We start from the raw sequence: 48,362 nt of genomic DNA, 5'->3' as shown, positions 1-48,362 counted from the left end.
GCGCCGACGACAAGATCGAGGCGATGAAATCCGCCGGCATCACCGTCGCCGACAGCCCCGCAGGCCTCGGCGAGGCCGTGCTCAAGGCAATCGGCAGGTAAATCCGACCCAACTCCGGCATGCGGAGGCGTTGACTAGAATGTGCCTGTGGTATACCAAGAACCATAGCCATAGAGGAGACGCCTTCAATGTTTCTCGCCGAATACCAATCCAAGGAACTGCTTGCGCAGTACGGGTTGCACGTCCCCGACGGTCGCCCCGCGCGAAGCCCGGACGAGGCGCAGCGCCTTTGCAAGGAAATTGAAGCGCGCAAATACGTGGTCAAGGCGCAGATCGGCGCAGGTGGGCGTGGCCTCGCCGGCGGCATCCGCTTTGCCGCGACACCCTCTGCCGTGGCCGACGAGGCACGCCGCCTGCTCGGCTCCACCCTTGTGACCGATCAGACCGGACCGGCAGGTGAAACCGTGACCCTGGTGCAGGTCGAGGCCGCGATAGACATTGCCCAAAGCTGCTTTGTCGCCATCGCCCTCGATCCTGAAACCGGACAACCCATGCTCCTTGCCTCGGGCGCAGGGGGCGTGGAATTTGAACAGCGTGCCCGAATGGACGAAGACACCGCACAGAACTGCCCCCTGCCCCCGGAAACCCCCGAGGCCCGCGCCGACATCGGCAAATTCCTGACCGGCATCGGCATCACAGAGATGCAGGATGCAGCGATTACCGCGATCTTTGCCGCGCGCACAGCCTTTACCGAAAACGACATGACCCTGATCGAGATCAACCCCTTCGCCCGCAGCACCGATGGCCGTTGGATGGCGGTTGACGCCAAGATCGCGATTGATCCCAACGCAGGGTTTCGCCGTCCCGAGTTTGCCTCGATGTTGGCGGATCGCCCGGCCCCCGCCGACGAACTGGCGGCACAGAAGCATAATATCAACCTCGTGCGTCTCGAGGGCAATATCGGGGTCGTCGCCAATGGCGCAGGGCTTGGCCTCGCAACCAATGACATGATCACGGACGCGGGCGGCAAGGCGGCGAATTTCATGGACATCCGCACCACCGCGAGCAGCATGGATGTGGCCCGTGGCGTCGAGATCCTGTTGGGCGACGACCGTGTGTCCGCGATCCTGCTCACGATCCACGGTGGCGGCATGACCTCTGCCGACACGGTGGCCGAAGGCGTCAACTTCGCTTATGCCAAAGCCACGCGCAAGCTGCCGGTGATTGCCTATATCTCCGGCAAACATGCCGATTGGGGCCACCGCATCCTGCGCGAACGCAAAGTGCCGGTCGAAAGCTGCGACACCCTGTCGACAGCCGTCGGGCGGGTGGTAGAGCTGGCAGGCCAGAGGAGGGCACGCTGATGGCGATCTTTGTCAATTCCGAAACACGGCTGATCGTGCAGGGTATGACCGGGCGCTCCGGCACCTTCTACACCGATGAGGCGATGCGCTATGGCACCACCTGCGTGGGTGGCGTGCGCCCCGGCAAGGGTGGTGCGCGGCACCTTGGCCTTCCGCTCTTCAACACAGTGCGCGACGCGGTTGAGGCCACCGAGGCAAATGCCAGCCTCGTGATTGTGCCAGCGCCTCAGGCCGGCGCCGCGATGATCGAGGCCATCGAGGCCGGTATCGGCGTGGTCGTCTGCGTGACCGAACGTGTGCCGCAACATGACATGAGCCGTGTCAAACAGGCGCTTGCGGGCACCGACACTGTGCTCATTGGCCCGAACTCCCAAGGGATCCTGACTCCAGGTCAGTGCAAGATCGGAGTCATGCCAACAGTTAATGCCATGCCGGGTCATATCGGCATCGCCTCGCGCTCTGCTTCGCTGACATCGGAAATTCTGGCGCAATGCAGCAAGGCGGGGCTTGGGCAATCCACAACCGTCGGCATCGGTGGGGATACACTGCATGGTGTGGGGTTTGTTGATTGCCTCAAGGCGTTCCGCGACGATCCCGAGACCGAGGCGGTCGTTCTGATCGGCGAGATCGGCGGGCGCGGCGAAGAAGAGGCCGCCGCCTATCTTGAAACCGTGGACTATGGCAAGCCTGTGGTGGCCCTTGTGGTCGGTCGTCACGCGCCGCGCGGGCGCCGGATGGGTCATGCGGGCACGCTTTCGGTTCTGGGTGGCGGCACAGCGGCGGACAAGATCGCTCGCCTGCGCGCCGCCGGGGTCGAAATCGCGTCTCATGCCGATGACGTGGTGGCGGCGGTCAGCCGCGCCAAGGCTCAGGCCGCCGCAACCGGAACTGAGCAATGACGGCACTGCCCGACAGCATGGTTGTGGTCGAGATGACCGCGCCCGGCGGCCCCGAGGTGCTCGTGCCCGGCCACCGCCCCCTGCCCGCCTGCGCGGCGGGCGAGGTTCTGATCCGCGTCACCGCAGCGGGCGTGAACGGCCCCGATCTCGTGCAGCGGCGCGGGCATTATCCGGCACCCAAGGGTGCCTCGGATCTTCTGGGTCTCGAAGTCTCGGGCGAGGTCGTGGCCTGCGGCGAGGACGTGCGCGACTGGCAATCGGGCGACCGGGTCTGCGCGCTGACCAATGGCGGCGGCTATGCCGAATTCGTGGCGGTGGACGCAACCCATTGCCTCCCCGTCCCGCAGGGCGTGGACGAGGTCGATGCCGCCGGTCTGCCCGAGACCTTCTTTACCGTCTGGAGCAACGTATTCCTCGATCACAGCCTGCCGGAGGGTGGCATATTCCTGGTGCATGGCGGCGCCGGCGGGATCGGCACGACGGCGGTGCAACTCGGTCGGGCCATGGGCCTGCAGGTGCTGAGCACGGTGGGCTCGGAAGAGGCGGCGGCCTTCGTCACCTCGCTCGGCGCCGACCGCGCGATTGACTTCCGCAGCGAGGATTTCGTGGCGATCACCCGCGAGGCGGGTGGCGCGGATATCATCCTGGACATCATCGGCGGCGATTACGTGGTGCGCAACATCAAGGCGGCGCGCCACGACGCGCGGATCATTCAACTGGCGTTCAATCACGGCTCCAAGGTCGAGATCGACCTCATGCCGGTGATGCTCAAGCGGATCAGCTATACCGGGTCGACCCTGCGCTCCCGGCCCGAGGCGTTCAAGACGCGGGTCGCGCAGGCGCTGCGCCGCGAGGTCTGGCCGCTGTTCGGGGACGGCACATTGCGACCCGTGACCTACCGGGTTCTGCCGATGGTCGAAGCCGCCGAGGCGCATCGGTTGATGGAGGCCGGCAGCCATCACGGCAAGATCGTGCTGCGGCCCTGACGGCAGCGGGGTCGCTGGCGGGCGAGGCATGAATTTTGGCCTGTTGCAGACAGTGGAGTAAGCCACGCATCCACGGGCGGCGGTACGGCGATCCAACGTCAGTTTGGCAGCGCTTTATCCCAGCCAAGCCCGAAAAACCTCTGAGCGCAGAGCAGGTTGCAGCCAAACCGCCGTGCCAGGGGGCGGCGCTAGAGGCGATCGGCCGCTCCAGGCCAACCGCCCGCCCCACACCCTCAACCCAGTGCAACCGCCTTCAGATCGGCATCGACATGCGCGAGATACTGTTCGAAGTTCTCGGCGAACATCGCGACCAGCCGCGCCGCCTGCACATCATAGGCCTCGGGATCGTCCCAAGTGCGGCGCGGGTCGAGCAGGACATCGGCGACACCCGGCACCGCCACCGGCACGTCAAAGCCGAAATTGGGGTCCTTACGGAATTCCACATCATCGAGCGAGCCATCGAGCGCCGCCGTCAGGAGCGCCCGCGTCGCCATGATCGGCATGCGCGAACCGGTACCGTAGGCGCCCGCCGTCCAGCCAGAATTCACCAGCCAGCACGATGCGCCATGGCTCTCGATCTTGTCGCGCAGGAGTTTGCCGTAGACCTCGGGGCGACGCGGCATGAACGGCGCGCCGAAACAGGTCGAAAAGACCGGTTGCGGTTCGGTCAGGCCACGCTCGGTTCCGGCCATCTTGGCGGTGAAGCCCGACAGGAAATGATACATCGCCTGCGCCGGTGTCAACCGCGCGATCGGCGGCAGCACGCCGAAGGCATCGCAGGTCAGCATCACCACATTGCGCGGATGCCCCGCCTGCCCCGTGGCCGAGGCGTTGGGGATATAGTCCAGCGGATAGGCGCAGCGCATGTTCTCGGTCAGGCTGGCATCCTCGTAGTCGAGTTCGCGCGTGTCCGCATCATAGACCATGTTCTCGATCACCGTGCCGAACATCGAGCAGGTGGCGAAGATCTCCGGTTCCGCTTCGGGGCTCAGGTGGATGGTCTTGGCATAGCAGCCGCCCTCGAAGTTGAAGATGCCGCGATCCGACCAGCCATGCTCGTCATCGCCCAGCAAGGTTCGGTTCGGATCGGCCGAAAGCGTCGTCTTGCCGGTGCCCGAGAGGCCAAAGAACACCGCCGCATCCTCGGGGTCGTCCTTGGCATGGTTGGCGGAGCCGTGCATCGGCATCACGCCCTTTTCGGGCAGGAGGTAATTCATCAGGCCAAAGATGGATTTCTTGTTCTCGCCCGCATATTCGGTGTTGGCGATGAGAATGAGCCGCGCGTCGATATTGACCGCGATCACCGTTTCCGAGCGGCAGCCATGGCGCGCGGGATCGGCCTTGAAACCGGGACAGTTGATCACCGTGTAATCAGCGACGAAATGGTCGAGCGCCGCGCGCTCGGGACGGCGCAGCATGTGGCGGATGAAGAGGTTGTGCCAGGCCAGTTCGTTCACCAGACGCACGTTGATGCTGTGCTCGGAATCAGCCCCGGCCATCAGATCCTGCACGAACACCTCGCGCCCGACGAGATAGTCCAGCATGTCCCTGTGTAGCCGCTCGAACGGTTCGGGGTCCATGGCGGCGTTGTTCTCCCACCAGATCGTGTCCTCGGTGGTGGGGGTGCGCACAGTGAACTTGTCTTTCGGCGACCGGCCGGTGAACTCGCCGGTGCTGACCAGTATCGTACCACCCTGCCCCAGCTCTCCCTCGCCGCGCCGCACGGCGGCATCGACCAGTGTCGGCTCGGTCAGGTTGTAATGCACGCGGCCCAGCCCCGAAATCCCCTGATCCTCGAGCCGAAAGCCCGGATTGACCCGTCCTGAAATCATCTCTCTCTCCCATTCTGGCCTGTTGGCCCGGTCTTGCTGTCCCCCGAGGCTCCCCCGCCTCTGGTGTCTGGTATTCCAGATTAGCACGCGATGCACGCATCATCGAGTGGTCGAAGGCATTTTTTCGCATGTTGCGAGATATCGAAGGCAAGGTCCACGGTACTGTGCGCCGCGCGCTCACTCCAGCCGCCGCCGCAGCCAACGCGCGAGATAAACCACAGGCCAGCGCAGCACGCTCATCCCCGCGACCAGCACCAGCAAGCCGATCCACGGGCCGTTCTGCCAGGTCACGTACCCGAGCAGCGGCACGCCAAGGGCAATCAGCACATAGGCCCGCCGCCAGTGATTGTCGCGCGAGGGCAGCATGGCCAGCACATTTGCTGCCACAGCCCAGAGACAGGCCAGCGCCAGCGACAGCGTCATGAGTGCGCCCCCGCGAGGCTCGCCACCAGCGCGGCGAGGGCCGCCAGAAGGCCAAAGACAGGCACCGCCATGGGCACCCGGAAGGCGGCCTCCGGGGCGGTGCGCTTCATCGCGATCAGGGCTGCGTTGACCAGCACGAAGACGCTCAGAAGCAGGGTCGAGGTGAGCCCCGCCAGATCGGCCACCGGCAACAGGAGCGCCCCCGCAATCACCGCAACGCCAATCAAAAGCGTCGCGCGCAAGGGGGTGCCGAAGCGCGGATGGGCGTGGTAAAAGCCCGAGAGCGTCGCGCTGCGCCGCCCGAGGCCGAAGAGCACCCGGCTCGCCATCACCATCTGCGCCAGCACGCCATTAAGCGCCGCCGCCACCGCGATGAGCGAGAGAAACGCCGCGCTGCCGCCACGCCCCGCCTGCCAGACCAGTGCCAGTGGCTGTTCGCTGCCCGCCAGCGTGGCGAGCGGCACCGCGCGCACCGCCGCCACGCTGACCAGCGCATAAAGCGCGCTCGTGATCACCAGTGACAAGAGGATCGCACGCGGCAGGATGCGTTCGGGGTCGCGCACCTCCTCGGCCATGTTGACGATATCCTCGAAGCCGATGAAGGCGAAGAAGGCAAGCACCGCACCCGCCATGACGCCGGACCAGACCAGATCGCCACCCGCCTGCCAGTCGGGGGCGGGCACGGCGGTAAAGCCTGCGAAAACCACCATCGCCAGCCCCGCCACCTCGACCACCGTGAAGAGCGCCGCAAGGGCGAGACTTTCGAGCACGCCCACGATCGCCACCGCCATCAGCCCCAACCCGAGGACCATAACGGACGGGGCAAATGGCAGCCCTGTCACCGCGCCAAGGTAGCCCACCCCGCCACGCAGGACGGCCGCCGCCGAGATCGCCCCCGCCGCGACGATCGCCAGCCCGACCGCCGTGCCGAGCCAGGGCAGGTTCAGACCCTTGGCCACGAAGAGCGCCTCGCCCGCCGCCTCGGGCAGGCGCGTGGAGAACTCCGCGTAGCTGAGCGCCGTAGGGGCCGCGATCACGCCCGCCAGCACGAAGGACAGCGGTGCCCAGATGCCCGCCTCGGCCGCCACTGCGCCGACCAGCACGTAGATCCCCGCGCCCACCATGACCCCCACACCATAGGCGGTCAGGAGGCCCAGACCGATCCGGCGCTTGAGGGTCTCTGCCATCCGCGCTATCCCCGCAAGCGTCCGGGCAGGGCATTGGCCCAAGCGCTGATCGTGCCTGCGCCAAGACAGACGACCATGTCACCGGGCTGTGCCGTCTCGCGGACTAGCCGTTCCAGATCATCCTCGCTGTCCAGCGCGACCGCCTGCCGGTGCCCGTGCCGGATGAGCCCGGCCACCAGATCGTCGCGCGAGGCCCCGAGGATCGGGTCTTCGCCCGCAGCATAGACCTCGGCGATGCCGACCACATCGGCTTCGTTGAAGCAGCCGCAGAACTCCTCGAAGAGCGAGGACAGGCGCGAATAGCGGTGCGGCTGATGCACCGCGATCACGCGGCCCGTGGTCGCCTGCCGTGCCGCGCGCAGCACGGCGGCGATCTCGACCGGGTGGTGGCCGTAATCGTCGATCACGGTCACGCCATTCACCTCGCCCACGCGGGTAAAGCGGCGGTTGACGCCGCCGAAACTTGCCAGTGCCGCGCGGATCTCGTCGCGCTTCATGCCCAGATGGCGCGCCACCGCGACCGCACTCAGCGCGTTCGAGACGTTGTGATCGCCGGGCATGGGCAGGGTGCAGCCTTCGATCATCCGCCCTTCGGCCTGCAGCGCCACGTCGAAATGCGCGATGCCCTTATCGTAGCGCAGGTTCACCGCGCGCACATCGGCCTGCGCGTTGAAGCCGTAGGTCAAGACGCGGCGGTCAGTGATTCGGCCGACCAGCGCCTGCACCTCGGGGTGATCCGTGCAGCACACCGCGAGGCCATAGAACGGGATATTGCTTAAGAAATCGTGAAAGCCCTGTCGCAGCGCATTGAAATCGCCCCAATGCTCCATATGCTCGGGGTCGATATTGGTGACGATGGCGATGGTCGCGGGCAGTCGGTTGAAGGTGCCGTCGCTCTCGTCGGCCTCGACCACCATCCATTCGCCCTGCCCCATCCGCGCATTGCTGCCATAGGCATGAATGACGCCGCCATTGATCACCGTGGGGTCGATCCCGCCCTTGACCAGCAGTTCGGCCACCAGCGTCGTCGTGGTCGTCTTGCCATGCGTGCCCGCCACCGCGATGTTGGATTTGAGGCGCATGAGTTCGGCCAGCATCTCGGCCCGGCGCACCACCGGCAGGCCCTGTCGACGCGCCTCGTCCAACTCGGCATTGCCGGGTTTGATGGCGGAGGAGATCACCACCACCTCGGCCCGCTCGAGGTTTTCGGGCCTCTGGCCGATGAAAATCTGCGCGCCCATGTCCTTGAGCCGCTCGGTGATCGGCGTCGCTTTCAGGTCGCTGCCCTGCACCTCATAGCCGTGGTTGATCAGCACCTCGGCGATGCCCGACATGCCGATCCCCCCGATGCCGACGAAATGGATCGGGCCGACATCGGTCGGAAGCTTGGTGGCTGCGTTCATGCGTCTTGCCCTTTACGTGCCAGTTCCTCAACCATGTCGGCCAATCGTTGCGGCGCATCCGGCAAGCCCTGCGAGAGTGCGGCATGCGCCATCATCACCGCGCCCCGCGCATCGCCAAGAACGGCGGCGATCTGCGCGGTCAGGCTGGGCGCGTCCAGCTTGCGTTCGGGGATGCGGATAGCCCCACCCGCCTCGACCAGCCCGCGCGCATTGGCGCTCTGATGATCGGCGGCGGCAGCCGCATAGGGGATGAGGATCGCAGGCCGTCCGATGACCGAGATATCGGCAATGCTAGACGCGCCCGCCCGGCTGATCACCAGTTGCGCCTCGGACATCCGGCGCGGCACGTCGCGAAAGAACGGCTGCACATCGGCGTCGATCCCGGCATCGGCGTAGAATTTGGCCACCCGGTCCATATCCTCCTCGCGGGCCTGATGGCTGACGCGAAGATTGCGCAGGATGTCCCCGGGCAGCGCGGCCACGGCGCCCGGCACCACGTCGCTGAGGACGCGCGCTCCCTGGCTGCCGCCGATCACCAGCAGCGACATCGGGTAATCGCCCGGCGGGATGTAGGGCGCGCCCGCGCGTTCCAGCACAGCGGCGCGTACCGGGTTGCCGACATGCACGCCCTCGACCCCTTCGGGCAGATCGGTGGGCCAGGTGCCGCAGGCGATCACGTCGACGCGTCTGGAAAAGATTCGGTTCACCCGGCCAAGCACGCCGTTCTGTTCATGCACCATGCGCGGGCGGCGCAGCAGATACGCCGCCGCAAGGGCAGGAATGGTCGGATAACCGCCGAAGCCCACGACCGCCGTCGGCCGGTCGCGCCGCATCCGCAGCGTGGCCCCCAGAACGCCGCCCGCGATATGCAGCGGGGCCAACAGCTTGTTCAGCACTCCGCCGCGCGCGAAAGTGGCGCTTGCGACCTGCTCGATCTCGACCGAATGGGGAAAACCCCCGACGTAGCGCGCGCCGCGCGCATCCGTGCTCAGCCGCACCCGCCAACCGCGTCGCAGCATCACCTCGGCCAGCGCCTGCGCGGGGAACATGTGCCCGCCGGTGCCGCCTGCCGCGATGATCAATAGGGGGGCTCTGTCGCACATGGTCTGTCTCTCGCGCTTACCGGCGTCCGCGCAGCAGATCGCCGATCTGCCCCTGCGGACGGCTGCGGGTGAAGGCCAGCAGCATGCCCACGGCAATCCCCCCCGCCACCACCGAGGAGCCGCCGTAGCTGACGAATGGCAGGGTCATGCCCTTGGCCGGCAGAAGCCGCACGGCGACACCCATGTTGATCATTGCCTGCGCACCCAGCACCGCAATGAGCCCCGTGCCCGCCAGCCGGATGAACGGATCGCGTTCCCGCATCAGCCGCACAAGCGAGCGCACGACGATGCCGGTGTAGAGCGCGATGATGCACAGCACCAGCACCAGTCCGTATTCCTCGGCGGCGACCGCGATGATGAAATCGGTATGGGCGTCCGGCAGGCTCCATTTCACCTGCCCCTCGCCCACGCCGACGCCAAAGAAGCCGCCCTCGCGGATCGCGTTGGTGGCAAAGCCAAGCTGCGTCGTGGGGTCCAACTCAGGGCTGAGAAAGCCGTCGATCCGGCGCGCGAAATGCTCGGAATTGGAATAGGCGAAACTGCCCGCCAGTACCACGCCCCCGGCCATCGCCAGAAGCAGAGTGATCGGCGCACCGGCCACGAAATACATCACCCCCCAGCCAAAGAGCACCAGCGCCGCCTGCCCGAAATCGGGCTGCATGGCGAGAAAGCCGAGGATCACCATGGCGAGCAGGAACGACCAGCTGAGCCCCGGCGGGCCATTGATCTGCTGGCTTGCCGCCATCATCCACGCGGCCACGACGACGAAGAGCGGCTTGAGAAATTCCGAGGGTTGCACGCTGGCAAAGCCGAGGCTGTACCAGCGCATCGCGCCCTTGCCGAAATCGGTGCCGAAGACCGGCAGCAGGATCAGCGCCACAAGGGCCGCAAGAAAGCTGATGACCGCGAGCCGCCGCACGAGATCTGGCCGCATCATCGAGGTCAGCACCATCGCGATCAGGGCCAGCACCCCGAAGAACGCCTGCCGCTGCACGTAATGAAAGGGGGCCAGCCCGTTCTTCTCGGCCAGCGGCGGTGAGGCTGCCAGCCCAAGCAATATCCCGATGCCAAAGAGGATCAGCACGCAGGAAAACGACCACTTGTCGATCGTACGCCACCATTTGGGAAGAATGGGCTCTGCGTCCCTTTGGGGCACTGCCCCATAGACCATTTCCGTCATCTGCCTGCCGCCTCATGCATTTGTGCCCCTTTTCGGGGTCTGAGGCCTAGTCTAGCGATTTTTCAGCCCCGACGCCAGAACTATCCCCCTTGCCTTTCGGCGGGTTTTCGCGTCTCAAGCGCCCCCATGACAGAGGCCTTCGATACCCTCATTCTCGGCGCGGGGGCCGCCGGGCTGATGTGCGCGGCACAGGCCGGGCCTCGCACGCTGGTCATCGACCATGCCCGCGCGCCGGCTGAGAAGATCCGCATCTCGGGTGGCGGGCGCTGCAACTTCACCAATCTGCACGCGGGGCCCGGGAATTTCCTGTCGGCCAATCCGCATTTCTGCAAATCGGCGCTGTCGCGCTATACCCAATGGGATTTCATCGACCTCGTGTCGCGTCACGGCATCGCCTGGCATGAAAAGACGCTTGGCCAGCTGTTTTGCGACGACAAGGCCACGCAGATCATCGCCATGCTGGTGGAGGAGGTGCGCGCGGCAGATGCCGATTTGTGGCTGTCGACACGGCTGGTGGATCTCAGCCATGACGGCAGCCGCTTTCACGCGGTCCTGGAGCGTGAGGGCGCGCGCGTGACCCTCAGCCCGCGCAACCTTGTGCTGGCCACGGGGGGCAAGTCGATCCCAAAGATGGGGGCGACGGGGCTGGCCTATGAGATCGCGCAGCGTTTTGGCCACGCGCTGACCGCGACGCGCCCGGCGCTGGTGCCCTTCACCTTTTCCGAGGCACCTTTCGCGGCGCTGTCCGGCACCGCCCTGCCGGTGCGCGCTGCCTGCAACGGCACGGCCTTCGAGGAGGCCGCGCTGTTCACCCATCGGGGTCTCTCGGGCCCGGCAATCCTGCAAATCTCGTCCTTCTGGCGCGAGGGCGAGGCGATCACCCTCGATCTCGACCCCGAGGCGCGGCTCTATGAGGCGCTGCGCGCGCAACGCCAGAGCCAGGGTCGCCGCAACCTGACCACGGAACTCGGCCACCACCTGCCCGCCAGGCTGGTCGGCCATCTTGCCCCGGCACTCGGCCTTTCGGGCAAACTCGCGGATCAATCCGATGCAGGGCTGGCCGAGATCACCGATACCCTGCGCAGCTGGACGCTGAAGCCCACCGGCACCGAGGGCTACCGGACCGCCGAGGTCACGCTTGGCGGCATCGACACCGGCGGGCTGTCCTCGAAAACCATGGAATCACGGCACCTGCCTGGCCTCTATGCCATCGGCGAAGCGGTGGATGTGACCGGCTGGCTCGGCGGCTACAATTTCCAATGGGCCTGGTCGTCGGGCTGGGCCGCGGGACAGGCGATCGCGGCGCGAGGGTGAGCCGCCGGAATTGAGTATTTGGACCATAAAGAAACCCTTGATTCCCGCTTCTTTTTGGCAAAAATACTCATGTTCCATGCTCACAACCGGGCGCGCACCTCGGAGATGAAATCCTCGCCGCGTCGCTCGAAATTATCGTATTGATCGAAGCTGGCGGCGGCCGGGGCGAGCAGCACCACGTCACCCGGCGCGGCCTCGGTCAGGGCGGCCTCGACGGCGCGGGCCATGGTGGTGCAGATCTCCACCTCCACCCCCTCCAGCCCGAGGGCGAATTGCGCCGCCTCGCGCCCGATGACATAGGCCTTGCGCACATGGCCAAGGCCGGGTTTCAGCCCGGTCAGCCCGCCTTCCTTTTCCAGCCCGCCGCAAATCCAGCGGATGTTGTCGAAGGCCAGAAGCGCCTGCAGGGCGGCATCGACATTGGTGGCCTTGCTGTCATTGACGACGCGCACGCCGTTCTTTTCGGCGACGGTCTGGCTGCGATGCGGCAGGCCCGCGAAGCTGTGGAACCCGGCCTCGATCACGCGCGGGGCGAGGCCGAAGGTGCGGCAGGCGGCATAGGCGGCGCAGGCGTTCTGGTGGTTGTGGCGGCCCGGCAGGCCGGTCACCGCGCGCAGGTCGATGGACCCCACCTGCTTGCCCTTGCGGTATTCGCTGAGAAAGCCCTTGCGTGCGAAGACCATCCAGCCGGGGCCCGTGAGCTTGCGCGTGACCGAGACGCGGATCACCCGGTCGTCGCCCGGTGCCTCGCTCAACTGCCCCGCGAGATAGCGCCCCTCATCCTCGTCCACGCCGATCACCGCACGGTCCGGCCCGCCCTCGGCGAAGAGCCGCCGCTTGGCCGCGAAATAGCCGCCCAGACCGGCGTGCCGGTCGAGGTGATCGGGGGAGAGGTTGGTGAACACCGCCACATCCGGCGTGAGCGCGCGGGCGAGATCGGTCTGGTAGCTGGAAAGCTCCAGCACCACCACGCCGCCATCGCCCGGCGGGTCGATGTCGAGCACGCCGCGGCCGATATTGCCGGCCAGTTGCGCGGCCTTGCCTGCCTCGGTCAGGACATGGTGGATGAGGGCGGATGTCGTTGATTTTCCATTGCTTCCGGTCACGGCGATCACCTTGGGCGGCTGGTCGAACCCATCCCAATCCGGCGTGGCGAGGGAGCGGAAGAAGAGCCCGATATCGTTGTCCACTGGCACGCCTGCCTCTTGCGCGGCCACGATCGCCTTGTTGGGCGACGGGTAGAGATGCGGGATGCCGGGGCTGACGATCAGGCGCGCCACGTCGTCGAAGGCGCCCGCGCGGCTGAGGTCGGTAACGGTGAGGCCCGCGGCAAGGGCCGCCCCGCGGGCGGGCGGATTGTCGTCCCAGGCCAGCACCTCGGCCCCGCCTGCACTGAGCGCACGCGCCGCCGATAGGCCCGAGCGCCCCAGTCCCAGCACCGCCACGCGCTGCCCGGCCATTCCCTGCACCTCGATCATCGCGCCGTTTCCTTCCCGCCGTGTTCGCCGCGCGAGAGTGCCCCGGCGCGGCGGCACGCGCAAGCGGGTTAACGAGAGGTTATGGGGAGCGCGCGGCGGGAGGGGCGAGAGGGGCCGAATCGCCAGGTTAACAAGGGGGATGGGGCGGTTTCGGGCTGTCTGTATCGCGTCGGTATGGCGACGGTATCGCGACGGTGGGGATGTGGAGGTTGGGCGGGGTTAACGGGGCGCGCGGGGGTCGCTGGAATATGGGCGTCATCGCCCGGCTTGACCGGGCGATCTGCTGGCTGGGAGATCCTCGGGTCAGGCCCGAGGATGACGGGGATGCGGGGAAATGGGGACGGAGACCGGATTGTGCGGGTGGTTTTGTCGCGGCGCACAGGTTGGCCTTGAGCGGACATAGCACCCCGCCAGAAGGTGCCGCGCGGTCGCAGGGCCGGGGTCTGGCGATGCAACGATCGTGGCGAGCACTTTATCCGAGCCAAGTCATTGTAACCTCGACACGCTACGCACCCTATCAAATCGCCAGGCCGCGGGACGGCCAGGCGATCGCGCGGCACCTTCGGTGCGTTTCGCGTGGCTGGCTCTTATGTCCACTCAAGGCCAGAACCACGCCCCTAGCGCAGTTTCAGCGTCGCGAGGCCGATCATCGCCAGGATCAGGGCGATGATCCAGAAGCGGATGACGATCTGCGGCTCGGCCCAGCCCTTTTTTTCGTAGTGGTGATGGATTGGCGCCATCAGGAAGACGCGTTTCCCGGTGCGTTTGAAATAGATCACCTGCACGATCACCGAGAGCGCCTCGGCCACGAAGAGGCCGCCGACGATGCCCAGTACCAGTTCGTGCTTGGTGGCGACCGCGATGGCCCCCAATGCGCCGCCGAGAGCCAGCGAGCCGGTATCGCCCATGAAGACCGCCGCCGGGGGCGCGTTGTACCACAGAAAGCCGAGGCCGCCGCCCACGAGGCCTGCCACGAAGATCAGGATCTCGCCGGTGCCGGGCACGTAATGCAGGCCGAGATATTCGGTGAAATCGGTCCGCCCCACCGTGTAGGCGATGACCCCGAGCGCGCCCGAGGCGATCATCACCGGCATGATCGCGAGACCATCCAGCCCGTCGGTGAGATTGACCGCATTGGCCGCGCCGACGATGACGAACATGGCGAAGGGAATGAACAGGAAGCCGAGATTGACCAGCACGTCCTTGAAGACCGGCAGCGCCAGTTGCAGTTGCAACTCTGCCGGGTGGTGCCAGCTGGCCCAGCCCGCCGCCAGAAGCGCGATGAGAAAGCCCAAAGCGAGCCGCACGCGGCCCGGCACGCCCTTGTGATTGCCCTTGGAGACCTTGGCGTAATCGTCGGCAAAGCCGATCAGGCCGAAGGCGAGCGTGACGAAAAGCACCAGCCAGACGTAAGGATTGTCGAGCCGCGCCCAAAGCAGCGTCGAGGTCAGCAGCGCGCCCACGATCAGAAGCCCGCCCATGGTGGGGGTGCCGGCCTTGGCGAGATGCGATGCAGGGCCGTCGCTGCGAATGGGCTGGCCCTTGCCTTGACGTCTGCGCAGCGACAGGATCAGCGGCGGCCCGAACAGGAAGCCGAAGATGAGCGCGGTCATGAAGGCCCCGCCCGCGCGGAAGGTGATGTAGCGAAAGAGGTTGAAGAAATCCCCCCCGTCCGACCAGATCGTCAGCCAATAGAGCATTACGCGACATCCTCTTCCATCTTGCGCCCGGCGCGCCGCAGCGCCGTGACGATCAGGCTCACCTGGCTGCCCTTGGAGCCCTTGACCAGAACCACATCCCCGGCATCGACCAGCCGATGCGCCTCGCGCGCCAGATCCTCGGCGCGGTCGACGCGGCGGCCACGCTTGTCGCGTGGCAGCGCCGCGTGGAGGGCGCGCATGCGCGGGCCCACGCAATGCACCTCGTGCACCGCCTGCATCGCGGGCAGGGCGGCGAGGGCCGCGTGCAGCGCGTTCTCGGTCGTTCCCAGTTCCAGCATGTCGCCGAGCACGGCGATCCGGCGGCCTCGGGCGACGCGGCCGACATCGTCGCGCGGGTGGCTCGCCGCGAGCACGTCGAGCGCGGCCTCCATCGAGGCGGGATTGGCGTTGAAGGCGTCGTCGATGAGGTCGATGCTCATCCCGTCAGCGCCGGTGTCGAGCACCAGCCGCTCGCGGGTGCCGCGCCCGGCGGGGGGTGACCAGTTTGCGAGATCGGCCATCGCCACCGCCCGGTCGAGCCGCAGCACCCGCACCACCGCCAGAACCGCAAGGGCGGCGAGGGCGAAATGCTTGCCCGGCACCGCGATCTTGTAGAGCAGCGGGGTGCGCCAGGCGCGGGCGCGGGCCACGGTCGCATCGTCATGCAGATCGACCGAGAGCAGGCGGTGATGGGCGGCGCGGTTCCAGCCGAAGGAGAGGATGCGCGCCGCATGTCGCCGCGCCACCTCGCGCAGGATCGGGGTGGTCGCGACATCGGCGTTGAGGAGGGCCACACCGCCCGGTTCCAGCCCCTCGAAGATGCTGGCCTTCTCGTAGGCGATGCCCTCGATATTCTCGAACGCCTCGAGATGGGCGGGGGCGACGGTGGTAATGAGCGCCACATGCGGGCGCGCCATGCAGCTGAGCGGCGCGATCTCTCCGGGGTGGTTCATGCCGATCTCGATCACGGCAAAGTCGGTGTCGGCGGGCATCCGGGCCAGCGTCAGCGGCACGCCCCAGTGGTTGTTGTAGCTGGCCTCGGCGGCATGGACGCGGCCCTGCGCGCCCAGAACGTCGCGCAGCATTTCCTTGGTCGAGGTCTTGCCGACCGAACCGGTGACGGCGATCACGCGGGCATCTGTGCGGGCGCGTCCGGCGCGGCCAAGCGCCTCGAGCGCGGCCTGCACGTCCGTCACGATGAGGAGCGGGGAATCCTTGGCCACGCCCTCGGGGATATGGCTGACGAGGGCGGCGGCGGCCCCCTGTTCCAGCGCCTGTGCCACGAAGTCATGGCCGTCGCGCGCGGCCTTGAGTGCCACGAAAAGATCGCCCGGCTGCAAGGTGCGGGTGTCGATGGAGACGCCTTTCGCGGTCCAATCGCCGGTCGCGCGCCCGCCGGTGGCCTGTGCCGCCTCCGAGGCCGTCCAGAGCGTCATACCCGCCCCCTGTCGAGCACGGAGACCGCGAGGCTCGCCTGTTCGGCATCGTCAAAGGGCAGCACGTCGTCGCCGACGATCTGTCCGGTCTCGTGGCCCTTGCCGCAGATCAGCAGCGCGTCGCCGGGGCCGAGTGCGTCGACCGCGCGCAGGATCGCCTCGGCGCGGTCGCCGACCTCTTGCGCGCCGGGGCAGCCCTGCAACACCGCCCGTCTTATGCTGGCCGGGTCCTCGGAGCGGGGGTTGTCATCGGTCACGATGACGCGGTCGGCGAACTCGGTCGCCGCCTGCCCCATCAGGGGCCGCTTGCCCCGGTCGCGGTCGCCGCCGGCACCCAGGATAGCATAGAGCCTGCCCATGACATGCGGGCGCATCGCCTTCAAGGCGGTGGCCACGGCGTCGGGGGTGTGGGCGTAATCGACGAAGACCGCCGCACCGTTGTGCCGGGTGGCGGCAAGCTGCATGCGGCCGCGCACGGTGCGCATTTCGGGCAGGGTGGCAAAGACGCGCTCGGGATCCTCGCCCGTGCCGATCACGAGGCCCGCCGCAAGCAGGACGTTTTCCGCCTGAAACCCGCCGATGAGGTCGAGCCGCACCTGATGGGTGCTGTCCTCCCAGTCGAACCGGAGCACCTGCCCGGTCGCATCGAAGCGCTGTGCGACAAGATGCAGATCGGCGCCGGGCCTGCGCCCGACGGTGATCAGGTCCTGTCCGCGCTCGGTGGCGATCTCCGCCATGCCGGTGCCGCGCGGGTCGTCGATATTGATCACCGCGACGCCATCCTCGGAAAGGACGCGGGCGAAGAGCCCGGCCTTGGCGTTGAAGTAATCATCGAAATCAGGGTGATAGTCGAGATGGTCCTGGGTGATGTTGGTAAAGCCCGCCGCCGCGAGACGCACCCCGTCGAGCCGTTTCTGCGCCAGTCCGTGCGAGGAGGCCTCCATCGCGGCGTGATCGACACCGGCCTCGGCGCAGTCGGCGAGCAGCCGGTGCAGGGTGATCGGCTCGGGCGTGGTGTGGGTCATCGGCAGGCTGAGCGCGCCCTCGACGCCCGTGGTGCCGAGATTGACCGCGTCGAGCCCCATGAGTTCCCAGATCTGGCGGGTGAATGTGGCAACGGAGGTCTTGCCGTTGGTGCCGGTGACGGCGACCATCACCTCGGGCTGCGCGCCGAACCAGAGGGCGGCTGCGAAGGCGAGGGTCTGGCGCGGGTCTTCGGCGATGACAAGGGCCGCGTCGCTGACGGCCAGCGCCTCATGGGCGAGGCGCGCGCCCTCGGCATCGGTCAGGATGGCGGCCGCGCCCTGTGCGAGGGCGGTCTCGATATAGGCCGCGCCGTGCACCTTGACGCCCGGCAGCGCGGCAAAAAGCATGCCCTTGCGCACCGCGCGGCTGTCCACGGCGAGGCCGGTGACCTGCGCGTTGCGCCCCGCCATTGCGGTCAGGCCAAGCTCTGCCAATGATCTGATCTGCCCCGCCACGTGATCTGCCCCGCCTTGCCGCGATTAGTTGGATGCCTGCCTTATAGCAGCAAGGTCTGCGGGTTCAATCTCGGGTCGCAGCCCCATCAGCGGCGCGACACGACGGATGATTTCGGCGGCGACCGGCACGGCGGTCCAGCCTGCGGTGCGGCGCGGCTCTTCGCCCGAGGTCTCGACCGGCTCATCGAGGGTGACGACGAGCACATATTTGGGATCATGCGCCGGGAAGATGCTGGCGAAGGTGGCGATCACCTTGTCGTCGTAATAGCCGCCGCCGCGCGCCTTGGGCTTGTCTGCGGTGCCGGTCTTGCCGCCGACCGCGTAGCCTTCGACCTCGCCGAAGCTGGCGGTGCCCTCGCTGACCACCTTGCGCAGCATGTGGCGCATGGCGTCCGCCGTGGTCTCGGAGATGACGCGCTCGCCGGGGGGGCGGGCCGCGTCATGCAGAAGGGTCGGTGTCACGAGCCGCCCGCCATTGGCGATGGTCGCATAGGCGGCGGCGAGGTGCATCGGGCTGGTCGAGAGGCCATGGCCGTAGGAGATCGTCATGGTCGACAGTTCCGACCAGTTGGCGGGCAAGAGCGGCTTGCTGCCCGACGCCTCGGTGATTTCCAGCGGCGAGGCCTGCATGAAGCCGAGGCTGTCAAGGAAGGCGCGCTGCCGGTCCGCGCCGATATCCATCGCGATGCGGGCGGTGCCGACGTTGGAGGATTTGACGATCACCTTGGTGACGCTCAGTTCCGGGCCGTAGTTGCGGAAGTCGCGGATGCGGAACTTGCCCCATTGCATCGGGCTTTTGGTGTTGATCATCGTTTCGGGGTTCACAAGCCCCAGATCCAGCGCCTGCGCGACGGCAAAGACCTTGAAGACCGAGCCCAGCTCGTAGACCCCTTGCACCGCGCGGTTGAAGAGCGGGCTGTCATCGGGGTTGCCGGAGGTGGGCAGCGAGGGGCGGTCATTGGGATCGAAATCGGGCAAGGAGGCGACGGCGACGACCTCGCCGGTATCGACCTCCATCAGGATGCCCGCCGCCCCCTTGGCGTTCATGATCTTCATCCCGCCAAAGAGCACCCGCTCCATCGCCGCCTGCACGCTGAGATCGAGCGACAGGGTGAGCGGCTCATGCGCGCGGGCGGGGTCGCGCAGGCGCTCGTCGAAATATTTCTCGATGCCTGCGACGCCCACCACCTCGGCGGCATGCACGCCCTCGCGCCCGAAGCTGGCCCCACCCAGCACATGCGCGGCAAGCGAGCCGTTGGGGTAAAGCCGCATCTCGCGCGGGCCGAAGAGCAGCCCCGGCTCGCCGATATCATGCACGGCCTGCTGTTGCTCGGGGCTGATTTTCTTTTTGATCCACAGGAACTTGCGCGTGCCGGTGAAATCGCGGATCAGGCGGGCGCGGTCGAGATCGGGGAAGATTTCCACCAGCTTGTCGGCGGCATGTTCGGGGTCGATCATGTCCTCGGGCTGGGCATAGAGGCTATGGGTGTCGAAATTCGTCGCCAGTATGCGGCCCTTGCGATCCACGATATCGGCGCGCTGCGCGAGGATCGAGGCCCCGGCCACGCTGGTGCGCGGCTCGCCCGGCTCGGATTGTGCCAGCACCGCCATGCGCCCGCCCACGACGCTGAAGGCGCAGAAGAAGAACACCGCCAGCACCAGAAGCCGCCCTTCGGCGCGGCGGCGGGCGCGGTCGCGCATTTCCTCATGGCGCAGGCGGATGTTCTCGCGCTCGATGGCGTCGGGGTTCTCGCCACGGTTGCGGGCCTCGAGGATACGGGCGAGCGGACGCAGGGGCGTGCGGATCATGGCTGTTGCTCCGGGTTCGAGACGTCGACGGGATTGGTGATCGGCAATGCGGGCGGCGCGGGGAAGGCGACCTGATCAATCCGCCCGAACTGATAGGGCTGGAGTGGCAGGAGGCCGAGCTTGTCGTAGTTGAGCTCGACCAGATCCATCAGCCGGTCGGGGCGGTTGAGATAGGCCCATTCGGCGTTGAGCACGCGCAGCCGGGCGCGCGCGTCGCCGATGGCCTGCTGGAGTTGCTGCGCCTTGGCCTGTGCCTCTTGCGTGCGGTAATTCTCGCGGTAGGCCCAGAAGGCGAGGCCGATCACGGCCAAGGCGGTCAGAACGTAAAGCAGGCTGCGCATCATTTGCCCCCCTTGAGCATCGGCATGCCGATGGCGCTGCGGTCGATATGGCCCGCCGGGGCCTCGGTCCGGGTTGCGACGCGCAGCTTGGCGCTGCGCGCGCGCGGGTTTTCATCCAGTTCCTGCGCGTCCGCCACGATGGCCTTGCGCGACTTGAGGGTGAATTGCGGCTCGGGCTGTTCGATCTTGGGGGCGTGGCGGCTGCCGCCGCCGGTGGCGCCTGCACGGATCTGCAAGAAGCGTTTGACCATCCGGTCCTCGATCGAATGGAAGGTCACGACCGCCAGTTGCCCGCCGGGTTTCAAGGCGCGCTCTGCGGCCTCCAGCCCCTCGATCAGTGCGCCGTATTCGTCGTTGACCGCGATGCGGATCGCCTGAAAGGTGCGGGTCGCGGGGTGGGTCTGGCCGGGTTTGGGGCGCGGCAGGCAGCGCTCGACGATCCCGGCCAGTTGCAGCGTGGTCTCGATGGGGGCGTCGTCGCGGACCCGCACGATGGATTTGGCGATGCGGCGGCTGGCGCGCTCCTCGCCGTAGAGAAAGATGATGTTGGCCAGCTCTGCCTCTGGCGTCTCGTTGACCAGATCGGCGGCGGTCGGGCCGGACTGGCTCATCCGCATGTCGAGCGGGCCGTCGTTTCGGAAGGAAAAGCCGCGTGCGGCCTCGTCAAGCTGCATCGAGGAGACGCCAAGATCAAGCACGACGCCGTCGAGATCGGTGGCGTAGTCGTCCATCTGCGCGAAATTGCCCTGCACGAGACGCAGCCGGTCGCCGTATTCCGCCCCCCAGTCGCGTGCCAGATCGAGCGCCAGCGGGTCGCGGTCGACGCCGATGACCTGGGCCGCCCCGGCGTCGAGCAGCCCGCGCGCATAGCCGCCCGCACCGAGCGTGCCGTCAAGCCAGGTGCCGGTGACCGGGGCCACCGCCGCCAGAAGCGGGCGCAACAGGACCGGGATATGCGGGGCGTCGGGGGATGTGGCGGCGGCAGCGGCCATGGTTTACGCCCCGTCCGGGTTGTCGAGCAGGATGAGCGGGTCGAAATCCTCGGGGTAGCCGTCAAGCCATTCCTCGGTCTTGGACAGTTCCTCGGCCTCGTAGGTCTCGGGTTTCCAGATCTGGAAGGTGTCGCCGGCGGCGATGAAGAACGCCTCGCCTTCGAGGTCGATCTTGCGGCGCAGCTTGGCGGGCAGCACCAGCCGCCCGGTTTCGTCCACCGATGTGGGAAAGCTCTGGCCATGAAAGAGACGTTGGAGATGCTTGCGCGCCTGCGAGCCGCGCGGCAGGGCGGCGATCTTGTCATCCACCTCCTGCATCGCCTCGATGGTGTAGCATTCGAGGAAATTGCGGCGGTGATCGCCATAGACGATGATCAGTTCGGGGTTGAGGCCGTCGGTCCAGTTCGGGTCTGAGGCCTCGATCACACGGCGAAAGAGAGCCGGGATCGACACCCTGCCCTTTCCATCCACCTTGTGGAGGCTCTCGCCCCTGAATATCCGGCCCACTGTCCCGTTGGTCCCTTGTTACGCCCCCCCGGTTGAAAACCTGCCCCCTCAGACACGAAACGGCGGGTTGATCTGCTGCCACTGATCAACCCGCCGCCCTCGTCCCGCTTGAGCGGGGTGTCCGACTGCGCGCGCCACCTGGGGGGATGTCTGCTCGCCCGCGCGCCGGATCTCTTTGTTCGATGAAAGCGGGTGCCTGTATGAAACCTGACTTGGGAGTTTTTCGGGGTCTTGCTGCCCCTCTTTGTTCCCGTCCTCATCGTGGTTTATTGATACTATGGGAAGTTGTCCCATGGCAATGTTTTTTTGCCTTCAGCGGCACAGGATGTTGCTTCCGAGACCGCTTGAAAACAACATAATGTGCCAAATTCAAGCTTGATGATGGCTTATATAGTTAGACATGTCAGGCACGGCACCATATATACGCGTATTACCTGCTTCCTATTATTTCCCATGATTTCCAAATTTTTATGGGAATTTGCGCTCTAATCTCGGGATTACAGGCTCGGACGACGCAAATCAACGGGCTTTTGGCGCGCAGGAAGACGGTGATTCACGCCAGATTGATTCGATTTTAGCGTCGCGTCATCACCGTGGGGCAGTTCCGGCCCATGATTTCCCGTACATCCCGCAATCTCCCGTCCGATCCCGGCGAAACGACAAAACCCCGCCCTTTTCGGGACGGGGTTTCGCAATGCTCAAATTGAAGGCCCCCGCAGCGGGGGCGGTGATCAGCTCACCAGACGGCGCAGCGCGGGCAGGCGTTGCAGCACCAGCACATCGAGCGCCAGCACGGTGATCAGCGTCAGCCCGGCCAGGGGAAAGGCCAGCGAGACCGCCAGCCCGACCAGCACCGCGCCCTGCCACATCGGCATGTCACGCGGCAAGGGCGGCGCGGCGAGACGCCCGCCTGCCCCGACCGGGCGGCGCTTCCACCACATCACCACCGAGGACACGCAGAGGAACAGTACCGAGAGGCAAAAGACGGTATTGGCCAGCACGCTCCATAGCCCGAGCGTGCCCATGTGCAGCGCGATGCCCACCGCCATCGCCTTGCCCGCCAGCGAGTAATTCGCGTAGCGCACATCGGCGAGGATGTTGCCGGTATACTGGTCGACATGCACGGTGCGGTCGCTGGTGGGGTCGGTATCGTCGGTGTTCATCGAGTCGCGGTTGATGGTCCAGACACCGGCCTCGCCGTTCGGCAGGTTGAGCTGGTAGCGGGCCTCGAACCCGATCTCGCGCGCGAGCGCGTCGAGCGTGTCGATAGTCACCGCGCCGCTCACGCCCTCGTGCCCTGCATGGCTGCCCGAGGCGGGCATCGGCGTGAGTTCGAGCGCCCAGGGCACCTCCTTGCGGTCGTGGTTCATGCTGGCGTGGATATCGTCCGAGAGCGGCACGTTGTCCCATTTCTCAGCCGGGAACTGGCTCCAGGCCTGGACCATCTTCTCGCCCCAGATGCCCGCCCAGGCGAGGCCGGAGACGAGGAAGAACGCCAGTACGATGGAAATCCAGAAGCCCAGCACGCCATGCAGCGAGCGCCAGAGCGCGCGGCCGCGGCCAAAACTGGGGATCAATGCGGCCCGCCATCCCGCGTCGCGCGGCCACCACATGTAAAGGCCGGTGGCGATCAGCACCATGCCGAGCGAGGCCGCGACTTCCAGCATGCGGTCGCCGGTCACGCCCAGCATCAGGTTGCTGTGGATGCCATCGGCGAAATCGTACCAGCCGGAGCGGCGCGGGAAGATCTCCAGCACCTGCGCCGCATAGGGATCGACGACGACCATGTTGGCCTCGCCGTCCAGATCGATGCGGAAGATCGCCGCGAGATCATCACGGCGCGGGGCCACGTATTGCTTGAGCGTGCCGCCGGGGATGGCGGCGGTGGCCGCCTGGGCCTGCTCGGAGACGGCGAGTGCCGCCTCTTGCGGGATCACCGGCGTGCGCTCGCCATCACGCCCATCGACCCAGGAAATCCACAGCATCAGCATGCCGGTGACGGCGAGGATGCAGAAGAACGGGATCACGAAGAGGCCGGCGTAGAAATGCCAGCGCCAGGCGGCGAAATAGAACGGGTTTGCCCCGCTGCGCGCCTGCGCGGGGGAGTGGGTCGGGTCGATCGACGTCATGGAAAGGCTCCATCAGAGACCCCGGATGCCGGGGGAAAGCGGTAAAAGAGACGAATTTTCTGGAAATCAGGCGCGCGGCGGGGCGCGCGGATCGGGCCGGGCATGGGCAAAAGCCCGTGCCAGATGCCATTCCGGGGCGTGCGTGATCCGCGCCTCGCGCGGCGCGCTCCATGGCTCGGGCAGAGCCGCCTGCCCCGGCAGCAGCACAGAGGCCACAAGGCGGCAGGCCTCGCATCCGGTGGCGGCGCTGTCGTGATCGGCACTGCCGTCATGGGCGTCATGCGCGCAGAGGTCATCGGCGCTGCCGCCCGCCGCGAGATAGGCGAGGTAGTCGGGATTGACGCTGCGGCCTGTCTCCCCGGTCAGATCGCGATGGGCAAACCCCACCGCCGCCATCGCCACGCTCAGGGCGATAACCAAAATCAATCTTGAAAAAAGGCCACATGAAACGCGCGTCATGCGCGGCACTCTGCCACAGGTCCGGGCCTCGCGCCAGTTCTCAATGCGGAGGCCGGCTCAGTCCCCGAGCCATTTGTACATGATGCGCGCATCGACAAGGCCCGCGACAGGATGCCGAAAGGCGCGCGGCAGGCGGCCCACGGTCTCGAAGCCCAGATCCTCCCAAAGGGCGATGGCACCTGTATTGGTCTCGACCACGAAATTGAACTGCATCGCGAGATAGCCCATGGCGCGGGCCTCGTCCTGCGCGTGCCGGCACATCGCCCGCGCCATGCCCTGCCCGCGCGCCGCCTCGGCTACCATGAAGCCCGCGTTGCAGACATGCGCGCCGCCGCCGGGCTGATTGGTCTTGAGGTAATAGGTGCCCAGGACCTCGCCCGCGATCTCGGCCACGTAGGTGGCGCGCGGGGTCTGCATCCACATCTCGCGCACCGCCTCGCGGGTCAGGCCCGGCTCTATCGTGTAGGTCTCGCCTGCCTTGATGACGCTGCGCAGGATCGGCCAGAGGGCGGTGAAATCGCCCTCGCGCGCGTATCTTATGGTGATGCCCTGATCGCTGTCCATATCGCCGCCCCCCGCTCAAGCCATGGCTAGCGGGGGGCGCGGGGTTTGACAAGGCTCAGGTGTTGACGTCGACGACGACGCGGCCCTTGACCTGACCTTTGAGGATATCGCGGCCAAGCTCGGGCAGATCGCCGAGGCAGGCGGGCTGTACCATCGCCTCGAGCTTGTCCATCGGCAGGTCGCGCGCGATGCGGGCCCAGGCGCGGGTGCGGTTCTCATAGGGCTGCATGACGCTGTCGATGCCCAGAAGGTTGACGCCGCGCAGGATGAAGGGGGTGATCAGCGCGCCCTCGATGGCCGGTCCCCCTGCCAGCCCGATCGCGGCGACCGAGGTGCCGTATTTCATCTGCTTGAGCACGCGGCCCAGCATCGCGCCCGCCACCGCATCGACGCATCCCGCCCATTGCTCGGCCTCCAGCGGCTTCTTCGTCACCTCGGTCAGCTCGTCGCGGGCGACGATCTGGCTAGCGCCCAAGCCGCGCAGATAGTCCTCCTGATCGGGGCGGCCGGTGACGGCGGCCACCTCATGGCCCAGATGCGCGAGGATCGCGGTCGCGACCGACCCGACACCGCCTGCCGCCCCGGTGACCAGCACCGGGCCGTGCCCCGGTTTGAGCCCGTGATCCTCGAGCGCCATCACCGCCAGCATCGCGGTAAAGCCTGCCGTGCCCACCGCCATCGCCTGACGCGTGTCCAGCCCCTCGGGCAGCGGCACCAGCCAATTGGCCAGAACCCGCGCCTTTTGCGCGTAGCCGCCCCAATGCGCCTCGCCGACGCGCCAGCCGGTCAGAACCACCTTGTCACCGGGCTTGTAGCGGTCGTCGCTGCTTTCCTCGACGGTCCCGGCAAAGTCGATGCCCGGCACGTGCGGGTAGTTGCGCACCAGCCCGCCGCCCGGCCCGATGCAGAGCCCGTCCTTGTAATTCACGGTGGAATACTCGACCGAGACCAGCACCTCGCCATGGGGCAGATCATCGACCGTGATCTGCTTGACCGCAGCGGAGGTCTTGCCGCTTTCCTCGTCCTTCTCGACGACCAACGCGTTGAACATATCGCTCTCCTTTTCCGTCGCAGGGCCAGCCCCCTGCTTCATCTTGCCAAAAATACTCCGGGGAGTGTGAGGGGCTGGCCCCTCACTCCCACGCTCAAGGACCGCTCAGGCCCAGAACCCGTCCTGCACCACGCCGCGCCGTTCGCCACCCGGGGCGCTGATCCGCAATTCGGTGCCCGCGTCCCAATGGGTCATCCGCACCATGCCGATGGCGACGTTGGTGTCAAAATCCGGCGACCATGCGGCGGAACTGACCCGGCCCACGCGCTTGCCCTTTTCCGACAGGACCGGCCACCATTCACGGCAGGGCGGCACCGCGCCGCCCTCGATGGCAATGGCGCAGATCTGCTGCACCGGGCCTTCCTTGGCCACCCTTAGCAGGGCATCGCGACCGATGCACCCGATCGCCGTATGGGTGTTGCAGAACCGGCCGAGCCCGCATTCATGCGGCGTGTTGTCGTCGGTCATGTCGTTGCCGTAGCTCAAGAGCCCGCCCTCGATCCGTTCGATCAGGTTGGGGCAGCCCGCGTGCACATCCATGCCCTTGCCCGCCTCCATCAGCGCGTGCCAGAGCGGCATGCCGAGGTCAGAGCCCTCGACATAGATCTCGAACCCGCCCTGCTTGGAATAGCCCGAGCGCGCGATCACCATGTCGCGGCCCTGAAAGTCGAACACGCCGAAGCGAAAGAAGCGGATATCGCGGACGCTGTCGCCAAAGACCGCCGCCATCAGGTCATCGGCGCGCGGGCCCTGGATGGCCAGGGGCGAGACATCCGGCTCATCCACCAGAACATCCAGCCGCCAGCCATGCGCGGTGGCGCGCACCCAGTAGAGCAGGTCCGAGTCGGCAATCGAGATCCACCAGCGATCCTCGGCCAGCTTCACGGCGACAGGGTCGTTGAGCATGCCGCCGGTCTCATCGACGATGGGCACGTAATAGCACTGTCCCGGCGTCATCCCGCGCAGGTCGCGGGGGGTCAGCATCTGCATCAGGCGGCCCGCATCGGGGCCGCGCAGTTCCACCTGCCGCTCGCAGGCCACGTCCCAGATCTGCACCGCGTCTTTCAGGTGGCGGTAATCCTCCTCGATGGAGCGGAAGACCGTCGGCAGCAGCATGTGGTTGTAGACCGTGTAGGCCTTGACCCCCGCCGCCTCGACCCCGTCTGAAAAGGGCGTTCGGCGCAAGCGGCGCGACAGGGACAGCAAGGGTGCGTTCATTTTGCCTCCTCGGGCATGAAGACGATATCGGTGATCGGGGCGGGTAGCGCCGCGCGGGTCAGCATCGCGTGGACCTGCCCCCGGTGATGGGTCTGGTGGTTGAAGAAATGGGCGACGCAGGCGGCCATCGGTTTGGTGATCTCGGCCCCGAGCGCGCCCGAATAGAACGTCAGATCACCGGTCAGGTCGATGCTGTGCACGCGGTTGGCCCAGGCCTTGATCCGGCCATCAGTGGTGAACCGCTCGGCGCTCCAGGCCGCGCCGGTGGGGGTGAGCGTGGTGCTCTCTTTGATCCCACCCTCGGGTCGGGTGTCCTCCACGCCAAACCGGTGCAGCCACATGCGGTCGGCCCAGAGGATATGGTTGAGCGTACCGAGGATCGACGAGAAATGCGCTCCGTGATCCTCGGTCAAGACCTTGAGGCTCACCGCGTCGATGGAACGGGTGATCTGCGCGTTCTGCCACGCATTATAGCGCGCCATGAGCGCGACATAATCCGCCGTCAGCATCATCAGCGCGGACCTTTCCAGTCGATCTGGCAGATTTCCGCGCTGCGCCCGTCGAAATCCCAGACCCGGCCAAAGGCGCGCACGCGGCCCTTGGTGGCGGTGGCGACGGTGATGTCGGGGCCCATCCAGTATTCGGTATTGGTGACGACGATATCCTCGCCCTTGTGGCCCTCGACCGGCACCACCTCGCCCTGGATCTTCTTGCCGACCATGAGGCGGCGGGCCTTGCCTTCGGTCTCGAAGATGACCGGCGCGCGCTCGGCCCCGAGGAATTCGCTGACCAGCACCCCGAAGAGGCCGGTGGTGCCGCGTGCCTTGCCGGAAAAGATGTTGACCAACCCCTCATAGGCCGCCTCATTGGCGCGTTCGTCGATATAGGCGGCGGCCTTCCAGTTGCCGCGCGCCATCAGGCCGGGGATTTCGAGCATCAGGCCCACGTTCAGCCCGCTCAGATCCGCGTCGCCATAGTGCCCCTCGTCGATGCGCACGCCCGACCAGGCCTGACAATAGCCTTCGGTGGGGGCGTGCTTGCCCAGGCTGACCACGCAGGGGCAGAACACCGTGCAGTTGCAGTTGAGGATCAGCTCCCCCTTGATCGTCCAGGGCACCGTGCCCACGCTTGCGTCGTCCAATGCCATGTCGTGGCCTCCTCTTTCATATTGTCGCGAATAGCACCCAGACCGATGCGGCCAGCAGCACGACGCCCAGGGGGCGGGTGAGCCAGGCACCGATCTGCGGCAGTTTTTCCAGCACCATGATCACCGTGGCCAGCCCCATGAAGGCAAGGTTCATCACCCCGCCCACGAAAGCCAGCAGCATCAGCGCCCAGCAGCAGCCAAGGCAGATGAGGCCAAGGCGGATGCCGTTGCGGGCCGCGCCCTCGTCCCAGTATTGCATGAAGAACGCCAGCGGGCGGCGGCATTTCGACAGGCACGCCTCCTTGGCGGGGCTGAACTGGTATAGCCCTGCGAGCGCCAGCAGCGCCGCCGACAAAAGTCCCGAGCGGCTGTCGCCGAAGGCTGTGAGCAAGCCCGCCTGAAAGAGCGCCATCTGCGCGGCTGCGGCCAGCACCGAAAAGCCCAGCCAGACCGACAGATACCCCGTGACCAGCGCGCCAAAGCGGGTTTCGCCGGTGTGGCTCAACTCTTCGTAGGTCGCGAAAGCGGGCAGCGCCGTGGGGGCCATCATCGCCGCCGACATCAGCGCCCACATGAGGATGATGCGGCCGAACCCGGCCGCATCTGGTGTGACGATGCACAGGCTTTGCAGGAAATCCGCGCCATAGATCACCGCGCCGTCGCGCAAATCCTGCGGCAGCGCCATGGCATAGAGCAGCCCCCAGGCCCCCAGAATGAGACCGAACAGCACCAGCCAGTGCCCGCCGCCCATTCGTCTGACCTGTGCCGCGATCATCGCGCTCTCCCTCACGACTCATCTCTTGCGTTTAAATTGTCAGACATTTAAATGTAAGACAAATGAAAATTGATCCCGATAACAAGGCCGACCTTTCGGCCCAGATCGCCGAGGCCATCCGCGAGGAGATCATGGCCGGGCGGCTGATTGTGGACGAGCGCCTGCCGTCCGAGGCGGAACTGGCCGATCACTTCGAGGTGTCGCGCCCGACGGTGCGGGAGGCACTCAAGCGGCTGGCGGCGCAATCGCTCATTCGCACGGCGCGCGGCGCGTTCGGCGGGGCCTTCGTCAACCGGCTGAGCTATCCCGAGGCGTATGGTCAGCATATCACCACCTCGACGCTGCTGCTGTCGATGAACGCGATCAGCTTTGATGTGGCCTGCGAGGCGCGCTATGCGCTGGAGCGCGCCTGCACGCCGCTGGCGGCCCTGCGCCGCACGCCCGACACGCTGGCGACGATGCGGGCGGAAATCCACCGGCAGGGGCAACCGGGGCTGACGGACGAATCGCTCTGCGCCTCGGATGTCACGTTTCACCGGGCCTTGGTGGACAGTGCGGACAATCCGGTGCTGTCCTACCAACTGGCCGGGGCGGTCGAGGCGATGCAGCCGCTGATGAACATGATCACCTTCACCGCGCGGTCGCGCGAGGCGATTGTCGGCTTTCACACCCGCATCGCCGACGCGCTGGAGCGCCACGAGGCCGACGCGGCGCAGGCCGCACTGTCGGAACTCGAAGCCTACACGCTCACACTGGGGCGCGACGTGATGGCGGCGCGCGCGCGGCCACGCCAACCGGCGTGAGGGATCAGCCGTCGTAACGCCTTCGGCGAGAGTATTTGGACCATAAAGACCACATCGGTTTCTTTATGGCAAAAATACTCAGATGCGACGCCAGCGATGCATCACGTCGCCGCCCACCTGGCGCGTCTCGACGAGCGTGAAGCGGCCCGCCTCTTCCAGCCGCGCGAGGCCCAGCGCGCCGATGCCCGGCAGCCCCTCGGCCCCGATGGCGAGCCCGGCGGTGAACCCTATGAATTCATCGACCAGCCCTGCCCCCAGAAGCGAGGCGGCGAGCGCGCCGCCGCCTTCGCAGAGCACCCGCGTCAGCCCCGTCTGCCCGAGTGCCTGGAAGATCGCCTCGGGTTTGACCTGGCCTGCCACCACGTCGCAGGGCAAGAGCCGCGCGCCCACGCCGCGCCAGGCTTCGGCGATGGCAGGATCGACCTCGGCTCCGTGGCAGAGCCAGAGCGGCACGTCAGCCGCGGTGCGCGCGAGGTTCGACATCAGCGGCAGGTCGAGCCTGCGCGAGACCACCACGCGCACCGGTTGGCGCCGCGTGCCCATGTCGCGCACGGTCAGCGTGGGGTCATCGGCGCGCGCCGTGCCTGCCCCCACCATCACCGCGTCATGGCGCGCGCGCATCGCGTGGACCATGCGCCGCGCCTGTGCCCCGGTGATCCACTGGCTGTGACCGGTGGCGGTGGCGATGCGCCCATCGAGGCTGGCGGCGAGTTTCAGCGTCACGAAAGGCCGCCCGGTCGCGTTGCGCATCAGCGATCCGGCGAGATCGCGCGCGGCCTCTTCGGCCATGACGCCAGTCGTGACCTCTATTCCGGCGGCGCGCAGCATGGCGAAACCGCGCCCCGCGACGCGCGCGTCATTGTCGTCGAACGAGGCCACGACGCGCGCCACGCCCGCCTCGATCAGCGCCTCGGCGCAGGGCGGTGTCTTGCCGTGATGTGCGCAGGGCTCCAGCGTGACATAGGCGGTGGCCCCGCGTGCCGCGGCCCCGGCCTGTGCAAGCGCCTGTGTTTCGGCATGTGGCCGCCCGCCCGGCGCGGTCCAGCCGCGCCCGATGATCCTGTCCCCCTGAACGATGACGCAGCCGACCGCCGGGTTGGGCGCGCATTGCCCCATGCCCCGGCGCCCGAGCGACAGAGCAAGGCGCATGAAACGGACGTCCCTGTCGGTCACGCGTCGGGGTCTGGGGTTGCCGCCGCCTCGTCGGGGCGCAACTCGCTTACGAAACGGTCGAAATCATCGGCTTCCTGGAAGTTCTTGTAGACGCTGGCAAAGCGCACATAGGCCACGGTGTCGATTCGCGAGAGGCTTTCCATCACGATCTCGCCGACGGTCTTGGAGGGGATGTCGGTCTCGCCCATGCTTTCAAGGCGGCGCACGATGCCGGAGATCATCTGCTCCACGCGCTCGGGCTCGATCGGGCGTTTCTGCAGCGCGATCCGGATCGAGCGTTCCAGCTTGTCGCGGTCGAAATCCTCGCGCCGTCCGTTCGATTTCACGACCACGAGGTCCCGCAGCTGCACCCGCTCATAGGTGGTGAAGCGTCCGCCGCAAGCCGGGCAGAAGCGCCTGCGCCGGATCGAGACATGATCCTCTGCGGGGCGTGAATCCTTGACCTGTGTGTCGATGTTTCCGCAAAACGGGCAGCGCATGGGCCGTCCCCCTTCTTTGTCTCTGCCTCTTGGGTCATGGGTCTGAAGCCCAGTTATCCACAGCCACTATAGGACAGCAACAAGGTTTTGGGTAGGGGGGAAATCGCACCGCTAGATAGGCGGCTGAGAGGGCTTTGAAACAGGCCGGTCGCGGCCCTAGGTAGGGGGCAAGACGACAGGAAAGGACATCAGATGACGACCAAGACGCTGTTCATCACCGGGGCCTCGAGCGGCATCGGGGCGGAGACCGCGCGCGCCGCCGCAAAGGCGGGCTGGAACGTGGCGCTGTTCGCGCGCCGCCGCGACAAGCTGGAGGCGCTGGTTAGCGAGTTGGGAGAGGCGCGGGCCCTCGCCCTGCCCGGTGACGTGACGCAGATGGCCGATCTGGAGCACGCGGTGCGCGAGACGCAAGGGCGGTTCGGGCAGATCAATGCGGTCTTTGCCAATGCCGGGCGCGGGCTCGACACCCCCGGCGTGGCCGAGGGCGACCCCGAGGAGTGGCGCAGCATGATGGACATCAACGTCATGGGTCTCTTGTGGACCATCAAGGCCAGCTACGCCGCGCTGCAGGAGAGCAAGGGCCATCTGATCCTGACCGGCTCGGCGGCGGGCAAGCGACATATCAAGGGCTCGATCTACGGCGCATCGAAATGGTTCGTGCACGGGCTTGCCGGCAACATGGCGGAGGAGATGCGCGAGTGGGGCGGGCGCTGCACGGTGATCGCGCCGGGCATGGTCGACACGCCCTTTTTCGACAGCCCCAAGCCCGACAAGTTGCAGCCCGAGGACGTGGCGGGGGCCGTGATGCACGCGCTGAACGCGCCCGACCGGGCCTCGGTGCAGGAAATCTTTCTGATGCCAACGCAGTAAGGAGGCGAGCATGACGCAACAGCGCAACGACGATCCCGCAACCGGCCCCGGCACGACCAGCGACCCCAATCAGGCGGATCGCAACACGGTCGATCCCTGGCCGGACAAGGACAAGGACGTGCCGGAAACCTCGGACGCGCCCGAACAGGAAAACCCCGCCCCCGGCACCGGGCCGGGCACGACCGAGGATCCCAATCAGGCGGATCGCACCTGACGATCAGCCGACGAGATGCGCCGCCACCTCGCGGACATGCGGCGCATCGCGGTGCTCGAAGAGGTAGATGCCCTGCCATGTGCCGAGCCGCAGGCGGCCATCCTCGACCGGGATGCCGAGGCTGACGGGCAGGAGTGCTGCCTTGATATGGGCGGGCATGTCGTCGGGCCCTTCATGGGTGTGGCGCAGATAGGCCATCGCCGGATCGGTGCTCGGCGGCACGAGGCGGGTGAAAAAGGCGTGCAGGTCGGTCTGCACCTCGGGATCTGCGTTTTCCTGAATGAGCAGGCTGGCCGAGGTGTGGCGGATGAAGAGTGTCAGCAGGCCGTCGCCTGCGACCCACTCCGCCACCCGGTCGGTGATCTCATAGAGCCCCTGCCCCTGCGTGGTTATGGTGAACGTGGTTTGCATGATCCCCAGACTGCGTCAGACCGGCGCGCGGCTCAAGGGCAATGAAGCCGACGATTTGGCGACCCGGCTTTCTTGACCCCGGCGGGGCTTGGCTATACGCCATCGGAAACGACATCATGCCACAACCAAGGACACAAAGCCCATGAGCAATCCCTCGCTTCTCATCCTGCCCGGTGACGGGATCGGCCCCGAAGTCATGGCCGAAGTCACCAGGATCATCGGCTGGTTCGGCGACAAACGCGGCGTCGCCTTTGACGTGAGCGAGGATCTGGTCGGCGGGGCCGCCTATGACGCGCATGGCACGCCGCTGCATGACGACACCATGGCCCGCGCGCAGGAGGTCGATGCCGTGCTGCTCGGGGCCGTGGGCGGGCCGAAATACGACACTCTCGATTTCAGCGTGAAGCCCGAGCGCGGCCTGTTGCGGCTGCGCAAGGAAATGGACCTTTTCGCCAACCTGCGGCCCGCGCAATGCTTTGACGCGCTGGCGGATTTCTCGTCGCTCAAGCGTGACGTGGTGGCCGGGCTCGACATCATGATCGTGCGCGAGCTGACCTCGGGGATCTATTTCGGCGAGCCGCGCGGCATCATCCGCGAGGGCAACGAGCGCGTCGGCATCAACACGCAGCGCTATACCGAGAGCGAGATCGCCCGCGTGGCGCGCGCGGCCTTCGAGCTGGCGCGCAAGCGGTCGAACCGCGTCTGCTCGATGGAAAAGGCCAATGTGATGGAATCGGGCGTGCTCTGGCGCGAGGTGGTGACCGAGGTGCATCAGGCGGAGTATGCCGATGTCGAGCTGAGCCACATGTATGCCGATGCGGGCGCGATGCAGCTCTGCCGCTGGCCCAAGCAGTTCGACGTGATCGTGACCGACAACCTCTTTGGCGACATGCTGTCGGACGCGGCGGCTATGCTGACCGGCAGCCTGGGCATGCTGCCCTCGGCCAGCCTCGGCGCGCCGATGGCCAATGGTCGGCCCAAGGCGCTATATGAGCCGGTGCATGGCAGCGCGCCCGATATCGCGGGCCAGGGCAAGGCCAACCCGATCGCCTGCATCCTCAGCTTTGCCATGGCGCTGCGCTATTCGTTCGACATGGGCGAGGATGCGGCCCGCGTGGAAAAGGCGGTGGAAGAGGTGCTCGCTCAGGGTCTGCGCACCGCCGATCTGCTGGGCGAGGAGGGTGTCACGCCGGTCTCCACCAGCGAGATGGGCGATGCCATTCTCGCGGCACTCGACGCGAGCCTCTGAGACCGGGACATTCTGCCACGGGCGGCGCGCTGTCAGCCGCCTGTGGTATCTCCGGCGCGTCGGCGCGCACACCACTGGATCAGCTTGTCGAGGACAAAGCCGGTCACCAGCACCGCCAGAAATCCGAGCGTCGCCCAGATCACCATGAACACCCAAAGCAGATTGACCGCCCCCATCACGAGGGCGGCATTGGTGTAGTTTGGCGCCTCTTTCATGTTTCCGCGTCGCATGACCGGAGTTTACCGAAAGAATCGCCCCTGTCAGGTGAAATTTTCTGCTCAGGCCCGGACGCGCAGCTATCCGCGCGCCTCGCGCAGGGCCTTGGGCAGCGCCTCGGCCAGCACCGCCAGATCGTCGGCGCGTCCGCAACTGATGCGGATGCAGCGATCCTGCGGGGCCACGAAGGGCATCCGCACAAACACGCCCCGCGCCACCAGCGCCGCCAGAACGGCGCGGGCGAAATCGCCGTCGCGCCCGCAATCGACGGCGACGAAATTGGTGGCGGACGGGATGGGTGCCAGCCCGTTGTCGCGGGCGATGCGCGCAATCTCGTCGCGCGACCGGGCCACCTCGGCCTGCACATGCGCCAGCCAGTCGGCATCGTGCAGCGCCGCGAGCGCGCCCGCCTGCGCCATGCGGTTCATGCCGAAATGGTTGCGGATCTTGTCGAAGCTCTTGATCAGCGGGGCCGCCGCCACCGCGTAACCGATACGCGCGCCCGCCATGCCGTGCGCCTTGGAAAAGGTGCGCATTCGGATCACGCGGGGGTCGTCTGCGGCGACCTCTGCCGCCGTGCCCTCGGGGGCGAATTCGACATAGGCCTCGTCAAGGCAGAGCAGGCAGCCCTCGGGCAGCGCGTCAAGCGCGGTCAACACATCGGCACTCTGCGCCCATGTGCCCATCGGGTTGTCGGGATTGGCATAGTAGATCAGCTTGGCGTCGAGCTCGCGCGCGCGGGCGATGAGCGCGGCCAGATCCTCGTGATCGTCGCGGTAAGGCACCTTGTGCAACGCGCCGCCAAAGCCCGCGACATGGTAGTTGAAGGTGGGATAGGCCCCGTCCGAGGTGACGACCGCATCGCCGGGGGCCACCAGCAGGCGCACGAGGTTGCCCAGGAGGCCGTCGATCCCCTCGCCCACCAGCACATTCTCAACCGCCACGCCCATGTGGTCTGCGAGGGCAGCGCGCAGATCGTGGCTGGTCGGGTCGCCGTATTTCCAGACCTGCTCCGCCTCGGCGCGGATGGCGGCGAGCGCCTTGGGCGAGGGGCCGAAAAGGCTCTCATTCGCGCCCAGACGTGCGGCAAAGGGCGCGCCGCGCGTGCGCTCCTGCTCCTCGGGGCCGACGAAGGGCACGTTGGCGGGCAGGCTCTCGACAAGGGGTGTGTAACGGGGTCCGGTCATGGGGCGCAGTTAACGGGATGCGGGCCGCGGCTGCAAGGGTCTGCCGCCACGTTCCGCTGGCCTGCACCGCGCGGCCCGTGTTTCATACGCCCAAAGGAGGACCGCCCATGCCCCGCGTCAGCACCGAGATCACCGATCACATCGCCCATGTCACCCTGACCCGCCCCGACAAGCGCAACGCCGTCGATCCCGAGATGGCCGAGGCCATCGTTGCCGCCGGACAGGCGCTGCACGATGCCGATATTCGCGCCGTCGTTCTCTCGGGTGAGGGGCAGTCGTTTTGTGCGGGGCTCGACGTGATGAGCTTTGCCGCGCTGGCCAAGGGCGACCCCGAGGCGCTGATCCTGCCGCGCAGCCACGGCAATACCAACCTCTTTCAGGAGGTGGCGATGGTCTGGCGCCGCCTGCCGGTGCCGGTGATCGCGGCGCTGCAGGGGGCGGTCTATGGGGCGGGGTTCCAGCTTGCGCTCGGGGCCGACATCCGGATTGCGGCACCGGAGGCGCAACTGGCCATCATGGAGATGAAATGGGGGCTGATCCCCGATATGGGCGGCATGGCGCTCTTGCCGCGGCTGACCCGGTCGGACGTGATCCGGCGGCTGACCTATACCGCCCGGCCGATCCCCGCCGCGCAGGCCGAGGCCTGGGGTCTGGTGACGGAAGTGTCCGACGATCCGCTGGGTGCCGCGCGGGATCTGGCACGAGAGATCGCCACCCGCAGCCCGTCCGCCATCCGTGCCGCCAAGCGGCTGATTGCCGTGGCCGAGAGCGGCGTGGGAGAGGACGCGGTGCTGATGGAGGAGAGCCGCGCACAGGCGGCCCTTATCGGCAAGCCCGACCAGATGGAGCAGATCGCCGCCAACATGGCCGGTCGCGCGCCGGTGTTTGGCGGGAAGGGGTGAGAGGCGAGTTGGGATGTTTTTGGCCTGAAGTGGACCTTCGCCTCTAGCACCAACGCGCGGAATCAAGGCGCGGCACGCGCCGCCGCGCGGCGCCCGACCGCCCCCCGGGCGGGCGCATTTGCAACGTGCCAAGCATTTGAAAACGCATAAATATTTGACGAATATAAAGTGCCTTCCGGCAAGGTTGAAGCGCCCACCCGCGGTCGGGCACCGCGCGGCTCATCCCTCAAACCGCCAAGGTCACCTTCAGGCCGTCGCAACCCGCTACCGCTTTGCGCCTCACCCGCCGTAAACCGCGCTCCAGCGTTCGATCAGCGCCTGCTGCAACCGCTTCGAGCGCAGGTTCCATGCGCGCGCGCCGGGCGGGCGCTCTTCCTGCTTGGGGTCGATCCGGCTGCGCAGGCTGTCGCTCGAGGTGAAGATGGCAAAGGCCAGATCGGTCCCCTGTGGCGTGCGCACATAGCCCGCAAGGCTGCTGACGAAATAGAGCGTGCCGGTCTTGGCCACGACCTTGACCGGGTGATCGCGGGTCGGGCGTCCCTTGGCGTCACGCATCTGGTGCTCGCGCAGGAGCGGTCGCAACAGCCCCGCATCCTGCGCCTGCGCCAGTCCTTTGGCCATCGCCGCCGCCGACAGCCGCGAGCGGTCACTGAGCCCCGAATGGTCGCGCAGCGCGACCCCCGTCATCCCGAGGTTCTGCGCCACCCAGTCACTCATCGCCTGTGCCGATTGCGCCAGCGGCACGGCGCGTCCCTTGAGCCGCGCGGTCGCCGTCAGCCCCACCATCTCGGCGGTGAGGTTGGTGGAATATTTCAGCATCTCGCGCAGGATATCACGCAAGGGCGCGCTGTAATGCGTCACGATCACCCCGCCCTGCGGCCTGGCCTCCTGTATCGCGGGCTTGCCGAGGTCGATGCCCTGCGACCGCGCGAAGGTGGCAAAGACTTCGGCTGCATAAAGCTCCGGCTTTCGCACCGGCAGCCAGCGCGCGCCGCCATTGCCGAGGGCAGCGCGCGCCACGGTCCAGTCGTCGCGCGCGCCCGCATCGCGATAGGTATAGACCGGCACGCTGCGATCGGCGATCTGCATGCGCGCCACGGTCACGTCGGGGCGGTAGCGGCCGCTGCGCGCATCCATCGAGACGGTATATTTTCCGCCCGCGCGCTTCCATTCGAAATGCACCCGGTTGTAATTGAGGTTCAGCCCCGAGATCGCGGGATTATAGCCGACATGCTCGGGCTGGCTCTCGTCGATGGCGCGCTTGAACGGCACCGCGCCGCCCCAGACGCGGAACTGGCCGCGCAGCTCGCGGATGCCGGCCTGTTTCAGCCCGGCGGCGAGCGAGGCGAGCGCGTCGGTGTCGAGTGTAGGATCGCCGCCCCCGGTGAGGATCAGATCGCCCTTGAGCACATCGCCCTCAAGGGCGCCAGTGGCGAAGAGCCGCGTTTCGAACCGGTAGTCCGGGCCGAGCACGTCAAGCGCGTAGAGCGCCGTCACCGCCTTGGTGACGCTGGCGGGCGGCAGGCCGGTTGCGCCGTCGCCCTCTTCCAGCACCTGCCCGCTCGCGGCATCCGCCACGGCATAGCCCACCTGGCCCGACAGCTTTGCCTCGGCGATCAGCGCCTCGACGCTCGGGGCGAGCCGCGCGGCCCCGCTGCCGCCGCCGGGCCGGGCCACCGGGCGCAGCGAGATCGCGGGCGCCCCGCCAAGCGCCGCGCCCGCCATGCCCGAGAGCGCCGCGCCGAGGAAGAGACGTCTGGAAAATGCGTGTTTCATGGGGCCGAGTTAAACGCAGCAGGCTGCGCGGTGCAATCACGATTCGGCTCACGCCGCGTCACGTTTCCCGCCCGCTCTGCGTGCCGCCCTGCGCGCGCAGCGCGGTCGAGGAGATATCCATCATCGGCACGTTGACGAAACACCAGGCCGGCGCCGTAGCCTGGCCCAAAAGACGGCTTGCACGGCCCGGCAGGCAGGCGTGGCGATAGATCCGCGCGGCGGGCGACATGCGCGCCGAAATCCGCTGACCGGGACGCGCCAGCACGCCCACCGGCACGCTCTCGATGATGCTCTGCCAATCCTGCCAGCGGTGAAACTGCGCCAGGTTATCGGCGCCCATCAGCCACACGAAGCGCACCCCCGGCGCGGCATGGCGCAGGGCGATGAGCGTCTGCGCGGTATAACGTGTGCCCGCCTGCGCCTCGAAATCGGTGACCGCCATGCGCGGATGATCGACCATCGCGCGCGCCGCCGCCATGCGCTCGGCCAAGGGTGCGGGCCCGTGCGGCTTGAGCGGGTTGCCGGGGCTCACCAGCCACCACAGCCGGTCGAGCGCAAACCGGCGCAGCGCCTCGCGGCTGATATGCAGGTGGCCCGCATGTGGCGGATCGAAGGACCCGCCCAGCAGGCCGATGACCTGACCGGGCCGGGCAAGGGGCAAGGCGTGTCTCATGGCCCTTTCATTGCCAGAGCCCGGCGGCGTGTAAAGCGAAAACGCCGTGCGGGCCGAGCCTGCCGCTCAGTCGATGCGTTTCGCCTCTTCGGCGTGACGGCTGAGCCGCGCCGCGTGATCGGCCACCCGGCCAAGCCAGCGCAGCGCGTCGGTGCGCGCGAATACCTCGCTGACCGGCAACAGCCCGGCATGTTCGCGCAAGAGCACGCCGCGCCGGAACCGCGCCGTGCGCGCGGCAATAAGCCGCGCGAGACGCTCAAGGCGCGGGGCCTTGCTGTCGCGCCCAAGGGCGGTGGCGAGCGTGGCCACATCGCGGCGCAGATGCGCTTCGTCGTGCAGGGTGGCGATGCGGTCGCGCTGTCCGCAGCGCTCGATCAGGCGCTGCAAGTGGTCGAGTTGATGCAGAAGCGCCGCGTAGCGGGCCTGTTCCCTCTCACGGTCCGGCGCGATACGGACCCGCGCCAGATACTCCTCGACGGCGATCACCGCCTGGTGCCCCTGCACCGCGATCGAGGCCAGCGCCCGCAGATCGCCCTCGGGACCGAGCGCCCGGTGCAGCGCCGCAAACACGGTGCGGCGGAGGCGGTCCGCAACGCTCTGGGCCGCGTCCATCGCCGCCCCCTCGTCGGCCAGAAGCCGCCGGTCCAGCCCGTGGACAAGCGGCATCGCGCGGTCCGGCACCAGCCGCTCGACCAGCGCGGCAAAGCGCGCGGTGAGCGGCAGAAAGACCGCCGCGCCGAGCAGGTTGAAGCCGGTATGAAAGAGCACCAGCGCGGTCTGGTCATCCGCCCCGGCGCGCGTGCCATGCAGCAGCGGTGCCACCAGATCGAGCAGCGGAAAGGCAAGCGCCGCCGTGCCGATGTTGAACATCAGGTTCGCCACCGCCGTCAGCCGCATCGCCCGCGCGCCGCCCAGCGCGGCCAGAAGCCCGGTCACCGTGGTGCCGATATTGAAGCCGATCACCAGGGCGGCGGCCTGCGCGAAATTGACCGCGCCCGAGCCCAGCAGCACGAGAACCAGCGCCATACCGGCCGAGGAGGACTGGATCATGGCGACCAGCAGCAGGCCGATCAGCACCAGCGACAGCCGCCCGCCCCAGCCATCGCCGGGCAGCAGGCCGGGATGCAGCAGCGCCTCCAGACCCGCCGTCGCCGCCTGCATCATGTCGAGCCCGATGAAGAGCAGGCAGAATCCGGCCAGCGCCCGCCCGATCCGTGCCGCCTGCCCCTGTGCCAGCATCGACGCCAAGGCCGCCGCCAGAAGCAGCGGCAGCGCCACCACCCCCAGCTTGAGCTTGAGCCCGAGCGCCATGACCAGCCAGCCGGTGACGGTGGTGCCGATATTGGCCCCGTAGAGTACGCCGAGCGCCTGCGCGAAGCTGAGCACGCCCGCGCCGACCACGCCGATGGTGATCAGCGAGACGGCGGTCGAGGACTGGATCACGGCGGTGGCCACCGCCCCTGCCACCGCACCGCGCAGCGGCGAGGCGGTGACCCGTGCAAGCTGCCGCCGCAGCCGCCCGCCCGCCGCCTCGCGCAGTGCCGCGGTCATGATCTCCATGCCCAGCAGGAACAGCCCGACCCCGCCCATGGCGGTCAATACCTGCATCATCACCGGCCCCTTTGTTTGCGGACAGGATGCAGAGCGGAAGGGCGCAAGGCAAGGCGGCATGGAGCCGCGCAGGTCAGTCCGAGCCGCCGCTGAGCTGTCGGCCCGGCAACCTCGCAAAGATGTCGCGTTCCCCCTTGCAAAGCCGCGTCACGCGGTATAATCGCTCGGCCACGGTCGGGCTGTAGCGCAGCCTGGTAGCGCACCTGCTTCGGGAGCAGGGGGTCGGAGGTTCGAATCCTCTCAGCCCGACCAGTTTTCACGCCAGTTTTCAGCTTGAGCGACGCCGGGGCGTCGCGCCCGCGGCGCCCGCCGGGTGCGGCGCGATCATCTCAGGATGTGGCGAGTCGGCTTTCCAGCAATTCGCCGCGATCCTCCAGCAAGGGATAGGCGATCATTGCAAAGGACGTGTTCAGCATCTTGAGCGCGCGCAACAGATCGAGGTGAATGGCGCTGGTGTCGAATGTCTCGGCCTTGCCCTTGCGCAGCCGTTTGAGATGCGTACGCTGCAGGTTCTGCTCCAGATCGCGGACCCGTTCCTTTTGCTCGACCAGTTCGCGCGCAAGGCCGATATCCTCGGACATCAGCACCGAGATCCCGTGCTGCACGTTGCGCAGCACGACGTCGTGAAAATCCGACAATTCGCGCCAGCCCTCGCCGGAGAATTGCAGGTTCTCGCTGTCCTTGACCTGCGCGAGATCCACCATCTTGCGGGCGATCACATCTGCCCCGGCCTCGAGATTGACGGCGATGCCCGACAGCTCGAAGGCGCGATTGCCGGTATCCTCCTGCGGATCATTGCTGCGCACGCGCGACAGGTAGGTGCGGATATCGAGCGACATCTGCGTCAGGTTCTGCAATTCGGCGCGTTGCTTTGCTGCCGTTTCCTCGTCGTAGTGATCAAAAAGGCCGATGGCCTCTCGCAGCATGATCTCGATCCGGTGCCCCATCTCGACAAGCTCGCGCTGCGCGCAGGCAAAGGCGCGGCGGGGCTGATCCTGAACGCTCGGGTCGAGCGCGCTGCGCCACGCGCCTTGCGCCGGTCTCTGCGGGGCATCCGGCACCAGCAGCCCGGCCGCGCGCATCAGCGGGCCGACCAGCGGCAGGCCGATCAGAAGCAGCACGAGATTGAACGCCAGATGCAGATAGAGCGCCTGTTGCCCGGCACCGAGGTCAAGCCCCGGGGCAGGCAAGCCGTAGTTGACCAGCAGCGACAGCACCACCGCCGCGCCGCCGCCGCGCAACAGCAGATTGCACCAGACCACCCGGCGCACGGCGGTTTCGGCCTTGAGCGTCAGGATCACGGCGATCACCGATCCGCCGAGATTGGCCCCGAGCACCATCGACACCGTCGCCTCGAGCGGCAACAGCCCCTGCGCGGCCAGGGTGGCGAAGAGCAGCACGGCGGCGACGCTGGAATGCACCAGCCAGGCAAAAAGCGCCGCCAGCACGAAGGCAAAAATCGCATCCCCCGCGAGATAGCGCATCGCCGCCTCGGCCCCGGCCAGGTTGGTCAGCGGCTGGCTTGCCTCGCGGATCAGGTCGAGCGACAGGAAGATCAGCGAAAGCCCGATCAGGATCCGGCCCGCCTGCCGGACGCGCCGGGCCGAGCTGCGCAGGAAGATCATCACCCCGGCCAGCAGCAGGAGCGGGGTCACGACGGCGAGTTTGGAATTCAGCACGAGGGCAACGATGGCCGAGCCGAGATCCGCGCCCAGCATGATCGCGAGCCCCGCCACGCTGCCGATCGCACCGGTCGACACGAACCCCGCCATCAGCACCGCCACGGCGGTCGAGCTCTGCATCAGCACCGCCGTCGCCGCCCCCGACCCCGCCGCCGCGAGGCGGTTCGAGGTCGAGCGGCGCAGCCAGAGCCGCAGCTTGGCACCCAGCGCCCGCTCGAAGCCGGTACGCACCAGCCGGACCGCCCAGATCAGCAGGGCCGCGGCGGCGGCCATGTTGACGACAAAGAGAACGGGTGTGCTTTCCATAAGGCTCCAAGGGGTTTGCCGATGCCGACGCGCATCGGCGCGATTTCAGAAGGTGAACGGACCTTCACCATGCGCGAAGGGCAGTTCGGTCCAGACCCCGCCGGGGGCCGTGTCGATCAGGCCGCATCCGGTGGGCCCGGTCATGAAGCCTGCCGGTGCATCCGCCCGCCGGTCGAGCGCGAAGGCGCTGCAACATGCAGGCGCGGTCACGACCGGATGACGCCCGAGCAGGCCATGATACACACCATGCACATGCCCTGCCAAGACCCGAACCGGCGCGGTATGCCGATCCAGACCGTCCCGCAGCGCGTCGGGATTTGCAAGGCCGATTGCATCCATGAAGCGAATACCGACCCGCAGCGGCGGATGGTGCAGCGCCACGACGATTTGCATGTCGCCTGACCCGGCCAGCGCCTCGCGCAAATGTGACAGGCTTTCATCGCGCAGCGCGCCCCCGCCCTGGCCCTCGACCAATGTGTCGAGCCCGATGATGCGGGTGTCGCCGATATCCGCCACCCAGTCGATCAAACCGCGCGGCGCGATCTCTGGCAGGTCGGAAAACGCCGCGCGAAACGGCTCGCGCCGATCATGGTTGCCGGGGATCACAAGCAGCCGGAGGCCCAGCCGCTCCAGCTCCTGCCGGGCGATGACATAGCTTTCCGCGCTGCCGTCATCGCTGATATCGCCGGTCACCAGCACCGCGTCGATGGGGCCGATGGCCTGCATCCGCGCGCGGAGCGTGGTGACGGCCTCATGCAGCAGTTGCCCGGTATCGAGCCGCCCGGAGACCAGTTGCCCCGGTGCGACCGCGTGAAGGTCCGAGATATGCAGCAGCCGCGCCACGGTCACTTGATCCCGGTGCGCAGGAAGGCCTGCACGAACTGCCGCTGAAAGACCAGAAAGGCGATGAGCAAGGGGGCCACCGACATGATCGTCGCCGCCGAGATCACGCTGATATCGACGCCATTCTCAGGCGCTGCAAAGATCGACAATCCCACGGTGAGCGGCCTTGTGTCGGGCGAGTTGGTGACAATCAGCGGCCAGAGAAAATTGTTCCAATGGGTCGATACCGAAACCAGCGCATAGGCCAGGTAGGTGGGCCGCGCGAGGGGCACATAGACCCGCCACAGGATGCCGAACCAGCCGCAACCCTCGACGCGCGCCGCCTCGTGCAGCTCGATCGGCACGCCCTTGAACGCCTGCCGCATCAGGAAGATGCCGAAGGCCGAGGCCATGTAGGGCATGCCCACCCCGAGGATGGTGTCAAAGAGGCCCAGCCGCGAGACCATCACGTAATTCTCGACGATGAGCACCTCGGGCAGGATGAACAGCTGCATCAGCACGAGGATGAACACCACATCCCGCCCCGGAAAGCGCACCTGCGCAAAGGCAAAGCCCGCCAGCGTGGTGACGACGAATTGCCCGATCAGGATCACGGTCACCAGAAGGAAGGTGTTGAGGAAATACTTGAGCCACGGCGCCCCGGCCCAGGCGGTGCGGAAATTCTCCAGCGTCCAGGGGGCCGCGATGTTGAAATTCACCGCGTCCGAGGTGGTGTGGAACGCCGCCCAGAAGGCAAAGACCAGCGGCGAGATCCAGATCACCGCCAGCAGCAGCGCGCCGAAGGTCTCGATATGTCTCGAAAGGCCGCTCATTGGTAATGCGTCCGCTTGTCGAGGATGGTGAATTTGACGCCCGCCACGATGCCCAGCACCAGCAGGATCAGGATCGTCATCGCCGCCGCCTGCGGCGCGTCGAAGAACGCAAAGGCCATTTCCCAGATGTAATAGAGGATCAGTTTCGACGCATCATTCGGCCCGCCCTTGGTGAGGATGAAGAGATGGTCGATCAGCTTGACCGAGTTGATCAGCGCGTTGATCATGATGAAGAGTGTCGTGGGCATCAGGAGCGGCAGCACGATCCGACGCGTATAGGTAAAGCGGCTCGCCCCTTCGATATCGGCGGCTTCCTTGAGGTCTTCGGGAATGGTCTGGAGGGCGGCGAGGTAGAAGATCATGAAGAACCCGGCCTCTTTCCAGATCGTCACGATGATCACCGCCCAGAGCGCGGTTTCGGGCTGGCCCAGCCAGTTGACCGAAGGCAGGCCGAAGAGCGACCCGATCTGATCCAAGACCCCGAGGCCCGGCGTGTAGAAGAACAGCCACAGATTGGCCGCCGCGATCATCGGCAGCACGGTGGGCGTGAAATAGGCGGTGCGCACGAAACCACGCGCCGGGATCTTGGAATTCGCCCAGAGCGCCATGCCCAGCGCGATCGCGATGGAAATCGGGATCGTCGCGCCCGCGTAGATCAGGTTGTTGGTGGCCACCTTCCAGAAGGTCGGGTCGGCAAACAGATCGGCATAGTTCTCAAAGCCCACGAATTCGCTGGGGTTGCGGCGCGTGCCCCGGCTGAACAGGCTGGTCCAGAGAGTGGCCAGCGAGGGGTAAAAGGCAAAGGCCGTCAACAGGATCGCGGCGGGCGACAGCAGCAGCCAGCCGTAAATCGCCTGTCTGCGGCGCTCGATATTCACATGGGTCGCCATGGTCATGGGCCTTTTGCCTGTCAGAAACCGGTGCCGGGCGATTGCCCGGCACCGGCGAAGCGGGCTACCGGTGGAGGATTACCGGTAGTCCTTCAACAGCCGCTCGGCGGCGGCCTGCGCCTCGGCCAGCGCGTCGGCGGGCGATTGGCTGCCGGTCAAAGCCGCCTGAATGGCGTTGTTGAGCCCGTCACGCACGCGCGCCGTCTCGAAGGTCGAGAACTCGGCGACGGCGTTTTCAAGCTGGTTGCGCGCCACCAGAGCAGGCGGAAACTCTGCCGTATAGCTCTGCAGCGCCTCGGTTTCATAGGCGGCGGGGGACACGCCCATGTAGCCCGTGGCAATCGACCATTCGGCGGCCTGTTCCGGTGCGGTCATGAACTTGATCAGCTTGAGGGCGGCGGCGCGTTCCTCGTCGGTAGTGTCCTCGAAGACATAGAAGTTGCCGCCGCCGGTGGGCGAGCCGGGCCGCTCGTTCGCGGGCAGTTCGGCGACGCCGAAATCGAACCCGGCGCCGTTCTTGACCGCCGTCAGGTTGCCGGTGGAGTGCCACATCATCGCGGTCTGGCCTTCGAGAAACGCCTGGCGCAGCGTGCCCCATTCGACCGTGCCTTCGGGCATGATGCCATGCTCGGTCGAGAGCGACTTCCAGAATTCCAGCGTCTCGACAACCGCAGGGTCGTCGAAATAGGTCTCGAGCCCGTCGCCCGACATCAGTTCCTTGCCGTTCTGGATCGCCAGCGCCTGGAACATCCAGTAGGGATAGCCGGTCGAGGGGATCATCAGCCCGTAGGTGTCTCCCTCGGTCAGCGTCTTGCCCATGCTCACCATCTCGTCCCAGGTGGCGGGGGGGGCTTCGGGGTCGAGGCCCGCGTCGCGGAACATGTCCTTGTTGTAATAGGCCACGATGGTCGAGCGCTGGAACGGGATGCCCCAGGTCTTGCCCTCGATCCGGCTGTTGGCCATCAGCGCGGGGTAGAAGCTGTCGAGCCAGGCCTGGTCCACGCCCTCGATATCCTCGAAGGCGACGATGCGTTCCTGCTCGATCAGGTCATAGGCGTCGATCGAGAACATCACCGCGAGTTGCGCAGGCTCGCCCGAGGCGATGGCCGACAGCGCGCGCACGCGGGTGTCGTCGTAATTGCCCGAATAGATCGCGTTGACCTTGATCTCCGGGTTGGCCTCTTCGAACTTGGCGACGATGCCATCGACCACCTCGGTCAGCGCACCGCCCACCGCAATCGGGTAATACATCGTCAGTTCGGTTTCGGCGGCCACCGGTGCGGCGGTCAGTGTCGCCACCGCGGTTGCCAGACTTATCTTCCTGATCGTGTTCATGGTTCTCTCCCTTGGATTAAACACGGTATTCGCGACGTGACGTCACGCCGTCACGCCAGTCGGATGCCGCAGCCTGTTTCCCTCAGCGTCGAAGAAATGCAGGTCTGCATCGGCAAAATCTATCTCAAGCTCTTCGCCCGCCGGGATGTTGCGCAGTCCCGGCATCGAAATGGTCAGCCCGTTCGCGCCCGGATGCGTCAGCCCCACGAAGGTCTCGGAGCCGAGGAATTCGCATTCGGACACCCGGCATGTCAGCCGCCCCTTGCCCGGATCGGCGAGGCGCAGACTTTCGGCGCGCAGGCCGATGGTGCTGGCGCTCTCGAAACCGGGGATCGCCGCGCCCTCGATCAGCGCCATCGGCGGCGCGCCGACGAATTCGGCCACGAAGGTGTTGGCGGAGCGGTAATACAGATCCTCCGGCGCGCCGGTCTGCTGGATGCGCCCGTCCTTCATCAGCACCACCATGTCGGCCATGCTCATCGCTTCGGTCTGATCGTGGGTCACGTAAATCACCGTGATCCCCAGATCGACCTGCAGCTTCTTGATATCCTTGCGCACCGAGGCGCGCAGCTTGGCGTCGAGATTGGAAAGCGGCTCGTCCATCAGGCAGAGCGGCTGGTTCGCCACGATGGCGCGGGCCAGCGCCACGCGCTGCCGCTGCCCGCCCGACAACTCGCCCGGCTTGCGGGCCTCATAGCCCAGAAGCCCGGTGATCTCGAGCGCGCGGTGCAGTTTCTCGCGCCGCTCGGCGGCGCGGACGCGGCGCACTTTCAGGCCAAAGACCACGTTTTCGGCCACGCTCAGATGCGGAAAGAGTGCGTAGGACTGAAACACCATCGACAGGTTGCGCTCGGATGGCGCGGCGGTGGTCACGTCCCGCCCGTCGATGAGGATCCGCCCCTCGTCGGGCAGTTCCAGCCCCGACAACAGGCGCAGCGTCGTCGACTTGCCGCATCCGGACGGCCCGAGCAGCGCCACGAACGATCCGCGCGGGATCGACAGCGAGACCTGCTCGACGCCAAGCTGCCCGTTCCAGCGCTTGGCGACAGTCTGCACCTCGACGAACGCCTCCGACATCAGTCTGCCTCCTCTGCAAATGTGATCCGCTCGCCAAGCTGCTCGACCAGGTGAGAAAACGGCGTGGCGGGGGGGCGATCGCAGATCACGTGGTCGATCTGCGTGATCATGCCGCCCACGGCGGGGGCAAGACGCCCGAACTTGCTGCGGTCGATGACCAGGATGGAGGTCTGCGCGTTGCGCCACATCCGGTAGGTCGCGCGCACCTCGGCCTGATGGAATTCCAGCAACTCGCCCTCAGCGCCGATCCCGGCGGTCCCGAAGATCGCGTATTCGGCCCGGTAGCGGCCAAAGAACTCGACCACCTCCTCGCCAACGAAATCGCGGTCCGGCAGGCGGATTTCGCCGCCCGGCAGGATGATCCGGTTGGAGATCTCCTCGCTCAGCGCCATTGCCACGCTCAGGTTGTTGGTGACGACGGTCAATTCCTTGCGCCGATGCAGCGCCCGCGCCACGCTGAGCGCGGTCGAGCCGATCGAGATGAAGAGCGTCGCGCCATCGGGGATGAGCGCCGCCGCCGCACTCGCAATCGCGCGCTTGCCCACGAGGTTGGTGCCCGCCCGCTGATCGAAGGGGGTGTTGCGACGCCCCTCGGCAAGCTCGATCCGCCCGTGCGACCGGTGCAGGTTCTCGCCATCACACAGGATATCGAGATCGCGCCGGATGGTCTGCATCGAGACGCCAAACATCTCGGCGAGCGCGCCGACGCTCACCCCGCCTTGTTCCTGCACGACCTGCTGAATGAGATCGTGCCGTCTGGTTTTCTTCGACGCCATGTCCGGTTCCATCACTTTGGTCGAGTGTTGAGCATGAATTGCAACAAAGCAACATTTTTCTTGCGTGGTTTTGTTGCATCCCATGATCACGACTGCGCCCCGACGCTCGGGAAAAACCTGCCAATTCTTTACAATTTTTAACGTGAATCAGTGTTAACCGACAATTATGACGCTGACATGAAATGTCGTATTGTTGTTTTTACTTTTAATTTTCTGCCTGCACTGTAAGTTTTCCCCAGCCCGGATGCAGTATCCGGGCCTGCGGGAACCGCAATTCGAAACGGGTAGGGATTCGCCGG

Annotated in this window: 46 protein-coding genes, 1 tRNA gene and 1 pseudogene; 11 read left to right on the top strand and 37 right to left on the bottom strand. The window is 66.7% G+C overall.

All coding sequences use genetic code 11. From position 1 onward, the window contains the following. The 4 genes and pseudogenes from ACSSV4_RS10595 to ACSSV4_RS10580 all read left to right on the top strand — a co-directional run. Positions 1 to 101: pseudogene (locus ACSSV4_RS10595) on the top strand (succinate--CoA ligase subunit alpha); the annotation flags it as partial. Positions 102 to 188: 87 nt separating this feature from the next. Continuing rightward, the gene (locus ACSSV4_RS10590; RefSeq protein WP_454275111.1) at positions 189 to 1,364 is read left to right on the top strand and encodes a succinate--CoA ligase subunit beta; all 1,176 of its coding nucleotides are present in this window, start codon (positions 189 to 191) and stop codon (positions 1,362 to 1,364) included. After that, positions 1,364 to 2,263 carry a succinate--CoA ligase subunit alpha gene (gene sucD, locus ACSSV4_RS10585; RefSeq protein ID WP_454275110.1) on the top strand — a complete coding sequence of 300 codons (900 nt, stop codon included), beginning with the start codon at positions 1,364 to 1,366 and terminating at the stop codon, positions 2,261 to 2,263. Before ACSSV4_RS10590 ends, sucD begins: the two co-directional genes overlap by 1 nt. Further along, positions 2,260 to 3,249, top strand: a complete 990-nt coding sequence (locus ACSSV4_RS10580) for an NAD(P)H-quinone oxidoreductase (protein WP_454275109.1) — start codon at positions 2,260 to 2,262, stop codon at positions 3,247 to 3,249. The genes sucD and ACSSV4_RS10580 overlap by 4 nt, the downstream gene beginning before the upstream one ends. A 233-nt stretch (positions 3,250 to 3,482) precedes the next feature. On the opposite strand, the gene ACSSV4_RS10575 is transcribed toward ACSSV4_RS10580, so the two are convergent. The 6 genes from ACSSV4_RS10575 to ftsW all read right to left on the bottom strand — a co-directional run bounded on the left by ACSSV4_RS10575 (position 3,483) and on the right by ftsW (position 10,377). Continuing rightward, positions 3,483 to 5,081: a phosphoenolpyruvate carboxykinase gene (locus tag ACSSV4_RS10575; protein ID WP_454275108.1), complete on the bottom strand. Its 1,599-nt coding sequence runs from the start codon at positions 5,079 to 5,081 to the stop codon at positions 3,483 to 3,485. A 177-nt stretch (positions 5,082 to 5,258) separates the two neighbouring features. Continuing rightward, entirely contained in the window at positions 5,259 to 5,504 is a 246-nt protein-coding gene (locus ACSSV4_RS10570) for a DUF2484 family protein (RefSeq protein ID WP_454275107.1), read from the bottom strand. Then, on the bottom strand, positions 5,501 to 6,691 hold the full coding sequence (locus ACSSV4_RS10565) for an APC family permease (protein WP_454275106.1): 1,191 nt from the start codon (positions 6,689 to 6,691) through the stop codon (positions 5,501 to 5,503). The genes ACSSV4_RS10570 and ACSSV4_RS10565 overlap by 4 nt, the downstream gene beginning before the upstream one ends. 5 nt (positions 6,692 to 6,696) lie before the next feature. Beyond that, positions 6,697 to 8,094: a UDP-N-acetylmuramate--L-alanine ligase gene (gene murC, locus ACSSV4_RS10560; RefSeq protein WP_454275105.1), complete on the bottom strand. Its 1,398-nt coding sequence runs from the start codon at positions 8,092 to 8,094 to the stop codon at positions 6,697 to 6,699. Beyond that, entirely contained in the window at positions 8,091 to 9,197 is a 1,107-nt protein-coding gene (locus ACSSV4_RS10555) for a UDP-N-acetylglucosamine--N-acetylmuramyl-(pentapeptide) pyrophosphoryl-undecaprenol N-acetylglucosamine transferase (RefSeq protein ID WP_454275104.1), read from the bottom strand. Before ACSSV4_RS10555 ends, murC begins: the two co-directional genes overlap by 4 nt. Before the next feature lie 16 nt (positions 9,198 to 9,213). Further along, a complete protein-coding gene (ftsW, locus tag ACSSV4_RS10550; RefSeq protein WP_454275103.1) occupies positions 9,214 to 10,377 on the bottom strand; it encodes a putative lipid II flippase FtsW in 1,164 nt (387 codons plus the stop codon). A 126-nt stretch (positions 10,378 to 10,503) separates the two neighbouring features. Between ftsW and ACSSV4_RS10545 the strand changes: the two genes are divergently transcribed. Beyond that, the gene (locus tag ACSSV4_RS10545; RefSeq protein ID WP_454275102.1) at positions 10,504 to 11,691 is read left to right on the top strand and encodes an NAD(P)/FAD-dependent oxidoreductase; all 1,188 of its coding nucleotides are present in this window, start codon (positions 10,504 to 10,506) and stop codon (positions 11,689 to 11,691) included. A gap of 80 nt (positions 11,692 to 11,771) precedes the next feature. Here the strand turns inward: ACSSV4_RS10545 and murD are convergent, their stop codons facing one another. The 16 genes from murD to ACSSV4_RS10465 all read right to left on the bottom strand — a co-directional run bounded on the left by murD (position 11,772) and on the right by ACSSV4_RS10465 (position 28,754). Beyond that, complete coding sequence (gene murD / locus ACSSV4_RS10540) at positions 11,772 to 13,169, bottom strand: UDP-N-acetylmuramoyl-L-alanine--D-glutamate ligase (RefSeq protein ID WP_454275101.1); 1,398 nt, start codon at positions 13,167 to 13,169, stop codon at positions 11,772 to 11,774. A gap of 617 nt (positions 13,170 to 13,786) precedes the next feature. Then, complete coding sequence (gene mraY / locus ACSSV4_RS10535) at positions 13,787 to 14,869, bottom strand: phospho-N-acetylmuramoyl-pentapeptide-transferase (RefSeq protein WP_454275100.1); 1,083 nt, start codon at positions 14,867 to 14,869, stop codon at positions 13,787 to 13,789. Further along, entirely contained in the window at positions 14,869 to 16,305 is a 1,437-nt protein-coding gene (locus ACSSV4_RS10530) for a UDP-N-acetylmuramoyl-tripeptide--D-alanyl-D-alanine ligase (RefSeq protein ID WP_454275099.1), read from the bottom strand. Before ACSSV4_RS10530 ends, mraY begins: the two co-directional genes overlap by 1 nt. After that, positions 16,302 to 17,786 (bottom strand): UDP-N-acetylmuramoyl-L-alanyl-D-glutamate--2,6-diaminopimelate ligase, encoded by a 1,485-nt coding sequence (locus ACSSV4_RS10525; protein ID WP_454275098.1) that lies wholly within the window; start codon positions 17,784 to 17,786, stop codon positions 16,302 to 16,304. The genes ACSSV4_RS10530 and ACSSV4_RS10525 overlap by 4 nt, the downstream gene beginning before the upstream one ends. A gap of 24 nt (positions 17,787 to 17,810) precedes the next feature. Beyond that, the gene (locus ACSSV4_RS10520; protein WP_454275097.1) at positions 17,811 to 19,595 is read right to left on the bottom strand and encodes a peptidoglycan D,D-transpeptidase FtsI family protein; all 1,785 of its coding nucleotides are present in this window, start codon (positions 19,593 to 19,595) and stop codon (positions 17,811 to 17,813) included. Further along, the gene (ftsL, locus tag ACSSV4_RS10515) at positions 19,592 to 19,939 is read right to left on the bottom strand and encodes a cell division protein FtsL (protein WP_454275096.1); all 348 of its coding nucleotides are present in this window, start codon (positions 19,937 to 19,939) and stop codon (positions 19,592 to 19,594) included. Before ftsL ends, ACSSV4_RS10520 begins: the two co-directional genes overlap by 4 nt. Continuing rightward, entirely contained in the window at positions 19,936 to 20,928 is a 993-nt protein-coding gene (rsmH, locus tag ACSSV4_RS10510) for a 16S rRNA (cytosine(1402)-N(4))-methyltransferase RsmH (RefSeq protein WP_454275095.1), read from the bottom strand. Before rsmH ends, ftsL begins: the two co-directional genes overlap by 4 nt. Positions 20,929 to 20,931: 3 nt before the next feature. Continuing rightward, positions 20,932 to 21,435: a division/cell wall cluster transcriptional repressor MraZ gene (gene mraZ / locus ACSSV4_RS10505; RefSeq protein WP_454275094.1), complete on the bottom strand. Its 504-nt coding sequence runs from the start codon at positions 21,433 to 21,435 to the stop codon at positions 20,932 to 20,934. 731 nt (positions 21,436 to 22,166) lie between these two features. Continuing rightward, positions 22,167 to 23,564, bottom strand: a complete 1,398-nt coding sequence (locus tag ACSSV4_RS10500; protein ID WP_454275093.1) for a PepSY-associated TM helix domain-containing protein — start codon at positions 23,562 to 23,564, stop codon at positions 22,167 to 22,169. A gap of 66 nt (positions 23,565 to 23,630) precedes the next feature. Beyond that, on the bottom strand, positions 23,631 to 24,023 hold the full coding sequence (locus ACSSV4_RS10495; RefSeq protein WP_454275092.1) for a DUF2946 family protein: 393 nt from the start codon (positions 24,021 to 24,023) through the stop codon (positions 23,631 to 23,633). 57 nt (positions 24,024 to 24,080) lie between these two features. Continuing rightward, entirely contained in the window at positions 24,081 to 24,587 is a 507-nt protein-coding gene (locus ACSSV4_RS10490; RefSeq protein WP_454275091.1) for an N-acetyltransferase family protein, read from the bottom strand. Positions 24,588 to 24,642: 55 nt separating this feature from the next. Continuing rightward, complete coding sequence (gene acuI / locus ACSSV4_RS10485) at positions 24,643 to 25,638, bottom strand: acryloyl-CoA reductase (protein ID WP_454275090.1); 996 nt, start codon at positions 25,636 to 25,638, stop codon at positions 24,643 to 24,645. Positions 25,639 to 25,743: 105 nt separating this feature from the next. Beyond that, on the bottom strand, positions 25,744 to 26,856 hold the full coding sequence (locus tag ACSSV4_RS10480) for a dimethylsulfoniopropionate demethylase (protein WP_454275089.1): 1,113 nt from the start codon (positions 26,854 to 26,856) through the stop codon (positions 25,744 to 25,746). Next, positions 26,853 to 27,368: a DinB family protein gene (locus ACSSV4_RS10475; RefSeq protein ID WP_454275088.1), complete on the bottom strand. Its 516-nt coding sequence runs from the start codon at positions 27,366 to 27,368 to the stop codon at positions 26,853 to 26,855. Before ACSSV4_RS10475 ends, ACSSV4_RS10480 begins: the two co-directional genes overlap by 4 nt. Next, positions 27,368 to 28,003 (bottom strand): DUF1326 domain-containing protein, encoded by a 636-nt coding sequence (locus ACSSV4_RS10470; RefSeq protein ID WP_454275087.1) that lies wholly within the window; start codon positions 28,001 to 28,003, stop codon positions 27,368 to 27,370. Before ACSSV4_RS10470 ends, ACSSV4_RS10475 begins: the two co-directional genes overlap by 1 nt. Before the next feature lie 16 nt (positions 28,004 to 28,019). Beyond that, entirely contained in the window at positions 28,020 to 28,754 is a 735-nt protein-coding gene (locus ACSSV4_RS10465) for a DUF2182 domain-containing protein (protein ID WP_454275119.1), read from the bottom strand. Positions 28,755 to 28,840: 86 nt separating this feature from the next. On the opposite strand from ACSSV4_RS10465, the gene ACSSV4_RS10460 reads away from it, so the two are divergent. Continuing rightward, positions 28,841 to 29,581 carry a FadR/GntR family transcriptional regulator gene (locus ACSSV4_RS10460; RefSeq protein ID WP_454275086.1) on the top strand — a complete coding sequence of 247 codons (741 nt, stop codon included), beginning with the start codon at positions 28,841 to 28,843 and terminating at the stop codon, positions 29,579 to 29,581. 78 nt (positions 29,582 to 29,659) lie between these two features. On the opposite strand, the gene ribD is transcribed toward ACSSV4_RS10460, so the two are convergent. Then, positions 29,660 to 30,754: a bifunctional diaminohydroxyphosphoribosylaminopyrimidine deaminase/5-amino-6-(5-phosphoribosylamino)uracil reductase RibD gene (gene ribD / locus ACSSV4_RS10455; protein ID WP_454275085.1), complete on the bottom strand. Its 1,095-nt coding sequence runs from the start codon at positions 30,752 to 30,754 to the stop codon at positions 29,660 to 29,662. Then, positions 30,751 to 31,233: a transcriptional regulator NrdR gene (nrdR, locus tag ACSSV4_RS10450; RefSeq protein WP_454275084.1), complete on the bottom strand. Its 483-nt coding sequence runs from the start codon at positions 31,231 to 31,233 to the stop codon at positions 30,751 to 30,753. Before nrdR ends, ribD begins: the two co-directional genes overlap by 4 nt. A 192-nt stretch (positions 31,234 to 31,425) precedes the next feature. Between nrdR and ACSSV4_RS10445 the strand changes: the two genes are divergently transcribed. After that, entirely contained in the window at positions 31,426 to 32,103 is a 678-nt protein-coding gene (locus ACSSV4_RS10445; protein WP_454275083.1) for an SDR family oxidoreductase, read from the top strand. 10 nt (positions 32,104 to 32,113) lie between these two features. After that, positions 32,114 to 32,317, top strand: a complete 204-nt coding sequence (locus ACSSV4_RS10440; protein ID WP_454275082.1) for a hypothetical protein — start codon at positions 32,114 to 32,116, stop codon at positions 32,315 to 32,317. A gap of 3 nt (positions 32,318 to 32,320) precedes the next feature. On the opposite strand, the gene ACSSV4_RS10435 is transcribed toward ACSSV4_RS10440, so the two are convergent. Beyond that, positions 32,321 to 32,728 (bottom strand): secondary thiamine-phosphate synthase enzyme YjbQ, encoded by a 408-nt coding sequence (locus ACSSV4_RS10435; protein ID WP_454275081.1) that lies wholly within the window; start codon positions 32,726 to 32,728, stop codon positions 32,321 to 32,323. A gap of 142 nt (positions 32,729 to 32,870) precedes the next feature. On the opposite strand from ACSSV4_RS10435, the gene leuB reads away from it, so the two are divergent. After that, positions 32,871 to 33,977: a 3-isopropylmalate dehydrogenase gene (gene leuB / locus ACSSV4_RS10430; protein ID WP_454275080.1), complete on the top strand. Its 1,107-nt coding sequence runs from the start codon at positions 32,871 to 32,873 to the stop codon at positions 33,975 to 33,977. A 32-nt stretch (positions 33,978 to 34,009) separates the two neighbouring features. Here leuB and ACSSV4_RS10425 read toward each other — a convergent pair whose 3' ends face one another. Both ACSSV4_RS10425 and ACSSV4_RS10420 read right to left on the bottom strand, forming a co-directional pair. Then, positions 34,010 to 34,192, bottom strand: a complete 183-nt coding sequence (locus tag ACSSV4_RS10425) for a hypothetical protein (RefSeq protein WP_454275079.1) — start codon at positions 34,190 to 34,192, stop codon at positions 34,010 to 34,012. Between the two features lie 81 nt (positions 34,193 to 34,273). Further along, positions 34,274 to 35,380, bottom strand: a complete 1,107-nt coding sequence (locus ACSSV4_RS10420; protein ID WP_454275078.1) for a pyridoxal phosphate-dependent aminotransferase — start codon at positions 35,378 to 35,380, stop codon at positions 34,274 to 34,276. A gap of 107 nt (positions 35,381 to 35,487) precedes the next feature. Here ACSSV4_RS10420 and ACSSV4_RS10415 point away from each other — a divergent pair, with 107 nt between their 5' ends. Beyond that, entirely contained in the window at positions 35,488 to 36,282 is a 795-nt protein-coding gene (locus ACSSV4_RS10415) for a crotonase/enoyl-CoA hydratase family protein (protein WP_454275077.1), read from the top strand. Between the two features lie 279 nt (positions 36,283 to 36,561). Here ACSSV4_RS10415 and dacB read toward each other — a convergent pair whose 3' ends face one another. The 3 genes from dacB to ACSSV4_RS10400 all read right to left on the bottom strand — a co-directional run bounded on the left by dacB (position 36,562) and on the right by ACSSV4_RS10400 (position 40,342). Continuing rightward, complete coding sequence (gene dacB / locus ACSSV4_RS10410; protein ID WP_454275076.1) at positions 36,562 to 38,058, bottom strand: D-alanyl-D-alanine carboxypeptidase/D-alanyl-D-alanine endopeptidase; 1,497 nt, start codon at positions 38,056 to 38,058, stop codon at positions 36,562 to 36,564. A gap of 58 nt (positions 38,059 to 38,116) precedes the next feature. Next, positions 38,117 to 38,731 (bottom strand): nicotinate-nucleotide adenylyltransferase, encoded by a 615-nt coding sequence (locus ACSSV4_RS10405; protein ID WP_454275074.1) that lies wholly within the window; start codon positions 38,729 to 38,731, stop codon positions 38,117 to 38,119. Between the two features lie 66 nt (positions 38,732 to 38,797). Beyond that, positions 38,798 to 40,342: a Na/Pi cotransporter family protein gene (locus ACSSV4_RS10400; protein WP_454275073.1), complete on the bottom strand. Its 1,545-nt coding sequence runs from the start codon at positions 40,340 to 40,342 to the stop codon at positions 38,798 to 38,800. Positions 40,343 to 40,517: 175 nt separating this feature from the next. Here ACSSV4_RS10400 and ACSSV4_RS10395 point away from each other — a divergent pair. Then, positions 40,518 to 40,594 (top strand) — tRNA-Pro (locus ACSSV4_RS10395). Between the two features lie 77 nt (positions 40,595 to 40,671). On the opposite strand, the gene ACSSV4_RS10390 is transcribed toward ACSSV4_RS10395, so the two are convergent. The 7 genes from ACSSV4_RS10390 to ACSSV4_RS10360 form a co-directional block, all read right to left on the bottom strand. Continuing rightward, positions 40,672 to 42,330 (bottom strand): Na/Pi cotransporter family protein, encoded by a 1,659-nt coding sequence (locus ACSSV4_RS10390; protein WP_454275072.1) that lies wholly within the window; start codon positions 42,328 to 42,330, stop codon positions 40,672 to 40,674. Between the two features lie 45 nt (positions 42,331 to 42,375). Beyond that, positions 42,376 to 43,173 carry a phosphodiesterase gene (locus ACSSV4_RS10385; protein ID WP_454275071.1) on the bottom strand — a complete coding sequence of 266 codons (798 nt, stop codon included), beginning with the start codon at positions 43,171 to 43,173 and terminating at the stop codon, positions 42,376 to 42,378. Positions 43,174 to 43,175: 2 nt separating this feature from the next. Further along, positions 43,176 to 43,985 carry a carbohydrate ABC transporter permease gene (locus tag ACSSV4_RS10380; protein ID WP_454275070.1) on the bottom strand — a complete coding sequence of 270 codons (810 nt, stop codon included), beginning with the start codon at positions 43,983 to 43,985 and terminating at the stop codon, positions 43,176 to 43,178. Further along, entirely contained in the window at positions 43,982 to 44,875 is an 894-nt protein-coding gene (locus tag ACSSV4_RS10375) for a carbohydrate ABC transporter permease (RefSeq protein WP_454275118.1), read from the bottom strand. The genes ACSSV4_RS10380 and ACSSV4_RS10375 overlap by 4 nt, the downstream gene beginning before the upstream one ends. A gap of 78 nt (positions 44,876 to 44,953) precedes the next feature. Beyond that, entirely contained in the window at positions 44,954 to 46,210 is a 1,257-nt protein-coding gene (locus ACSSV4_RS10370) for an ABC transporter substrate-binding protein (RefSeq protein ID WP_454275069.1), read from the bottom strand. Positions 46,211 to 46,252: 42 nt separating this feature from the next. Next, the gene (locus ACSSV4_RS10365; protein WP_454275068.1) at positions 46,253 to 47,287 is read right to left on the bottom strand and encodes an ABC transporter ATP-binding protein; all 1,035 of its coding nucleotides are present in this window, start codon (positions 47,285 to 47,287) and stop codon (positions 46,253 to 46,255) included. Then, the gene (locus ACSSV4_RS10360; protein WP_454275067.1) at positions 47,287 to 48,063 is read right to left on the bottom strand and encodes a DeoR/GlpR family DNA-binding transcription regulator; all 777 of its coding nucleotides are present in this window, start codon (positions 48,061 to 48,063) and stop codon (positions 47,287 to 47,289) included. The genes ACSSV4_RS10365 and ACSSV4_RS10360 overlap by 1 nt, the downstream gene beginning before the upstream one ends. Positions 48,064 to 48,362 lie beyond the last annotated feature (299 nt).

The organism is Roseovarius sp. MBR-154 (genome assembly GCF_053628595.1).
This window is presented reverse-complemented; position numbering and strand designations above follow the sequence as displayed.

Bases quoted from the DNA above. Each gene is read 5' to 3' on its own strand.
- ACSSV4_RS10360 (WP_454275067.1), bottom strand. From the start codon at position 48,063: ATGGCGTCGAAGAAAACCAGACGGCACGATCTCATTCAGCAGGTCGTG.
- mraY (WP_454275100.1), bottom strand. From the start codon at position 14,869: ATGCTCTATTGGCTGACGATCTGGTCGGACGGGGGGGATTTCTTCAAC.
- ACSSV4_RS10530 (WP_454275099.1), bottom strand. From the start codon at position 16,305: ATGACGCTCTGGACGGCCTCGGAGGCGGCACAGGCCACCGGCGGGCGC.
- ACSSV4_RS10440 (WP_454275082.1), top strand. From the start codon at position 32,114: ATGACGCAACAGCGCAACGACGATCCCGCAACCGGCCCCGGCACGACC.
- ACSSV4_RS10590 (WP_454275111.1), top strand. From the start codon at position 189: ATGTTTCTCGCCGAATACCAATCCAAGGAACTGCTTGCGCAGTACGGG.
- ACSSV4_RS10390 (WP_454275072.1), bottom strand. From the start codon at position 42,330: ATGGAAAGCACACCCGTTCTCTTTGTCGTCAACATGGCCGCCGCCGCG.
- ACSSV4_RS10405 (WP_454275074.1), bottom strand. From the start codon at position 38,731: ATGAGACACGCCTTGCCCCTTGCCCGGCCCGGTCAGGTCATCGGCCTG.
- ACSSV4_RS10490 (WP_454275091.1), bottom strand. From the start codon at position 24,587: ATGGACAGCGATCAGGGCATCACCATAAGATACGCGCGCGAGGGCGAT.
- ACSSV4_RS10480 (WP_454275089.1), bottom strand. From the start codon at position 26,856: ATGAACGCACCCTTGCTGTCCCTGTCGCGCCGCTTGCGCCGAACGCCC.
- ACSSV4_RS10375 (WP_454275118.1), bottom strand. From the start codon at position 44,875: ATGGCGACCCATGTGAATATCGAGCGCCGCAGACAGGCGATTTACGGC.
- ACSSV4_RS10415 (WP_454275077.1), top strand. From the start codon at position 35,488: ATGCCCCGCGTCAGCACCGAGATCACCGATCACATCGCCCATGTCACC.
- ACSSV4_RS10570 (WP_454275107.1), bottom strand. From the start codon at position 5,504: ATGACGCTGTCGCTGGCGCTGGCCTGTCTCTGGGCTGTGGCAGCAAAT.
- rsmH (WP_454275095.1), bottom strand. From the start codon at position 20,928: ATGGCCGCTGCCGCCGCCACATCCCCCGACGCCCCGCATATCCCGGTC.
- leuB (WP_454275080.1), top strand. From the start codon at position 32,871: ATGAGCAATCCCTCGCTTCTCATCCTGCCCGGTGACGGGATCGGCCCC.
- dacB (WP_454275076.1), bottom strand. From the start codon at position 38,058: ATGAAACACGCATTTTCCAGACGTCTCTTCCTCGGCGCGGCGCTCTCG.
- ftsW (WP_454275103.1), bottom strand. From the start codon at position 10,377: ATGACGGAAATGGTCTATGGGGCAGTGCCCCAAAGGGACGCAGAGCCC.
- ACSSV4_RS10580 (WP_454275109.1), top strand. From the start codon at position 2,260: ATGACGGCACTGCCCGACAGCATGGTTGTGGTCGAGATGACCGCGCCC.
- ACSSV4_RS10475 (WP_454275088.1), bottom strand. From the start codon at position 27,368: ATGATGCTGACGGCGGATTATGTCGCGCTCATGGCGCGCTATAATGCG.
- sucD (WP_454275110.1), top strand. From the start codon at position 1,364: ATGGCGATCTTTGTCAATTCCGAAACACGGCTGATCGTGCAGGGTATG.
- ACSSV4_RS10400 (WP_454275073.1), bottom strand. From the start codon at position 40,342: ATGATGCAGGTATTGACCGCCATGGGCGGGGTCGGGCTGTTCCTGCTG.
- murC (WP_454275105.1), bottom strand. From the start codon at position 8,094: ATGAACGCAGCCACCAAGCTTCCGACCGATGTCGGCCCGATCCATTTC.
- ACSSV4_RS10500 (WP_454275093.1), bottom strand. From the start codon at position 23,564: ATGACGTCGATCGACCCGACCCACTCCCCCGCGCAGGCGCGCAGCGGG.
- ACSSV4_RS10380 (WP_454275070.1), bottom strand. From the start codon at position 43,985: ATGAGCGGCCTTTCGAGACATATCGAGACCTTCGGCGCGCTGCTGCTG.
- ACSSV4_RS10520 (WP_454275097.1), bottom strand. From the start codon at position 19,595: ATGATCCGCACGCCCCTGCGTCCGCTCGCCCGTATCCTCGAGGCCCGC.
- ACSSV4_RS10425 (WP_454275079.1), bottom strand. From the start codon at position 34,192: ATGAAAGAGGCGCCAAACTACACCAATGCCGCCCTCGTGATGGGGGCG.
- ACSSV4_RS10565 (WP_454275106.1), bottom strand. From the start codon at position 6,691: ATGGCAGAGACCCTCAAGCGCCGGATCGGTCTGGGCCTCCTGACCGCC.
- ACSSV4_RS10555 (WP_454275104.1), bottom strand. From the start codon at position 9,197: ATGTGCGACAGAGCCCCCCTATTGATCATCGCGGCAGGCGGCACCGGC.
- ACSSV4_RS10495 (WP_454275092.1), bottom strand. From the start codon at position 24,023: ATGACGCGCGTTTCATGTGGCCTTTTTTCAAGATTGATTTTGGTTATC.
- ACSSV4_RS10370 (WP_454275069.1), bottom strand. From the start codon at position 46,210: ATGAACACGATCAGGAAGATAAGTCTGGCAACCGCGGTGGCGACACTG.
- ACSSV4_RS10460 (WP_454275086.1), top strand. From the start codon at position 28,841: ATGAAAATTGATCCCGATAACAAGGCCGACCTTTCGGCCCAGATCGCC.
- ACSSV4_RS10545 (WP_454275102.1), top strand. From the start codon at position 10,504: ATGACAGAGGCCTTCGATACCCTCATTCTCGGCGCGGGGGCCGCCGGG.
- ACSSV4_RS10445 (WP_454275083.1), top strand. From the start codon at position 31,426: ATGACGACCAAGACGCTGTTCATCACCGGGGCCTCGAGCGGCATCGGG.
- acuI (WP_454275090.1), bottom strand. From the start codon at position 25,638: ATGTTCAACGCGTTGGTCGTCGAGAAGGACGAGGAAAGCGGCAAGACC.
- ACSSV4_RS10465 (WP_454275119.1), bottom strand. From the start codon at position 28,754: ATGGGCGGCGGGCACTGGCTGGTGCTGTTCGGTCTCATTCTGGGGGCC.
- ACSSV4_RS10575 (WP_454275108.1), bottom strand. From the start codon at position 5,081: ATGATTTCAGGACGGGTCAATCCGGGCTTTCGGCTCGAGGATCAGGGG.
- ACSSV4_RS10420 (WP_454275078.1), bottom strand. From the start codon at position 35,380: ATGACCGGACCCCGTTACACACCCCTTGTCGAGAGCCTGCCCGCCAAC.
- murD (WP_454275101.1), bottom strand. From the start codon at position 13,169: ATGATCGAGGTGCAGGGAATGGCCGGGCAGCGCGTGGCGGTGCTGGGA.
- ACSSV4_RS10365 (WP_454275068.1), bottom strand. From the start codon at position 47,287: ATGTCGGAGGCGTTCGTCGAGGTGCAGACTGTCGCCAAGCGCTGGAAC.
- ftsL (WP_454275096.1), bottom strand. From the start codon at position 19,939: ATGATGCGCAGCCTGCTTTACGTTCTGACCGCCTTGGCCGTGATCGGC.
- ACSSV4_RS10435 (WP_454275081.1), bottom strand. From the start codon at position 32,728: ATGCAAACCACGTTCACCATAACCACGCAGGGGCAGGGGCTCTATGAG.
- nrdR (WP_454275084.1), bottom strand. From the start codon at position 31,233: ATGCGCTGCCCGTTTTGCGGAAACATCGACACACAGGTCAAGGATTCA.
- ACSSV4_RS10470 (WP_454275087.1), bottom strand. From the start codon at position 28,003: ATGGCATTGGACGACGCAAGCGTGGGCACGGTGCCCTGGACGATCAAG.